Raw genomic sequence first — 54831 nt, forward strand, 5'->3', positions numbered from 1 at the left:
TCTACCGCATGAAGCAGAATGCGGTGGGGCTGGCCAACATCTGTATCCTGTCCACCATGGTGCTGGTGATGGTGTCTTCCACCACCTCCCTGATGGTGGGGATGGAGGGCGCCATCGGGCAGCGCTATCCGGCGGATGTCATGGTGTATTTCTCGCCCGGCGGCCCGGAGGGGAACCCAGAGGGCGTGGAGGCCGTCCGGACCCTGCGCCGGGAGCTGGGAGCGCAGGGGGAGCGGGAGACGGTGTATCGCTATCTGGCGTTTCCCACCCTGCGGGATGATGATGAATTTGTAGTCTCAAAGGCGTATGCCCTAGATGTCCTGGACGATATCAACAACCTGTTCCTGATCACCCTTGAGGATTACAATGCGTCCATGGGAGAGCAGAGGACGCTGGAGGATGGGGAGATTTTCCTGTACTCCAACCGGGGGGACTTCGATTCTCCCACCCTTCGGCTGATGGACAGGGAATACCGGGTGAAGGGGAGGCTGGACTCTTTTGTGGGGAACGGTATCGTGGCGGCGAATATAGCCAGCACATACTTCATCGTGGTTCCGGATGTGGACGCGCTCCAGGAGATTTATGAGGAGCAGAAGGCGATTCTGGAACAGTATGCAGGGGAGATCAGGCAGGTCTATGGCTTCGATATGGAGGCCGAAAGGGAGGAGCAGAATGCTTTCTGCAATGCCCTGCGGGAGCGGCTTTCCCAGAGCCAGATATCGGCTTCGGTGGAGGGGAAGGCGGAAGCCAGGACGTCTTTTTTAGGGGTGTACGGAGGGTTTTTCTTCATCGGTATCTTTCTGGGGACGCTCTTTGTCATTGCCACGGTGCTGATTATCTATTACAAACAGATTTCCGAAGGGTATGACGACAAGAATCGATTCGAAGTCATGCAGAAGGTGGGGATGAGCAGGGATGAGGTGAAGGCTTCCATCCATTCCCAGGTGCTGACGGTATTTTTCCTGCCCCTCATGGTGGCGGGGATTCATGTGGCGGCGGCTTTTCCCATGATTTCCAGGCTGCTGGAGCTGTTCAATATGCTGGACACGAGGCTGTATGTGGCCTGCACGGCAATCTGTTTCCTGGTGTTCGCGGGGATGTATGTGATGATTTACGGCCTGACGGCGAAGACTTACTACCGTATCGTCAGCAGATAGGCAAACGGCGCGGAGACAGGGGAAGGAGCGCAGGGCAGTTATGATGAGGCGAAAGATGCAAAGGGATATTGCTTTTGATTGGCGGCATCCGAAAGGGGAGAGGGTATCGGCGGCTGCCTGACTTCTGGCGGCTGTCTTAGGCCTGCCGGTTTATGAAAAGCAAGATGGAACCTGGATTCGGGAGAATTGGGAAACGATGGAAATTAAACTTTATTTCGATATTATAAATATGAAATCAAGAAGATTAAGGAGGAAACAAATGATGAGTGAGAGAGAAAAAGTAAAGGAAATGAGGAAAAGGAAGCTGAAACGCGCCATTATCCTGGGGCTGTTTGCGGTGCTCCTCGTCAGACGGCACATCCGCCGCAGGAGGAAAAGAGATGGGGAAGCGGAATAGGGCGGCCGTCCTGCCGGGTGTTGTGCTGTCGCTTGTGCTGGTGATTTTGCCGCTGCTCACGGCTTGCGGCATCCGGAACATGGAGGCGGAAACATGCCTCGAATTTCTGGAGGGTCTGGCTTCAAATCTGGGAGCTTCCCAGATTACCGGGGACGGGGATCTGATGGGAGAGCGGGTCTGCGGGGACGATGCCTACACGGGAAGCTATCTGGCGGAATGCAATGGCGACACCGGGCGGGACGTGATATTCGGAGGCGGCTCCACAGAGTCCCGCAGGCTCCGGGTGTATGGGCGGATTCTGGCGGACAGGGGGCAGGCCGAGGTGAGAATCCGGATGAACGAAGCGGTGGTGGTGCTGGAGACGGACGAGGAGGGACGTTTTGAGACAGAGCTGCGCCTGAAAAGCGGTGGAAATTATATCATGGTGGACTATAAGGACTTTTCCGGCACCGTGGAGCTCAACAGCGTGTGCCTGCCGCCGGACTGGGACGGTAAAGACGCCCTGACGTTCAACCGGTAGTGGAATGAAGTAGAATCCCTTTCGATTGCGCATCCCGGATATCTGATATATACTGAATCCATCAGCTGATAGAAAAAAGAAAATCAATCGACAGTTGAATGGAGGAGATACACATGGATATCGGGAAAAAGATTAAGAACCTGCGCCTGGAAAAGGAAGTGAAGCAGGAGGAGCTGGCGGAGTACCTGGGGGTGTCCGCCCAGGCCGTGAGCAAATGGGAGACGCAGGCCAGCGTGCCGGACATCGGGCTGCTGCCGGGCATCGCCGTCTTCTTCGGGGTCACCATCGACGAGCTGTTCCAGCTCTCCGACGAGGCGGAATTCGAACGCATCGAAAATATGTTCTGGCACGAGCGCCGGATTCCCCCGGAGACCTTCGACCACTGCGTCAGGTTCCTGGAGGGCGTGCTGAAAAACCAGCCGAAAAATGTCCGGGCCTACAGCTGCCTGGCCTATCTGTACAACCACCGAGCCGCCAGCGACCATGACACGGCCAGCGAGTACGCCAAGAAAGTGCTGGAGCTGGATCCCCGGGAAAAAAGCGGCTGGGTGGCGTTCCTGGAGGCGGAGGGCGGAGTCTGCGGGGACGAATGGTACGACAACCATTTCCAGGTCATAGAATATTTCAAGGACTTCCTGAAAAAGAACCCCGGCAACTACTGGGGGCTCTATGGAATCATCGAAAATATGCTGGACGATGACCGGTTTGACGAAGCGGTTCCCTACATCGAGCAGATCCGCACCGCGGCCAAGACACAGCAGTATGATGTCTATATGGGCGATGTGATGTTCGGCAGGGGGAATCCGGAGAAAGCGCTGGAGTACTGGAACGCGGCGGTGGAGCATTTCCCGGAGAGATGGCAGTCCTACTGCGACAGGGCGGACGGATTCCGGAAACTGGGCAGATACCAGGAAGCCCTGGCGGATTATGAGAGGAGCTTTTCTATGCAGGAGCCGCCCAGGATCGCGGACGGCCTGTACTCCATGGCCCAGGTGCATGAACTGCTGGGGGATTTCGACGCCGCCATTGCCGACAGAAAGCGCATCATCAAGTGCCTGAAAGAGGAGTACAATACCTTTTCCGGGGAAAGCATCGATGCGCAGAAGCGGGAGATCGAGCGGCTGAAGCGGCGCAGGGACACAGAGGAAAACGACTGATTCATGTCAGGCTGCATGAATGGGTACAGGATGGTGGAGAGGAAGAAAACCCATGCGTTGAAAATTTCCAAGATTGCGTGGAGGAAGAGACAGAAAATGAATGACGAAATAGCGATAAAAGTTTTAACACATTCCCAGATACATTCCGATATGCTGAAAGATTTCAGGCATGAGCAGAAGATAAGGGAGAAATATGTAAAAGACGGAAACGGATACAAATTAAGAAAGACGGACGAGCTCCGCCAGTGGAGCGAGGAGAAGAGAATCCGGTTATCCCGGTATCTGTGCCGGCAGTCAGGCAGAGGTGGCGCTGTCCTGGGAGCTTTCTCACCGGGCGGCAGGCTGGTGGGCTTCGCCGCCCTGGACGGTATGCTGCAAGGCATGGGAGATAAGGAATATGCGAACCTGACCATGCTCTTCGTGGACGATGAGTGGCAGAGGCAGGGCATCGGGAAGAAATTGTTTGAACAGATATGCCTGTGCGCCAAAGACAGGAAAGCGGATAAGCTTTTCATTTCAGCGGTTCCCTCCCGCGACACCATTGCCTTTTATGCCCGCATGGGATGTTCGGATGCGGAAGGAATCGTGGACAGTTTCATCGACACGGAAGAGGACCGCTATCTGGAGTACGTTCTGAGAGAGGACGCTGCAGGGGATTAGAACAAAGACTGATCCGCCAGGAAAGGAACCAGTTCGCTTACCGGAAGGACGCGCTGCTCCATGGTGTCCCTGTCCCTTATGGTTACGGTTCCCTGCTCCAGGGTGGCGTCATCTGCGGTAATGGCATAGGGAATCCCGATGGCGTCTCCTCTGCGGTATCTCTTTCCGATGCTGCCGGACTCTTCGTACTGTGCCATGCAATGTGGGGCCAGCATCGCGTACAGCTCTTTCGTTTTCCCGGCGTGCCTCTTTTTGCTCAGCGGCAGTATATTGAGCTTGATTGGCGCAAGGGCCGGCCTGATGTTAAGAACGACACGACTGTCAGAATCTCCAATCTCTTCCTTATGCAGGCCTTCAAACAGCAGCGCCAGTACGATGCGGTCTAGCTCGTAAGTGGATTCAATGATGTATGGGATATACTTTTCCTTTGTGGCTTCGTCAAAGGATAGACTCTTGACAGCCCTTGATTTCTGTGGTATAACGTAAAAAACGAACACAAAAGCTATGATAAGAAGTAGTAAGCATCCTGGATTTTCAGAGAGAAGGCGGCCGGTGCGAGCCTTTATGGAAAGGATGCCCAACCCATCTTTGAGCTGTGGGCCGAAATAGCAGTAAGCTTCACCGGGTTCTCCCGTTACAGAGATATGGCATCGGAGTCTCTTCCTGTGCCGGAGAGCGCGGATCATATCCGAATTTAGGTGGTACCACGGACTTATGTTTAGTTCGCCCTAAGCTGATAAAATGTCGGCTTAGGGCTTTTTGTGTTCAAGACAAAAAATGGAGGTATCCTTTATGAAACTTGAAAAGCTTGTAGGAGATCGTTTTCGGGAAAGGCCGTCAGACTGTGTCATTGACAGCCATGCCCTCATGGTGCGCGGCGGCTATATGAAGTACGTGGCAAACGGTATTTTTTCGTCCTATATGCCGTTAAAAAGGGTGACCAGAAAAATCGAGCAGATCATCCGCGAGGAGATGGACGCCATCGAAGGGCAGGAGGTGCAGTTCCCTGTTGTCATGCCCGCATCCCTTTGGCAGGAGTCCGGCAGATACGAAAGCATCGGCCAGGAGATGGCCCGTTTCCGCGACCGCAGCGGGAGCCCTCTTGTGCTTGGCATGACACATGAGGAGGCCGCTGTCCATCTTGTGCGTGATTATGGGCAGAGTTACACGAAATATCCGTTCATGGTGTACCAGATCCAGACGAAGTTCCGGGATGAAGCAAGGCCGAGAGCCGGCCTTATCCGTGTCCGTGAATTTACCATGAAAGATGCCTATTCCTTTCATACCAGTCAGGCGGATTTAGAGGACTATTACAGGAAATACCACAGGGCTTATGAGCGCATCTACGCAAGAGTGGGCTTGCCGGAGGTCATTTCGGTGGCTTCCGACTCCGGTATGATGGGCGGGAACATTTCCCACGAATTTATGCTGCTCACCCCTATCGGTGAAGATTCCATTGCCATCTGTACGGAATGCGATTACCGGGCCAATATGGAGGCGGCAGAGTGCATCGTCCATAACAGGAGAAATGAGGCTGCCCGGAATCTTACATTGGTGCACACGCCGGGCATCCACAGGATTGAGGACGTGTGCGAATTCCTGCACTGTGAGGAAAAGGATTCCTGTAAGGCGGTGGTCTATCAGCGCAATTCCGACGATCATTATATTGTATTGTTCATCCGCGGCGATTTAGAGGTCAATGAAACCAAGCTCACGAATTATCTGGGCTATGACCTGCATCCGGCGGTCATTACCGAAGAAAGCGGATTGAACGCGGGATATATCGGGCCGGTCAACCTGGCCGGCGATTTCACCATTCTGTATGACCGCTCTCTGGAAGGGATGAGCCATCTTTCCTGCGGCGCGAATGTCAGTGGATATCACTACACCGGACTGGACATGAGCCGTGATATCGAGGGCGCAGAGTATCACGATTTTGCCAAAATACAGGAAGGCGGCGTCTGTCCCCGCTGCGGCAGGCCCGCTATCAGGGTATGCCGCGGCATTGAGGTGGGCAATATTTTCCAGCTGGGCACCAAGTACACCCGGTCTATGAATATGACTTATATCGACAGCAATGGAGACGCCCGGTATCCGGTCATGGGATGCTATGGTATCGGCATCGGCAGACTTGCGGCTTCCATCTGCCAGGCCCATCATGATGAACACGGCCCCATATGGCCTTTGGCGGTGGCGCCGTGGCAGGTGCATCTCTGCGCCGTCCGCGCCGATGATGATGAGGTCAGGGCTTACGCCGACAGGTTGTACGAAGAACTGCGAAGCAAGGGGGTGGAGGTCATATATGATGACCGCCGGGTCAGCGCCGGAGTCATGTTCTCGGATGCTGACCTGATTGGGGCGCCGTTTCGGGTAATTGTCAGCCCCCGGAACAGGAAACAAAATGTGGTTGAAATCCTTTCCAGGGATAAGAGCTTGTCTGCCAGCGTTTCTATGGATTCGGCAGCGGAAGAAATCCTGAAAATTCTGTCGGCGGCAATGTGAAGCTTCCTGTGCCGCGTTGCAGGATTCCCTGAGCTTTGGGCGTTTCCGGCAGCTTCAGGAACCTGCGGTGGGCTTTCGGATATTGTACGGTATTCCGTTGATCTCCTGCATGTGATATCCCCGGAAATACCAGGACGGTACCGGATTGCGCATATTTTGATACCAGTCCAGCACATCTCTGGCCTGATTCAGCATGGTCCCTACTTCCTTTTCCCCGAAAGGAACCGCCCAGGGGACGGAGGAGAGCATGTTGCTGCTGATATAGAGGGCCAGCAGCCGCCAGAATGCCTCCGGCACCTGATTGTCGAAATAGCCGTTCACAATGCCTGAGGCAAAAAGAGGAGAGCACTGGGCGCACCATACGATTCTGTTGAATTCTTCCCAGGGGTCACCGAAATCGAAGCGGTCGAAATCTATGATTACAAGCTTGTCGTCTTCCAGCATCATGTTGCCGATATGGTAGTCGCCGTGCTGGAAAGACTGAGGCCTGCCCGCCAGGAGATGGCGGTTCGCCTCTATATAGGCTATCAGGTCTTCAGCGCCATCGAATTTTTGCGGGCATTCTCTGTACATCCTGATTTTACGGTTTATCTTATCGTTGAACCGGGTCTCCCAGTCTGGCTGGTCTGCCGGAGCCGGGATGGAGTGGATGGTCTTCAGGATTCTGCCTGCTTCCAGGCCATGGGCATACTGGGCAGAGTCCGCGAGATAGGGCATGGCCGCTTCCGCGTCTATACCGTCCACCCAGGTCTGGACGATATAGACGCCCTCTTCACACTGGCCGAATTCCACTGGCCTGCACATAGAGATTCCCAGAGCCGCAACCTTCTGCTGCATCCGGAACATATCCGCCCGGGAGGCGCTTTTCTCAAAAGGCGTGATGCGCAAAAGGTACTTTTTTCCATCTGCGGTGACGGCGCGATATTTTTTGTCGCAAGACCAGCCCTTGTCTATAGGCTCCTTGGAGACGAATTTCAGCTGCGGCATGTGGTTTCTCCTTCCATGTCTGTTCCTTTCTCCAGGGCATTAGGGAGCTTTTCGCGGAGAAAATTACAAATCGTATCTCTCAAAGAGCGTATCACGGAAAACCTTATCCCGCACGGCCCGTTCCAGGTCGCTGCCTCTTTTTTCTTCAACCAGTTTTAGATAGAGCTGGTTCAGGCGCTTTTCCCCTTCTTCTCGCCCTTCTTCCCGCATGGTCTCCGCGAACGCTTCTTCATCAAATTCCGTAAGCAACATAAGCTTCACCTCCGCTTTCTTTTTCAGGAGATACTCCTTCAGCATCCCTTCCTTGGTGCATCTGTCGATGGCCTTGTCCATGGCTTCGGGCAGGCTGTCCCCCGATTTCTGGTATTCCCGGACATATTGTATGAGCGCCACATATCCTTTCAGAGCGGGGCAGCGCTGCAGCAGGTTCTGGTTGCCGTTTCGGTTGATGTTCAGCATATGGGCAGTCCACTCATAGCCCTCTTTCGGAACCAGGAACGCGTCCGAGAGCTTCAGCTCCTGTCTGTCCGGCGCGTCTTCCCGTCCGTTATAGAACACATAATAATCCGGGGCGGGAATCTTCACAAGTTTCTTTCCATACAGCTTCATGCCCCTGGCCTCCAATATCCCGTCGATGTTATGGGCATAGTAGATCAGTCCTCGTAAGGGCATATTGTAGTTCAAGGTGCTCTGGTGCTCCCAAAGTGTCAGCTGGTTCTGGAACAATACGGATACGTCGTTCTTCCCGTGTATGTAGATTGCGTCAGAAAGCGTAACAACCTCCAGGCTGTCGGCATCCTGATAATCCGTATCGTTCAGGGCGTTGAACAGGGACAGCGCGTTGCGCTTATCCGAGAACAGATCATTGAAGACCGTGTCTTTGTGGCTGCGTCGTATCGTATTTCCTTTTGCCATACAACATTCTCCCTTACTTGTCATATCGTTCTTTTGTACGGGATTCTTCTATTCGGCCATGGAGTCCTGCATACAGGCCGGACAAAACGGCAGTCCCGCCGTCCGGGCCCGCCGGAGGTAAGGAATTGTCTACAAATAACTGATGCGAGTTTATAGCCGTTTTCTTTGTATTTCCGGGCTTTCGTCTAAACAAGTTGCATCAGTTATTTTCTGACAGTTCCTAATATTTGCTGGAAGGAAAGGCCGTTCTGATAGTATCAACTGGATATCTGTATTTTATCATATATGGAAGCTGCTGTAAATGCAGGAATTCTACCACTGCAGGCTTCTGCCGCAGAGAGGAAGATGTTTATTGATGACCATGCCTTATTTTTCACGTTGCGTTTCCATTTTTATCCTCTTGCTTGCCTGCCGGGGCGGGCAGGCAAGCGGTTGTCTGAGAGTGCGCTTGTTCCGGATGCTGCGTTCAACATCCTTTTTCCGCCATGTCCCGAATCGCCGCATCCTGGCTCAGATTACGTCATGAATGGAAAGTATCAGCAATACACAGCTGACGATCAGGAACAGCGCCGTCAGGACGACTCCGGTGTTGAGCCGCAGCTTCTCCGGGCTGTGTGCCGGTTCCAGGAGGTTGGCGCGGCGCAGGGCAGTGACGAAAGGCTTATAGAGGAGCATGGTGATTGCCGCGTTCAATCCGCCTTTGATCAGATTGAAGGGCAGGAACGCCGGCAGCAGCAGCTCGGCCATGGCTTCCCTGGGGATGCCCATGTAAATCGGCGCAATCAGATAATTCCAGAGCATCATGGCCGCCGCCTGGCACCCGCAGCCGCAGAAGAGGCCCGCCATGGCGCCGGACAGCGTGCGTCTCTTTTTGTAGAGGAATGCCGCGGGGCAGGAAAAGCAGCAGCTGGAAATGATGTTCATGACGCAGCCCAGGATGCCTGTCCCGCTGACGGTGAGCATCTGCGCCACGGAGACGATGACGGAAATGGCCAGCGAGTTGAGGGGGCCGAAGAGGAACCCGCCAATCGCGATGACCACGTCTTTGGGGTCATACTTCAGGAAGAGCACCAGGGGCACACGGCTCGCCACTGCGGCGGCGAAGGCAAATGCGCAGAGCATGCCTGTGGCTGTGAGTTTCTTTGTGTTGCTGGGATTCATGGGAATACCTCCTTAAAAAATTTGACACTTGAAAGCATGGGAATGCCTTTCAGGTGCCATTTTTTAAGGTGTATCGAAATGTCAACAGAGCAATTTGGAAAAAAGTGTGCAAAAATCAGTCAGAATCCTTCTGACAATCTCAATACACCTTCTTTAATCCGGACTATACCGTCGGTTCCGGAATTTCACCGAACCCCGTGCTTGCGCACCCGCGGACTGTCACCGCCGATCGGGAATTCCCGCGCACGGAGTGGTCGCGCTCCGTGGGGGTCACCCTGCCCTGAAGACATTGCTGCTATTCAATTGTTGAAAGGATTATAACACCGGAAAGGGAAAGTGTCAATACCGAACTGGGGTATTACATTTCAGGGCAAAAAAATAGAGCCAGGAACCTGTTTTTTAGATTCCTGGCTCATTAGTGCCCTTTACATATTCTGGTCTGTTTTCAGTTTTCTCACTTCATCAACTGAAAGGCCAACAAATTCCGCAATCTTTTCAAGCGTTATTGTCCCATCTTCCAGCATTTTCTTTGCAACATTTATCATTCCTTCTTTCAATGTCTGATTCCTCATATCTTCCATAGCACGGCACATAATCTCGATTCCCTCCTTGCTCTCTTTGAAAAATCTCACCCTGTCCGCCAGTGTCCCATAATACATATCCGCTGCGTCTGTGCAGGAGAAGTCATGCATTAACTTCCCGATTGGCGTATCGCTGCGGTAAGCGCCGTTTACATACAGTATGTGCGAACCGTCCTCAAATCTTTCCCCGGTTCCTAAAAAGCACCGCTCAATCGGATAGAGCGGCAGCCCTTTTCCCATTACGTCATTCTCTGTGATAAAGATTACCCACGTTTCCGGCAGCTTGTCGAAGTCCTCGCCTTTCTTCAAAAGGTTTGCGTCCATCATGCTGCTGTTGTACCTTGCCCTTTTTCTCCCGGCTCCTTTGTCGGAGCGCTGTACTTCTACATTCAGTTTTGCCCCTGTGCTGTCCGTAGCCAGGATATCCAACCTCACTGAACGGTTCAGCAGGTTCTCCACAAATACCTGGGTGCGGACGTCCAGCACCTTTAAATCCGGCTTTTCCAGCACAATCCGCAATACCAGTTCTATGCTTGCCGTATCCCCCTCAAAACACTTTGTGAAGAAATCATCATCAAGCAGGCGAAAGCCTCTTAGCCTCTGTAAATCTTCCTGATGTTTCTGGTCGATCTGTTCCGTCACTGTCAATCTTCCCACCTGCTTTCCCTTCTGTTTTCGTATCTCCATACTACCATAAACCTCCTGATTTTACAAGCCGGGAGCAGACGCATAGCGTCGCGCATTTCTGATTCCCGGCCTGTTTCCGTTATCGCTTTTTTACATCTGCTGTATCTCATTTTTCAGCATACGCTTGATTTTGTCGCTCATGGTTTCCCTGCTGGTCTTGCTGAAATGAACCCGCACAATGTAAGTAGTCTGGCCAATCTCCTTCGCCGCCGCTTTGGTCGCCCTGGCTCCTTCCTCCCGGAAATTCTTTCCGGAAAAAAGAATCGGCGCACACCGTTCCAGTATGCGGTCGTAAATCCTTGCGTGAGCAAGGTCTGGCGGGTTCTTGATTTCTTCCAGTTTCAGGTTTGTTGTGACAATCAACGGCTTCTTACTCCGATATCGGCTGTCAATGACGGTGAACATCTGCTCCATGGCATACTCGGTACTGCGCTCCACTCCTAAATCATCAATGACAAGCAGGCTGTAATCGTCCAGGCTGGCGATAAAGGCCGCCCTGTCCTCGGCAAACGCGCCGGGCAGGCGGTTCCTCTTTCTTTTTGTCGGCGTTCGCCCAGCGCCGGATTGTGGCGGCATGGTTTTTATATCCTTTTCCGCTGGATTCCATGTACTCGGACAGCCGCTCAATGTACTGTTCCCAAAGAGAGGGAAGTTCCGTCTGGAGTTCTGCCAGTTCCGCGGAAGATAGAAACACATTCCGGTATCTCCCATAGGCGTGTGCCATATCCCCCTCTCTATTCTCTATACTCTTATCTCTAATCTCTTTATCTCTATACTCTAATATAGGCGGACATTTGTCCACCCGGCCATTGGACGGACAAATGTCCGTTTCCCCGGACGGGAGCAGGTTCTGGCGTTTCAGCCTCATGCGCTCCTTTTTCTTCCGCTCCCCCTCGCTGGAGGACTGGCCGATCAGCAGCTGGATGTCGCTCATGTAATAGGCTCCGTCCGTCAGTATCTCCACAAGGCCGAACTCCTGGAATATCTTCAAAGCCCGCTCCACCGTTCCTACCTGATGCCGGGTAAAGGTGGCTATGGTCTGCACGGTATGGGGCAGGCAGTCATTCAGCAGGAGTACGCTAAAGCGTGACATGGCCGCCGTTGTTTCCGTTTGCGCTCTGCGGCGTGTTTCCGCTTCATACGAACGGCACATTCCCTACAGTATTTCGCCCGATTAGAGCCGGGCAGAAAAAGAGCGCCGCACTCGCTGCACCGCCTGCTTTCCGGCCGGTGGTAAAGGGCCGTTTCCAGCTGGTGGTCTAAAGGCAGCACCGCCGCACGGAACCAGCGGCAGAGCAGGGAGTGGGAAATGCTCTGGACACAGACGCACCCGTCCCCCTCGTCAAGCACGATACACTGGCCGTTGTCGTAGTTGCAGCACTCACGCACCAGCCGCCTCGCCCTGCGGTACTGCCGGTAGTCCATGGACGGGATTCGCTCATGCCGCCTGTTTCCCATATCTCACCTTACAGCGGCACAAAGGCGGCTGCCCCTCCCTGAAAAGGAAAACCGGCTCCGGCGCTTTCGCCCCCGTAGGCGCTGGCGGCGTGGGCGGCACGGGTATCTTTACGGTGATAGTGATTGTCATGATGATAAACTGCTGTGTCATAATTCCTGTTCCTCCTTCTTTCTGGCCGGTTCATTTTCCGTCCTGGCCAACTGCTCCGCTGTCTTTTTCAGGTTCTCCACCGCTTTGATGTCCTCCCGCATGGATTTCATTTTCTGGTACTGCACCGATTTCTCCGCTTTCAGGCGGTCGGCCTCGGCCTGCCATTTCTTCGGGGTGATTTCTTCGCCGTTGGCTTTCAGCTTTTCCAGATACCGGACAGCGGCCTCATATAATGCCAGTTCCGCACTGTGCTTCTGCTCAAACTGCTCCTTTTTCTTTCCCGGCTTCATCTTGTCGAACTGGCGGCGGGTTCCTTTGTTCCTCTCATATTTCTCCCACATGGAGAGATGTTAGTCCAGCACTTTGATACGCCGCTCGGCGGTGACAATCTTCCCACGCAGGGAATAGTAATCTTTGTTCATGGCGGCCACTTTTTCATAAAGCTGCTCCATGGAAGTGATGTGGTTGCCGTTCAGGAAATTGAACAAAGCGGCGCTTTCTTTCAGGTTCCTTATCTTCCCATACCGGGAGCCGGGTTTCCCCGCTGACAGCTGCACCTCATAAAGCTGCGCCATGATACTGTCTTTTCCTTCCGGTTTCTCTGCCTGCTCTTTCGTCCATTTATAGAGCCGGGTAATCCGTGCCTTGATTTCTTTCAGCAGCTTATTGTCGGCGGCAATCTGGCGGTTGATGTTTCCCTTCTCTGTGGCAATGCCTTTCCGCTCCATCTGGCTGGCGGCAACGCCCAGATGGATGGAAGGTATCTTGTCAATGCCCTGACGCTCGTAGGAGCGGTGGTCAATCCGTTCCGGCCTGCCAGCAGCCTCCAACGCTCTGTTGGCGTAGGCAGCCCAGGCAGCCCTCCACTTCTCTACATTTCCCTTGTCGTTCCAGTCGGTGGTGTCCTCCCGGTGGCTCTTCCAGCCGCCTTTGCCGTTGGGGATTCTCTGGCCGTTTTCGTCCAGTTCGTAGACCTTCCGGCATTTCGCTCCCCACTGTCCGTCCTCCTTTAGCGGCCGGATGGTGAGCATGACATGGAAATGGGGATTGCCATCCTTCTTGTCATGGATAGAGAAATCCGCACACATACCGGCAGCGACAAAGGTATCTCTGATGAAAGAGCAGGCAAGCCGTAATTGTTCTTCACGGTTCAACTCTACCGGCAGGGAAATCTCTATCTCACGGGCAAGCTGTGCGTCACTGGTCTTTTCAACCATCTCCACGCTGTTCCAGAAGGTGTTTCGGTCTTGGTACTCCGGCGGGGCATGGGGTGGCAGGATAATCTCAGAATGGACAACGCCCCGCTTTCTGGTGTGATCATGGGTAAGCCCGTCCCATTCGTTGGTCATTTTCGTTCCGCTCCGGTAAGCGGCAGCGCCTACGGCAGACTTGGCCTTGCTGCGCTTGATAATCTGAACGGGCATATGGAAGATGGCTATGGTTGTTCGCCTCCTTTCGGGTAGGATAGATTGGCTTCGCTGGAAAGGGCAGACGCAGGGCGGGTGTCCTTTCCGGCGGAGCGCACAAGGGGTTTGGGGAGTGTAGCTCCCCATTGCGTCCAGAGGACGCCACGCCCCCGGCAGGGCGCACGCACCGGAACGGTGTATAAGTGCGCCGTTGGATTTCTAAGATTGCTGCATACCTTGGCTTTCAGGCTCGTTTTTCAGCAGTCGCATGACTTCCGGCAGGCGGGAAATGGCGGATAAAAATGCTTTGATTTCCTCGCCGGTCATGGCGGCAGTGGCAGGGAAGATACTTTCCAGAATCGCCCCATGCTCAATCAGGCGGCGTGTCCTGGCTTTCCGCTCTGCGTCCGTTTTCCGGTTCAGGAGAATCTTCTGGCGGTTCTCCAACTGGCGGATTTCCGTCTTTACTTTTTCCTGCTGGCTTTTAAGCTTGCCTATATCTGGCATTTGCAGTCACCTCCTTTCGGGCGGTAAAAAAGACAGCCGTTTCCGGTTGCCTCGTATAATAAAAAATTTATTGTTACTGTTTTTGCATGAAGTGATTCCGTTCCCCCTTTGCTGTCTGTATTCTCTGATAATCGCTTTTTATATTCCAATTTAGCATATAAAGGGGAGCATACACGCACCATATGATTAAGGCTTGCTGACAGTTAAAATACAAGGGAAGGGAGCTGACAGCATGATTAAATATGACCGGCTCTGGTCTACCCTCAAAGAGCGGGAGATAAGCCAGTACAGACTAATCAAGGATTTCGGCATAGATAAAGCACAGCTTCATCGGCTGCGGAAAAACATGGTTGTCAAAACCATGATTCTTAACAACTTGTGCCGGATTCTAAACTGCCGTATTGAGGACATCATGGAGTATGTACCAGACGAAGATACGGACTAAAGGGGCAATGCGGACTTGGATTTGCGGAGCCTCTTTTTTGTTGCCTTCACCGTTCCTGCGCCGGTGGCCTCTTGTCCGGATAGAGTTTCCCGGCCATAACAGCGGCATGGTTCCTGATTTTGATTTCTCCCCGCTTCTCACTGGCTCTGGCGTTTTTATAGCCTTCATCAGAGAGGAAAAAGCGGTATCGCTCTCCGGGGAATCCCACCGGGCTGTCACTGTTCAAAATATCCACCGTTACCATGTGCCTTGTTTCCGGCAGGAACCGCTCCATGCTTGCCAGGTCATGCCCCTGCAGAACCGGCTCCCCCTTCCCGGCTTTGGTGGCGGCAAGCCTCTGGCGGATAGAATTATCCCGCTTTTCGATAAAGGCGGCCCGGTTATCCGCAATAAAGCGGCTGCACTCCGGCTCTGCCAGTTTTTCCAGTTTCCGTATGGTATTCTCGACAATCACTTTTGAGAGTAAATCGTCCTTCCTTTCCAGAACTGGCACAATCTCTTTCAGCCCGGCAAGGGTTTCTTCCTTCGTTGGTGCGGCATACTGGTAGAGCATTTCCAGTTCGCTTTTGTTAAAATTCATTTGCCTCATTCCCTCCACTTCTTTTTCTCAAAATAGTTTCGCATTCGCTTTAAGCCGCTCTTAACGGTCTGCTGTACCACGGATACGCTTACGCCTTCTTCTGCGGCAATCTCAATCAGTTTTTTGCCAAGCATGTAGCGGGCATGGATACGCCTCGCCTGTATGTCCGTCAGACTATTCATAGCTTCGGACAGATGTTCCAGTGTGGCAAGGAAAAGCTGTTCTTCCTCCTGTTCCAGCAGAATCTCCTCTGGGGATTTGGCGGTAAAATCAAAGGCACAGTTTTCAATCCCGTCCTCACAGTCAAGGGAATAGTACGCCTTGTGATACCAGATTTTATGGGTGAGGTTGTTTTCCTCCCTCCGCATAAACAGCAGAGCCTCGGCCACCTCGTCCGATACCTCAATAAATGTGTCTGTAACAAAAAGCGGGTAATAATACTTTTTCAGGTTGATTGTTTTCATGGCTAATCTCTCCTAAAATGTGGAGAGGACAGGCAGCGGTTTCCTGCCTGTCCTCTCCGATAATGTGATAGGGAAAAAGTTCCCTTCACTGGTTAGCCCGAAATCGGCCAATCGTAGGGTCTGTATCAGAAAAATTTTTTAATTTTTTTTCCGTACCGCCTCAATGCTGTCCTGTATGGCAGCTTTGGAGCAGCGGCAAAGCCCGGCAATCTCGGCATAGCTCAAACCCTCCAATGCGTAGAGCAGGAACCGGCGGCGCTGCGCCTCGGTGCAGAGCGCAAGGGCGGCCTTAATCTCCAGCAGGGTTTCTTTCCTGCATACCCACTGTTCCGGTGTCTGGTAGTAGCAGGAGCGCCCTTCGGTGAGGACTATGTACTCGTCAAACTCCCGGCTGTCCCAGTGCCTCCGCTTCTCATGGGCAAGGTTTTCTTCCTTGTGGTCGGCTCTGTCCAGGTACTCATATACTTCGACTGTGACCTCCACGGACAGTGCTTGTCCGTCTATGTTGATGGTGACTTCCATCTTCCTTTCCGACCTTCAGATTTTTTGCAAAGATTTCTGAACGGAGTGAGGCGGAGAGTGGCAGTGGGGAGCGTGTGCACCTCCCAAGAAAACAAAAGCGCCCGGATGGTTAAATTCCATTCGGACGCATAAGATACGGTATTCAGTTAGAATATGACAAATTTCGCATTTGCTGTCAGGGTGTTCCCAACTGGCTAATATGCTTTTTTTGACAGTAATATATTTTGTGTCAGTTCACATTTATAGATAACTTGTATCATAACAGCTCCCATCTAAACCGCTGTTGTCTACAAGTCAAAAAATGTTATACCTTCAAGAGTTAAAAGAGCAACGGCTTATAAAAAAATGAACCGATAACAATGAGTGAATTTGCTCAATGTTACCGGCTCTGCGTCTGTGCGTCTGGCTCTTTGATAACTAATACATTATAATCTTTTACGTGGATTATCATTTCCTGCTTACATTTGGGGCAGAACAGCGGGAAATTCCGAAGCTCTGTGTCTGACCGCATTTTAATGCGTGTCTTGCTTCCGCAAACAGGGCATAATAACCATTTGAATTGCTCGTTCCCGTCATGATTCATGGTTCTTATGCTTGCTTTCTTTTCGCAGTACAACGCTGCTGATAACGCTGATGCCGCCCAACAACGCACAAGATTTTGACGGGAAAAGGATTCCTGCCGCCACCAGACCAGCACCGACAACTAAGTTACAAGCCGCAGCCGTTTTTAACGCTTTCTTTTTCGGGTTGGGAAGTTCTACGGAAATCCCCAATCTACCATTCAACTTTTCGCAAGCCCGATTTACTTCTTTAATCATTTTGTCCTCCTTTAAAACAATAACTGTATGCCGTGATTTACAATAAGCAACACGCCAACGCCTATGACAATCCATAGGGCTGTGGCTTTCTTTTCTTTCCCTTTTCTCTTGTTCAGAAACAGGAAAATCAATCCCACGCCCACAAGGCAGATACCAACAATCAATGATACGATTGAAATGGTCTGCATGATTTCCGCACTTGGAACGGGTACAAAATCGGGAATTGGAAAATTCATATTATCGCCCCCTTTCTTTTAATTGCTCAAATCTGATAAAATCATTTTTCTCATTGCGACTGCTGAAAAAATGATGCCTATGATACCGAAAATAACTGCCGCAACGGGGATTGACATCAATCCTGCGCTACTTCCCTGTGAGTTTGACGCTATGGCAACAATGACAATAGACGAAACAACGGTTGCAATCGCTGACTTCTTTATCATTCCAACATACAGCGGGAGAAGCCCCAACAGGATAACGGATATTGTTGTAACTGCCTGTGCCAGTATGTTTCCAAAGCTGAACGTGACAAAATCAAAACATTTTGCCGCAAGAAAGATTGTGGCATATTGGAAGATATTTGATAGTACATGGAACAGGAACATGATACCACATATCAAAATGAGTTTTGCCGTAATCAGTTTTGTGCGACTGATTGGGTAAGTGAAAAGCAAACAGATTGTTTTGTTTCTGTATTCTTCAATCACAAATACGGAAATCAGTACCGCTTCCCATACAATCAGAGTAGCCCTTACAAGCATTGCCGCTAACGTAACTGTATCTAACTGGACAGGGGCAAATCCCGGAAGCGTGGATATATTGCCGCTTGCGGTTAAAAGGCTGGACGTAAAGACGGAAAGCAGAAAGATAATAAAGTTAGCGATTAACAATCCGGCAATATGCGGCTTTAACGGTACTTTCTTAATTTCCATGCGGATAAGGTTCCACATTTTTTTCACCTCCTCCCAATAAGCCTAAATAATAGGTTTCAAGGTCTATCCCTTTGGCTGTGAGTTCTTTCATTGATACTTCCGCAAGCATAGCCCCGTGGTCAATAATTCCGATTGTATCGGCAATTTTAGATAGTTCGTCAAGGATATGGCTGGATATTAAAATGCTTGTGTGGTATTCATGGTTGATTCGCAGCAGCAGCTCCCGTACTTCTATAATTCCCTGTGGGTCTAAGCCGTTTATAGGTTCGTCTAAAATGAGCAAATCCGGCTTCGTGAGCATTGCCCTTGCAAGCGCAAGCCGCTGTTTCATTCCCAAAGAGAATTTCCCTACGGCTTTTTTGCCCGTTTCTGCAATCCCTAACAGTGACAGCGTTTCCATGATGTTTTCATAGCCTGCGCCCATGTATCGGCAATGGAGTTCCATGTTCTCGTATGCGCTTAAATGGCTGTAAAAAACAGGGCTTTCAATAATGCTGCCGATACGGGAGAAAACGGGATTGTTCCCCTTGTTGATAGTTTCGCCTAATAAACATACCGTACCTGTATCGGGGAAAATGACGTGGTACAGCGTTTTCATCAGCGAAGTTTTTCCTGCGCCGTTTGCGCCCAGAAATCCGTATACTTCCCCTTGCCTTACATTCATGCAAATATCATTCAGTATGGGGTTGCCCTCTATGGATTTTGATAAATGCCGGACTTCAACCGCATTTGTCATTCGCTCGCCCCCTTTTCGGAGCATAGCCGCCTTTTAAATATCAAAGTCGCTTTCTGTGCGATTCCGATAAGGGAATATTGGGAACTGCCTATACATGGATAAGAAAAACAAGTAACCAGTTCCCAACCGTCCTTACCGTAATGGTTCAGCTTATCAGACAGCGACTTTTCGGAATGTTCTGTTTCCTTGCTGTCAATTACTATCGTTTTGTACTCAAATTCTGTCATAACAATCTCCTTTACTCAAAAATATCTGCCACAAGGCTATCCACCATAAAATCAAAAACAGCGAAATAATCACAAGTGACGGAAAGCGTTTCTTTTGCATTGATTGTTGACAGCAGCGCACTCAAAATTCCATATGCCTGTGCTTCCTCCATTTTCAGATTGAGGTCTGCGGCATGGATAACCTGTCTGAAAAAATCGAAACTGTCAAACTTGATTTTCTTAATCGTTTCTTCCGGCAGCTTTGTTACAAAAGACTGAAAATCCGGCGTATTGACATTGTAGAGGAACGGCTTGCTGTCGTATTCCCGGAAAAGCCTTTTCATGGACTGTGCAAAGCCCTCTTTCGTCCGGCTGTTCCTGTTTATGTCGATAATTTTTTCTGTCAACCTCCTTTGTATGTCTGTGATTGTTTCAAGGAATAAATCTTCCTTTGTCGGGTAGAGCGTATAAAAAGTACCGATAGATATAACTGCCTTGTCGCATAGATTCTTAATGCTTGTCTTTTTGTACCCTTGCGCTATCCAACATTCCTCGCATAGTTCTTCCAGCTTTTTGCGGATTGCTTTTTTATCAGTGTCCGAAAGGACTGGCTTTGACGGCATAATTCTATTTCTCCCTTCTGGTGAATTTTACTTGCGAATATTCGTTATAAATATTCGCAAGTAAATAATAACATTTGTAACACATATTGTCAAGGTGAAAAAGTTTTGTTTATTGTGCAATAGTTGAAATCATATTTTTTCCCACTCGTGGTTCTTTCGTTGGCAGGCTGTTGGCCGGGATAAACACGCCTCTTTTCATATCCTCGGCACGAATAGCGGCTTTCTTCGCCTCGATTTCAGCCTTTTTCTTTGCCTTGATTTTATCCTCGTACCGTTTCTGTGTCCCGTTGGCCTTGCGCCGGAGATATGCCTGGTGCAGCTTATCCTTGCGTTCCTCTTTCTTCCGCAGGGCTTCCAGTTCCTCCGGCGTGAGGTCCACTTCCCCGAAATGGGGCGGTATGTACCTCCCGACAAAATTGAAGTAAATCTCAACCTCCTGCGTGGTTTCAATGCTGCCTTTCCGATCACGCTCATGGACAAGGATTTTCTCCACAAACTCATTCAGCATGGTGGTAGTCAGGTTGTCAAAATTCTCGTACTTGTCAACAAGGGCGATAAATTTCTCCGCTGATTTCCGGCTCTGCTCATATCCGGCGATTACCTTTTCCAGTTCGGCAATCTCGCCGGAAAGGGATTCCTGCTCCTTTGCGTACTGTGCGTCCAGGGCGGCATATCTTGCGTCCGGCAGCTTGCCCAGCACATTGTCCTCATAAATCTTGCATATCAGTTTTTCCAGTTCCCCAGCCCGTTTCTGTACCGCCGCCAGCCGTTTCCGCTTTCTGGTGATGTCGCTGGCCTGCTGCTCGGCCTGGGTTTCCTGAACCGCTTTGATAAACTCTGCCCGGTCATTTCTGGAATACTCCGCTATCGCCCGGAGCATATCGGAAACCAGTGTCAGGACGGCGCTTTCATTGATTCGGTGTTGCGTGGAGCAGAGGACGCCAACCGGAACCTTGCTATATTGGGAGCAGGTATACTGTGAGATACGCTTGCCGTTGTTGGTGCGGTGGACGTACATCTTGCCGCCGCAGTCGGCGCAGTAGAGCAGACCGGTGAGCGGGGCGGCTTCTCCCCAGCCGTCCGGGTAACGCTTCACGTTGGAACGGATTCTCTGCACATTCCCAAAGGTTTCAGGGTCGATAATGGCGGTGTGGGTGTCCTCGAAGATTACCCATTCATTTTCGTCAACGTAGTGGCTTTTCTTGTCCTTGAAATGTTTGCGGGTCTTGAAGTTGATGGTGTGGCCTAAATACTCACGCTTTTTCAGGATATTGACGATAGTAGAAGAACTCCAGCCATAAGGGTCTTTAAACGTCTTGGATTGGTTCACACCCTCCCCGTAATGAGAGAGGTGCAGGGAAGGTATCTCAATCTTTTCCTGTGACAGCCGGCTTGCAATCTGGTAGGGGCCGTATCCGTCCAAAGTCATAGCAAATATCCGGCGCACCACGTCAGCGGCTTCTTCGTCCACAATCCAGTGTTCCCGCTTTTCGTCCCATAAGTAGCCGTAAATGACCGTGCCAGTCAGGTGCTTGCCGCTCATGCCTTTTGCCTTGAATACGGATTTAATCTTGCGGCTGGTATCTCTGGCGTAAAATTCATACATGATGTTCAGGAACGGGGTAAAATCATTCTCTCCGTTGGCGCTGTCCACTCCGTCATTGATGGCGATCAGCCGGACGCCTCTCTGCCGCAGGATTTCCATAACCTGACCGACTTTGAGATAGTCACGTCCCAGGCGGCTCATGTCTTTGATGATGATTGCCTCGACGTTCCCGGCCTCCACTTCCTCCATCATGGCAGTGAATCCGGGGCGGTCGAACCGGGTTCCGGAGATTCCATCGTCCGTGAAATGGGTCGGGTTGGGAAAACCGTTGCGGTGGGCGTAATCTTCCAGCATGGATTTCTGGTTGCTGATAGAATTAGATTCCCCGTTCAATTCATCGTCACGGCTTAACCTCTCGTATAATGGAGTGATTTTGGTTTTCGTCATAGTGTCTGCCTCCTTACATGAAATATGCTCTAAATGTGTCCTTCACTAACCATGAGAAAATCTCGTGATTAAGAAGTCATTTAGAGCATATATCACCCAAAACCAACAAATCGTTTTTAATGCAGGCAAAGATATTCAATTAGCTGTAAACAAGCTGAAACAAGGTGTTTCGATAAAAGACGGTTTAGGGTTCTTTTATCATATAGCCGGATTCTTAGGGCAGCATTTTCGGTTTATTAGCAAAACATATCTTTCAGCAGTATAGTATCTGTGTTCAAGCCGATTGCCACGATTCAGGCCATTATCGATCAGTCAATTTCCGACTCCGGTCTCCACAAAATGCACTTTCGACTCCTTCCAGTATTTCTCATATACCCAGTCCGGATTGGCGTGGAAATTCAGCTGGTACATCCGGAATGTGACCAGAATGTCTTTGGGCTGCCACTGTTCCTCGTAGGAGTAGCGGTACTGCATGCCCAGCTGCCGCATCACTGCGCCGCTGTGGGGATTGTTGACGTCATGGGTGGCGGTGATGTACGGGATACCGTCGGCTTTGAGACGTTCAGCAACTGCTTTTCCGGCCTCGGTGACGATGCCCCTGTGCCAGAATTCTTTCCGCAGCCCATAACCGAAGTCGTGGCCGTCGTCCATGCTGACGTTGACATAGCCGATGGGGACATTATCCTCTTTCAGGCAGATGGCATATTGATAGGAGCGTTCCCGGGCATAGGCGTTCCGGTACCGCTCATTCCAGAAAGCTTTCGCTTCCTCCATGGTCTTTAAGGGGAACCAGGGCAGAAACTTATTTACCTCTTTATCGCTGTGCATGGCGAACAGGGCGGCCATATCCTGCTCCGTGAACTTCCTCAGCAGCAGGCGGCCGGTTTCTAATGGGGGAGTGTTTGCCGAACGTTTCTCCATGACATAATTGGTCAGAGTTATTCCCCTGCGTTCAACCTGCTGTTCCCGCAAGACCTGATATCCTCTTTTTTCAAAAAAAGCCCTTGCAGTGACGGAGGAATGGACAGTGATGTCCCCGGGTGCGGCCTTCTCCAGTTCGTCGCAGATGGCGGTGGCGATTCCCTGTCCCTGGTAATCTTTGTGGACGTATAACCGGTCAAGATATCCTGTTTTATCGATATCCCCGAAGCCGGTTATCGCATCGCCTTCGACTGCCACCACGCTGTAGTGTTCCTGGAGAGAACAGTTCCACTGCTCCAGAGCCGCTTCCCCGGAGGCCCAGGCGTCCAGCTGTTCCTTTGTGTAGTCTTTTGCGTTGACCTGATGTACGGTATTGTAGAAAAGCTCTGTCAGTTCTCTGCAATCTGACGGAGCATATTGGCGGATCAACATACTGTTTCCTCCCTGATTTCAAGAACCTCCGTTGCTTCCCGCTGGTCATATGGTCAGGCTGTGGGCGTGACCGCATCCCAATGAAATCTGGCCTGCATATGGGCAGGAGCGTCCTTCCATTTCGCGAAGCCGGCGATTCTTCTCTATCATATCACTTCTTTCCTATTTTGAATACATTAAAAAATGTTCCGGATAAATAAGAATAAGCGATATTCGGGAAGTGGACTTTTCAGCCGTATTATGTTATACTGACCACTAAAGCCGCGATTCCAGAAAGGTACCGTAATGCCCCCATGCGTCCCGATGAGCCAACGAAAAGAAAAGTCCGGGGGTTTCGTGGCTGTTCACATATTTTTATAGAAGAAAGAGCTGCATTTATTTACCTTTCAAAGGAAACGGAGGGGACTTTATGGGGAATTTATGGGGGTTTTTTGAAAATATCAACGAGATTGTCTACGTTGCGGATATAGAGACCCATGAACTGGTCTACATGAACAAAAAGGCCATGGATGTCTTCGGCATCGGCTCTCTGGCGGAGGCCAAAGGGCAGCCTTGCTACCGGATTCTGCGCAATGGCGCCGTCCCCTGCGCGTTCTGCGGCAGCTGCGCGGCCCATCAGAGCTATTATGAACAGCAGTACTACCATCAGCATCTGAACAGGCATTTCCTGCTCAGGAGCGCGATTCTGACGGAGAACGGGAAACAGTACCGCCTGGAGATGGCATTGGACATAAGCATCCAGGAGCAGCATAAGAGCATGGTGCAGGATGTCCAGAATTTGGAAGCGGTCATCAATGAGGGGCTTCGGGTGGCCCTTCTGGAGGACACGCCGGATCAGTCCCTGGATGTGCTGCTGGGATATCTGGGAAAGGCCCTGGGGGGAGAGCGGACTTATATCTTTGAGCGGAATTCCGCCGAATGCGACGACAATACCTATGAGTGGGTGGCTGACGGGGTGCGGCCGGAGAAGGAGAATCTTCAGAATGTCCCGCCGGAAGTCTGCGCCAGCTGGTACCGGAAGTTCAGCGTGGGCAAGCATATCGCCATCAACAATCTGGAAGAAATCAGGCACAGCGATTCTCTCCAATACGAAAAGCTGAAGCAGCAGGACATCCATTCCCTTGTGGTGGTTCCGCTGTACGACGATGACAGAATCATCGGGTTTTACGGTGTGGACAATCCGCCGGCAAAGTCCCTGGAATATACCTCCAATATGCTCCAGACAGCGGCCTACTTCATCGTCTCTTCTCTGCGGCGGCGCAATCTGGTCCGGGAGCTGGAGAAGCGCAGCCATGATGTGCTCTATGCCCTCAATGTGGATTATCTGGGGATTTACCAGGTGGATTTCCTCACGGACACATGCCGGATTTACCGGGAAAACGAATTCCATGGGGAGAACCAGCCCATGGATTTTGCGGATGGCTACCAGTTCGCCATGGAGCGGTACATTTCCCTGTATGTGACGCCCGGGGATCAGGAACGACTCCGCATGGTGACGAAAAAAGAGTACATACTGACCCAGCTGAAGACGAAAAAGAAATTCTACGTCCGCTACCAGGTGAAAGACAACCCGAAAGGGCTCAAGAACCTGGAAATCCACTTCTCTGTCACGGGGAAAGCGGAAGAGGAGCAGAGCGCGATTTTTGCGTTCCGCGATATCAATGCGGTGGTGGACCAGGAAGAAAGGTACCGGCTGGAAGCCAGACAGAGCCTGGAGGACATCCTGGAGGGAGGGAAGACGGGAATCTGGACCATCGAGCTGGAGGAGGGCTGCGAACCCAGGATGTATGCGGACAGAACCATGCGGATGCTGCTGGGCGCGCCGGAGGATATGGAGCCGGAAGCGTGCTACCGCCACTGGTTCGGGAATATCCAGCCGGACTATGTGGAGATGGTGCAGCAGGCGGTGCAGGAAATTCTGGAAACCGGGCGCTCCGAGGTGGTGTATCCGTGGAACCACCCGGTTCAGGGAAAAATTTATGTCCGCTGCGGCGGCGTGCCGGATAAGAAATTCAAAAAGCCCGGTGTCTGTCTCAACGGCTATCACCAGGACATCACGGAGACCATGGTGACCAGGAAGAAGCAGGAGCAGGCCATCATGGAACTGCTGGAGAAAGTGCGGCGTGCCAATTTGGCCAAGAGCGAATTCCTCTCTCACATGTCCCATGACCTGCGCACGCCCATCAACGGCATTCTGGGCATGCTTACCATCATGGAGCAGACCGAAGAGGAGCCCGGCAGGCAGAAAGAGTGCCGGGAGAAAATCCGTGTCTCCACGGAGCATCTGCTGTCCCTGGTGAACGATGTCCTGCTGGTCAGCAGGCTGGAGAGCGGCAGGCCTGCCGACGTGGAGAAATCTTTTGATCTTTTTGAGACACTGGAACACTGCATTATGATTATGTCCCCCCATGCGAAAGCAGCGGGGGTGGGCCTGGTGCTGGAGGAGATGCATCTGCGTCATAACAGGCTGCTCGGCAACCCGCTGCATCTGAGACAGATTCTGACGAAACTCATTGACAACGCGGTGAAATATAACCGGCCAGGGGGATTCGTATTCCTCCGGGCGGAAGAAATCTCCCGGGGAGATGATTGCGCTGACTATGAGTTTGTGGTCAGAGATACCGGAATCGGTATAGGAGAAGAGTTCAAAGAGCATATGTTTGAACCTTTCACCCAGGAAAATCCGGGCGCAAGAACCAGCTACAATGGAGCCGGGCTGGGCCTGTCCATTGTAAAAAAGCTGGTAGAGCAGATGGATGGCAAAGTGGAGGTGGAGAGCCGAATCGGGAAAGGGAGTCAGTTCCGGGTCACTTTGTCGTTTCCGCCGGACAGGAATCGGGTGCCGGAGCCGGAAGCGGGGAAATCAGGGCCAGGGGAATCCGGCGCGCCTGCCGACATTTCGGGAATGCGCGTCCTCTTGGTGGAGGACAATGAAGTCAACTGCGAAATCGTGGAATTCATCCTGGAACAGGCGGGCGCTTCGGTGGTCACCGCAAAAGACGGAAAAGCCGCAGTGGAGACTTTCCGGGCATCAGGCCACGGAGCCTTTGACTGCATCCTGATGGATCTGATGATGCCGGTGATGAGCGGATTTGAAGCCACCCGCATGATTCGGGGCCTGGACAGGCCGGACGCGGGAACCGTGCCTATCATAGCCCTGTCGGCCAACGCTTTCGAGGAGGACATCGCGATGGCAAAGGATGCCGGGATGAACGAGCACCTGGCCAAACCGGTGGACATGGACAGGATGTTCCGGGTGATAGGGCGGCTGCGGCGTCCGTCGGGCTGCGGTGGTTCCGGAACGTGATATTTCAGGGCGGCCAGCCGCTCTTTCAATCCAATATTTTCACAGGGCCGGAGATGATTTGCCTGGCCACGTACAGGACGCTGTCGGCCCGGGCATCCATAGTCCATTTCACCAGGGTCATCTCCCCGCGATGGATTTCGATACAGGTGATGCAGCGGGGATGGACGCAGCTGCCCGTATTATAATAGAAAGAAGGCTCTTCGGGCAGCACGGGCCGGTGGGTATGCCCTGTAATCAGAATGTGGTGTTCTGCTTCGGCCCAGCTGCGCAGGCTCTCCTCGCATTTCTCTTTCACCTCATAATTCTTAGCGGCGCTGGTGGGATCCAGGAAGCCCAGATTTTCCAGGGGATTCCAGAAATACCGCACCAGGAACCTGGCCAGGGGCCACAGGGTGGAGTTCAAAAAACTGGCCTGATGGCCGTGGGTCAGGTACAGGGATTTCTCCGGCGCGGCTTCGGCGTATAGTATGACGGCTTCCAGAAAGGCCGGGTTCTTCCTGCGGACAATGTTGTGGTTGCCGTAGAGCAGATGCAGCCGCCCCTTTTCCTCGAACCGGGCGAACATGCAGTACACATCCTCATGAATCTCCGTGATATTGCGCAGTTTCCGGTTCTCCCACAGCTCCTCGCCGTCCCCCAGTTCGATATACGTAAAGCCGTTTCTATAGTAATGTTCCATCGCCGCATAGTACAGATGCTGGTTCTTCAGGAAATTGTCTGCGGAGGTGCCCACGCCCCTGTGGCAGTCGCTGACCAGCACATATCTGGAGCAATGGTGGAAAGGCAGAACCAGCGCCTGGGCAAAGGCGCGGTTCAGGCGTCCGGCGGTGCTCATTGCTTTTTCCCGCTCTGGGGGCGCAAGCTGCGGCAGCATTTCGGACGCCGGCAGCCATATTTCCGGTGGCACCGTCTGTGGAAGCGGCGCAGCCGCATCAGCTTCCGGAAGCAGAACGGGATGTAGTAGTACAGGAACAGGATGCGGTCTTCCGTGCACTTAAAAGGCCTGGTGACCCAGAGGAAGAGACGGCAGTACATCCGGTTCAGGCACTGGGACAGCCAGCGGCGCAGGCGGGTCGGGAAGCCGTAATGTGTTTTGCCCGGCTGATGGAAAGTAAAGGACAGGCACAGGTTCTGTACCGTAATCCTCTCCGCTGGATACCCCGTCCTGCAAAGGCCCCGGTAAAAGGCTTCCAGCATTTCGCTGTTGCAGAAGCAGACCGTTGCTTTCAGGCACAAATCACAGGGCCGGGAGAAGACGCCCGGCAGAAAGGCCGTCAGCCACCAGTGTCTGTCGGAAATATTCACACAGGCGCCGTTTTCCAGGCACAGCTGCAGCGAACATGGCAGCATTTCCGTCTCCCCTGCCGCCTGGAAATGCGCCGTCCGGTATTCCGATTCGGACAGCAGCCTGTCGGCGTGATAGATGCCGATTTCCGCGCCGGCGTTGATGCCGTACTGGCCTTTCCAGAATTCAATCAGCCATGTCCGGCCACGGTAATTGAAATACACCGGAAGGGAGTCGAACACCATCCGGAACCGAGGCGCCAGGTAGTCGAAAACCCAGGTATAGCCGCCGGCTTTTTGCCAGGCATCTGCGGCGGAAGAGAAGAAACCGCAGCCGCAATGGTACACATAGCCGAAAGGCTGCGCCAGTTCTCCCAGCAGATTACATTTTCTGCATTTGTCCATGTCCCGGATTCTGCAGATGATTTTCCGTCTGCGGAAGTGACCAGGCAGCATGCCCAGAAGGGCTATTAAGAGTAAAATAAAAAGAGCAGCATACATGACTATAACCTATAATTCTATGTTGTTTTGCTCTATTATATGCTGCCTGTCGAAAAGATGTACCCGGAAAATTTATGACGGTCTCCTGAAAGCGGATGAAGCCGCCAGGCGGGGAGGTGCTGTTCGTGGATTCCATGGCGGTGGAGGAGGGTTACCGAGGCCGGGGCATCGGCCGTGAATTGTTCGACGCATTGCTGCAGCTGTGCCGTGAGCGGGGATATGACGGCCTGGAGCTTCAGGTCAATGCCAGGAATCAAGCGGCCAGGGCCATGTATGAGAAATACGGTTTTACGGAGAAATCGGTCAATATGGAGTTTTTGGGGATTTGAATGGGAGCGTTTTACTGTTCGCAATCAGACAGAATTTCGCTCTCATGAGCGGCATCGAAAGCCTGTAAGGCGGCATGGTTCGTCAGCGCTTTCATGATTCTCCACCCGTCACGGCTGCTGACGGCATTCTGGGGGATAGGCCTGAAGCCCAGATCCAGATAGACCTTGCAGGCCAGCCAGGTGGTGGTCTGAGTGGGGATTTTGGCATGGATGTAGCCCGACTTGCGCATGATATCCAGCACATAGGTGATCAATGGCTTCGACAGACCTTTCTTCTGATATTCCCTGCGGACGGCTACCCAGTGGAGCCAGCCGGAGCCGGACTTGTCCCGGCCGGTTATGTCGTGATATGCCGTGGCGGTGGCTACTTTCTCTCCGTCAGCATTTTCCACGAAGACCATCCGGTGAAAAAGCGAATCCTCCTTGCCGCCATAATACCTGTTCCAGGACTCCAGTCCCTGCTCATAGGTGTCGAATTCCTTTGCGGACTTCTCTATGTCGATCCAGGCGTCCCTGTCCCCATGATGATAGAAGACAAAATGATAATCGCCAGGAAGAGGGAGACAGGGTATGCCCTCCAAATCCTGTTCCAGCAGCAGTTCATAGTATTTTATCCGGCGGTCATGATTATCGAATCGTATAGGTGTTCTATTCATTGTGCATTCTCCCCAAATTCCCGTGCTTTCACGATGCATGCACAGCGCAGATGCTGTGTGGATTTCTATAAGTTATCACAATGTGGCTTTTGTGTCAAGCCGCAGCGGGGGTCCGGACTTTGGGCTCCTGAAGAGTTTATTCAAAAAAGACATGTACCCTGAGAAGATACATGTCTTTCTGCGATGCAGATGGCGATACGGGAGGGCTACTCACTGCAGGCCAGTGATTCACGGATGTAAGCATATGCCCGCTCATCATGGGCTTTCATCCGGTCGATCAGCCCGGCGAACAGCCGCCGGTTCTTAGATTGTGCCAGCCGGCGCGTCTGGGCCTCGCCCCGCTCCCAGCCGCCCAGGACGGGAATCATCTCTTTCCACAGGATTTCACAGATGCCCTCCAGTTCTCCTGCGGCGGCGTTCAGCTTAGGCGCCGTTTCGGGAGATTGCTCCGCCAGCCTGCGCAGATACTTCGCTGCGTGGAGGCGCCCGTCAGAGAGGCAGTCCATGGCGTCGCCGTGGCACATCATGCGCTCCACCAGCAAGGGAAGGACGGCATCAGCCGAAAAATCCCGGTCGCGCAGCAGGGCGTCTTTCCAGGCGTCATAGGCAGATGTCCCCTTGGCATAGGTTCCGCACATGCGCCCCTCCAGGGCTTGTGCCGCGTTCCGAAGCGCTTCTTTGGGGGTAAGGGGAGGAAGGACTTTCGTGCCGGTGGCAATCAGGGCGGTGGTCTCCGGGTTCTCCCACCAGTCTTCGGTGATGAAATATCCGTTCTTTATAAGTTCGCATAGACCAGATCAGGATATAATGGTTCATATGGTTTGCCGCTCACCTCCTGTTAAGTTTGTCTCTGACCCGTCGGTACCCAGGCATGGACTGATGCCGGACGGTGCAGACGCTGTCTTTGCTTCGAAGCAACTTAAGTATAACATAGCCTGGTGGCCAGGGCACAACGATTTTGAGGATTTTGCGCGGAGTATAAATTACAGGCCCGTTTTAGGTTTGCAATAAAAGGGATTTTGCATTATGATTAGGCTGTGAGGAAAAGGTAGTTTCCGAAAAGCCATAGGATAAACGGCTTGGAGATTCCAAGAGGATATTATATAATCAAGGAGGACATATGGAGAATTTACAGGACAGATTCTGCTGGTATGAGGCGGAGGAAAACGGCGGGGCCGGGAGCCCGGAGGAAAGGTATCAGCGCATCGTGGACTGGGCGGGGCAGGCAAGGGGGACGAACCCGGACGCTTTCGACGCGGTGACGGTATGGCTTCTGGAGGGTGGCAGATGGGGCGGGGAAGAGCTGGCCCGCAACAGGACGATTTTCATGGAGGGAATCATCGGACGGTTTTCGCGGCAGTGCAGACAGCTGCGGGAGGAACTGACAGCCCTGATGCCATCGGGGCTGGTGAACATGGCCGTATTCGACACATTGGACAGGTTTGAGGAAGAGCTGGCGGGGGCGCCCCGGGCGGAGGAGCTGAAAGAAGTGGTGAGGGAAGTGTTCTCTGATTTTTCGTCCATAAAGAAACGTGAAACAAGAGAACTCTTCGCAGGGGGCATCACCGGCCACGAGGGGACGGATACGGTGGAGGTTTTCGGATACATCAATTACCTGAAAGACTGTGACGCCGGCGTGCAGTGGACCCTGTTCATGCCGGATGTGGTAAAACGGCAGCAGGATGGCTTCCGGATAGTGCGCTTCGAGTACAGGAAGCTTCCAGCCATGCGCTTTGTGGGGGTGGAGAAAGACTTTTCCCAGGATGCCACGGGCCTGGAGGAACTGCAGCGTGTCCTGGATGCCATTGAGAGGGAGGGGCATGGCAGCGAGCTCCTCTATGATGTGATACTGGTGCACCACTATGGCAGAGGCGTGGACGTGGAGCGCTGCCATGCGCTGTGGGGACGGTTCCTGGCGGCGGGCGCGCCTGTTCCCCAGGGGTACGCCTATGTGGATTTCGTCCCGGACAACGATGGGAAATTCGGCATGCCTTATCTGTCCCAGTTCGCTTTCGCGGAGTTCACCGGGGATATGGATGCCATGCATGGACAGGAGGGCTTCGACTGCGATGCCATGTACGATGTGACCAGGAATACGATTCTGGCCCAAAATGTGATGATTCCCTATCCGTCGAAATACTGGACGGCGGAGGTCTGTCTGGATGGATTCCAGAAAGGGAGCACGGCTTATCTGTTCAGTGTTGAGAGATAGAGAACCGGATTTTGTTTCATGACAAGGGCAATCAGGAGGAAAGAAGACAAAAATGATACAGGAAATGACATTCAGAAAAGAGAACGGAATGAAGATAAAGGGACGGCTGTACCTGCCGGACGAGAGGAGAGGGAAACTGCCCCTGGTCATCTTCAGCCATGGCTTCGGGGGCAATTTCCGGGAGCTGGAGCACCATGGGGCCGGTTTTGCGGAGGCCGGTATCTGCTGCCTGTTCTTTGATTTCTGCGGAGGCGGCATGCAGAGCCAGAGCGACGGCACCATGGAGGAGATGACCGTGGAATCCGAGTGCGCGGATCTGGAGACTGTCCTTGCGGGTGCAGGGAAGCTGGACCGGGCAGACCCGGAGCGAATCTTCCTCCAGGGCGAGAGCATGGGAGGGCTGGTTTCGGCGCTGGTGGCTGCCCGCCGTCCCCGGGACGTCAGAGCCCTGATTCTCTGGTATCCGGCTTTTTCCATTCTGGAGGATGCCGGGAGACGGTATATGGCCGGAGAGACCTGTGTGTTCGGCATTACCCTGGGGAAAGCTTTCGATGAACAGGCCAGGAAGATTGATGTGTATGGAAAGATAGCGGAGTATCGCGGGCCCGTATTGCTGATTCACGGCACGGAGGATTCAGTTGTGCCCATCAGCTGTTCCGAAAAGGCGCTGTCCGCCTACAGGGAAGCCAGGCTGATCAGGATGCCCGGCGCGGGACACGGCTATGAGGGAGCCGACAGCGCTGCCGCCAGAGAGCATTCCGTTGCCTTTATTCAGGAAACTATCTGAAAAATGTTATTTCGCTCTTGACAGTTCCCTAACGTCATCCCCTACGCACCATAAGATTTTATGATGCCAAAGGCCTGCTGAAACCCGTTTCCTATTCGGAGGCGGGATACCGATATTACAACCAGGAATCCCTGGCCGTGCTCCAGCGCATCCTGACGCTGAAGTACCTGGGCTTTTCCCTCCGGAAGATTGAAGAAATCATGGCATCCCGGAGCATAGAACAGCAGCTCTCGGAGCAGAAAGAACTTCTGATACGAAAAAAACGGCATCTGGAAGAAATCATCTCCGCCATCGAGGTGATGGAAAACAGTCAGGAAAGCGACAAATACGGTTTCCTGATCCGGCTGCTGAACCTGCTCACAGAGGATGAGAAGATACAGGAGCAGTACAGGACCGCAGGCAATCTGGAGAAACGAATCCGCCTCCACGACTACAGTACCAGTTCCCAGGGATGGATGGAATGGGTGTACGAAAGACTCGCGCTCCGGGAGGGGGACAGGGTCCTGGAACTGGGATGCGGCACAGGACTGCTGTGGCAGGCGAACGCCCACAGGCTGCCGTCCGGACTGCGTCTGACGCTGACAGACCGCTCTTTTGGAATGCTGGAGAAAACCCGGGAAAACCTCTCGGCATGTCGGGAGATATTTGAGTCAAAAGGAATATGCACCGAATACCGAATCTGTGACGCGGACAGCCTGGCGCTGGAGAAAGGAAAATATGACTGCATCATCGCTAACCATATGCTGTATCATGTGAAGCGCAGAAAGGACTGCCTGAGGGAAATCGCCCGGGGCCTGAAGCCCGCCGGAAATTTTTTCTGCTCCACTATAGGCCACGGCCATATGCGGGAACTGCACGAGATCGTGGCAGCTTTCGATGCCCGGATTGAGATGCCTTTCCAGAGCATCACGAAGCCTTTCCGGCTGGAGAACGCCGTGCCACAGCTACAGGCTTTCTTTCCCCGGGTAGAGCGGATGGACCAGGACAATGACCTGATCGTAGACGACATAGAAGCAATCTATGACTATGTCGCCTCCTATCCCGGCAATGCCGCCTGTATCCTGGAGCAGAGAGGGGAAGAATTCCGCAGGCAGCTCAGGGAACGGATGGACAGAGAGGGAGCGATTTTTATCCACAAGTCCGCAGGGATGTTCCGATGCCACATATGAGACCTTAAGACTATCGCAGCAGGAAACAGACATAGGTTTCCTGCTGCAGTATAAATTCTATGACATTTGATACACAAATCCTCCAGCGGCAGGCCATCTTCGGGAAGCGTCAGCGTCCCTGACTTGACCGCGAGTCCTCCAATCAGGATTACCCTGTGGAACAGCAGCATCTCTGTGACCACCGGCTCGATAATTTTCCCCACGCTTTCCGAGGCATGAACCGGCCGGGTACTCCGCATCTTCTTTGTGGGACACCCGCGAGAGCGCATAGGCGAAGATGGCTTTCACTTATATAGTACCGGATTCAGGGCAATGGTTAACGGCGAATTGAAAGCTTTTCATTTTGCAGGGCCTGCACACTGTAATTATCCTTGACAGAGGGATTGTTCGGTAGCATACTTTTTATTAAGAGAAAAAATTTTTACCAGAGAAAGAAAAAGACGGAGGAGGGATCGCATGAAATTTCAGAACGGATGCTGGCTGCTGAGAGAGGGCTTCGCAAGTTTTTCGCCCCAGCAGGTATATGACAGCAAAGTCAAAGAAGATGAGGTGGTGCTGTGCGCGCCCACAGCCGTGGTGAACGGCCGCGGCAATACCATAGACGGCGTCAACCTGACCATTCGGGTGACCACGCCCATGCCGGAGGTGATTCGGGTACAGACCTGGCACCACAAGGGCAGAGCGAAGAGAGAGCCGGAATTTGAACTGGCAGTTGCCCGGGGAAAGCATCTGTCCGTGGAGGAGACGGAAGAGACCATTACCATAAAAAGCGGCAGTTTAGGCCTGATCATCGGCAGGAAGAGCTGGTTCATGCGCTACGAGCGGGACGGGGAGCTTCTGACCAGGAGCGCGCCCAGAGACCTGGCCTATATCAAGGAAGACTGGAAAGGGATGGCCTATGACAAAGGGGACGGCGCCTATATGCGCCAGCAGCTGGGCTTGTCCGTGGGCGAGAGGATATACGGCCTGGGCGAGCGCTTCGGGGCCTTTGTGAAGAACGGCCAGTCCGTGTCCGTCTGAAACGAGGACGGCGGCACCAGCACGGAGCAGTCCTACAAGAACATTCCGTTCTACCTGTCCAACAGAGGGTACGGCGTGTTCGTGAACCACCCTGAGCGGGTGGACTTTGAAGTGGGCACGGAACAGGTAAATAAAGTGGCCTTTTCCGTGGAGGGAGAGTGCCTGGACTATTATCTTTTCAGCGGTTCTGACATGAAGCAGGTGCTGGAGCGCTACACGGATCTGACGGGAAAGCCCGGACTGCCCGCGCCCTGGACGTTCGGACTGTGGCTGTCCACCTCCTTTACCACGGATTACGACGAAGCCACTGTCATGAGCTTTATCGACGGGATGCTATCGCGGGGGATACCGCTGTCGGTGTTCCACTTCGACTGCTGCTGGATGAAAGAATTCCACTGGACGGACTTCATCTGGGACGAAGCCGTATTCCCGGATCCGGAGGGGATGCTGCGCAGGATTAAGGAAAAAGGAATCCGGGTCTGCGTCTGGATCAATTCCTATATCGGTCAGGAGTCCGCCCTGTTCGATGAGGGAGTGGAGAAAGGATATTTCCTGAAACGGCGGGACGGAGATGTCTGGCAGTGGGACATGTGGCAGTCGGGCATGGCCATCGTTGATTTCACCAATCCGGAAGCCACAGCCTGGTATCAGCGGGGATTGGAGAAGCTGCTGGAGATGGGCGTGGACTGCTTCAAGACGGATTTCGGCGAGCGGATTCCCACGGACGTGGTATACCACAACGGCGCGGATCCGGTGAAGATGCACAATTTCTACACCTATCTCTATAATAAGGCGGTATATGAAGTGTTGGAGCGCAAGAGGGGCAAAGAGGAGGCAGTCCTGTTCGCCCGCTCCGCCACCGCGGGAGGACAGAAATTCCCGGTGCACTGGGGCGGGGACTGCTGGTCCGATTATGAGTCCATGGAACAGAGCCTCCGGGGCGGCCTGTCCCTGACCTCTTCGGGCTTCGGCTTCTGGAGCCATGACATCGGCGGCTTCGAGAGCAAGTCCACGCCGGATGTGTACAAGCGCTGGTGCGCCTTTGGGCTGCTCTCCACCCATTCCAGGCTCCACGGTTCCTCTTCTTACCGGGTGCCCTGGCTTTACGACGAGGAGAGCGTGGACGTGGTGCGTTTCTTCACCCGCCTGAAAGCTTCCCTGATGCCCTACCTGTATCGGAACGCCATTGAGACTTCCCGGACAGGGGTGCCCATGATGCGGAGCATGGCGCTGGAATTTCCGGAGGACAGGAACTGCGATTACCTGGCCACCCAGTACATGCTGGGGGATTCCCTGCTGGTAGCCCCCGTCTTCAATGAAGAGGGAATGGCGGAGTACTACCTGCCGGAAGGCACATGGACCAATTTCCTCACAGGAGAGACGCGCCGGGGCGGCAGATGGTACCGGGAGAAGCATGGATACTTGAGCATACCGCTTTATGCGAAGGAAAGCAGCGTGGTAGCCGTGGGAGCCTGCCATGACGGTCCGGAATATGACTACGCCAAAGACGTCAATTTCAGGGTATATGCCCCCGGGGACGGAGAAGAAGCCGGGACTGTAGTCTATAATGGGAAATGCGAGCAGGATACGCTGATTCAGGTGGAGCGCAGGGGAGATGCCTACAGGATAGACATGACCGGAGACAAGCCCTGCAAGGTGGAACTTGTGAATGCGGGAGCCGTTGCGGAGGTCAGCGGAGCGGCATGCGAAATCAGGGGAAACGATATCGTGCTTTCCTTTGAAAAAGGCGGATCGGCAGCGGTCGTACTGAAAAAATAAACATATTCCTTATAAAAAAGAGGAGGTAAGGATGGAAAACAAAATTTTTGACATAAAATCATACGCGAAGACGGCCAGAGCCGTGGTGGCGGAGGGAATCGTCATGCTGCGCAATGAGGGAGCGGTACTGCCTTTGAGAGAGGACGAGAAAATCGCTCTCTTCGGCAGAGGCCTGTATAACTATTATAAGAGCGGCACAGGCTCCGGGGGCATGGTCAATACAAGCTATGTGACGGGCATCAGAGAGGCGCTGGAAGAGAGCGGTTTTGTGCTGAATGGGAAACTGAAAGCAGTATACGAGGACTGGTTGAAAGACAATCCTTTCGATGCCGGGGCAGGCTGGGCCGGGGAGCCCTGGTTTCAGAAAGAGATGCCCCTGACGGAAGAGCTGGTTCGCAGCGCCAGGGAAGAATCTGACACAGCTGTCATCGTCATCGCCAGGACGGCCGGGGAGGATCAGGACAACAAGGCGGAGGCGGGCAGCTACTTGCTGACCGAGGATGAGGAAGAGATGCTCCGGCTGGTGTGCGGTGCCTTTGAGCGCACGGTGGTGCTGCTGAATGTGGGGAATATCATCGATATGAAGTGGGTGGAAACGTACCGGCCATCCGCTGTGCTGTACGTATGGCAGGGCGGCCAGGAAGGCGGGAACGGTGTGCTGGACGTGCTTTCCGGGAAAGCATCTCCCTCCGGCAAGCTGACGGATACCATCGCCAGGGACATTGCTGATTATCCCTCCACCCGCAACCATGGAGGCGAGAAGCGGAATCTCTATCAGGAAGATATCTATGTAGGATATCGGTACTTTGAGACTTTTGCAAAAGACAGGGTTCTTTATCCTTTCGGCTTCGGGCTTTCCTATACCACATTTGCCGTGGAGGCAGAGCTGGAAGATGCCGAAGAGGAGGCAAAAGGCGGAAAGGCGGCACAGGGGCTGACGATTCGGGCAAAGGTGACGAATACAGGAAACGTTTCCGGAAAAGAAGTGGTGCAGGTCTACTGCCAGGCTCCCCAGGGAGCGCTGGGAAAGCCTGCCCGCAGCCTGTGCGGTTTCGCCAAGACGAAAGAGCTTGCCCCGGGCGAGGCACAGGAGCTGGAGATTTCGGTTCCTGCGGGCGCAATCGCCTCCTATGATGACAGCGGCGCCGCAGGCCATAAGTCCTGTTGGGTACTGGAAGCAGGCGTATATGTCTTCTATGTGGGAACGGATGTGAGAAGTGCGTCTCCTGCAGGCAACATGGGGATAGAAGAAGCGATTGTAGCAGAAGAACTGGAGGAGGCCTGCGCACCGGTGACGGCTTTCGACAGGATGAAGCCCCGGGCTGGTGAGGATGACGGATTCCGGATAAGCTTCGAGCCCGTTCCCGTGCGCACGATAAATCCGGGAGAGCGGCGTCTGGAGAGACTGGCAGGTTTTACCTGTACAGGAGATTTGGGCTACAAATTGTCTGATGTGGAGTCCGGAAGAGTATCCATGGAAGATTTCCTTGCCCAGCTGACAGATGAAGATTTGTGCTGCATCGTCAGAGGAGAGGGCATGTGCTCCCCCAAGGTGACGCCCGGCACGGCGGGAGCTTTCGGCGGCGTCACGGAGAGATTACAGGAATTCGGCATCCCTATAGCCTGCTGCGCGGACGGTCCCAGCGGCATCCGGATGGACTGCGGCAGCATTGCGTTCGCCATGCCCAACGGCGCCTGCCTTGGCTCGACATTTAATGAAGAACTGTCGGAAGAACTGTTCGAGTGGGAGGGTCTGGAGCTGCGCAAGAACAAGATAGACACCCTGCTTGGCCCCGGCATCAACATCCACAGGAATCCCCTGAACGGCCGTAATTTCGAGTATTTCAGCGAGGATCCCCTGGTGACGGGAAAAATGGCCGCGGCACAGCTGCGGGCCATGGGGCGGTATGATGTCACAGGCACAATCAAGCACTTCGCCTGCAACAGCCAGGAATTCTGCCGCAACACCGTAGAGGCTGTGGTCTCTGAGCGGGCGCTGCGGGAACTGTACCTGAAAGGCTTTGAAATCGCGGTGAAAGAGGGCGGCGCGTACTCCGTCATGACCTCCTACAATCCCATCAACGGCTACTGGTCCGCCAGCAATTACGACATGCTCACCACTATCCTGCGGGAAGAGTGGAATTATGACGGTATTGTCATGACAGACTGGTGGGCAAGGGGCAATGACGAGAGCCAGCCCGGGAGCGTGAACAACATGGCGGCCATGGTCCGGGCCCAGAACGACCTGTTCATGGTGACCGCCAACGCAGGCGAGAATTCCCAGAACGACAATTCCATGGAAAGCCTGGAAAAGGGGACTGTCACAAGAGCCGAATACCTGCGCAGCGCGGCGAACATCTGCCGTTTCCTGCTGCGGACGCCCGCTTATCAGCGGATGCTTGGCAGAGAGAGCGAACTGGACAGGCAGCTGGCCGCTGTCGCAGCCCGGGAGATGGAATCCTTCGGGGAGCTGATAAGGGCTTCGGTGGAAGAAGAGACCTGCAATCTTCCCGCAGAGCGGATTCGGACAGGAAAGGGAAGCAGCGTGACCTTTGAACTGAATATCAGGGAGCGCGGCGTCTATCGGCTGGAGCTGGTATGCAGAGTGGCTGGCCAGGGCAGCCTGGCGCAGATTCCCCTGACATTGTCTCAGGACAAGCAGATTGTGAAGACCATTTCCCTTACAGGGGATGATAAGGAGTGGAGGACAGAGGAAGTACGGCTGAATCCCTCTTTCCATAACACTACTTTCCTGAAATTCTTCTTCGGTCAGGGCGGCATGGAGATCCAGGAGGCCAGGCTCGTACTGGCGGAGTCCATGGAAGCGCAGTTTAGGGCCGTGAAAGAGACACAGGAAGAGGCACAGGAGAATTAAGGATACTGTTCTGTAAAATACTATAGAAAGATACGGGGTATCGTCATGAACTTTTTGGAAAAAAGAATACTAAAAGACGGCGTTGTGAAAGAGGGGAATGTCCTGAAAGTGGACAGTTTCCTGAATCACCAGATGGACGTGGCATTGTTCCGGCAGATGGGGGAGGAGTGGAAAAGACGCTTTGCGGATGTGCCCGTCACCAAGATACTGACAATCGAGGCCTCCGGCATCGGCATCGCCTGCATCGCTTCGGAGTATTTCGATGTGCCCGTGGTGTTCGCCAAGAAGTCCAAAAGCATCAACATCGAGGGCGATATGTACACGGCGGAGGTGGAGTCTTTTACGCACAGATGCATCAATCAGGTCATGGTCTCCAAAAAGTTCCTGAGCAAGGAAGACCATATCCTGATTATCGATGATTTCCTGGCCAACGGCTGCGCGCTGCAGGGACTGATTTCCATCGTGTCCCAGGCCCATGCCACTTTAGAGGGAATCGGCATCGCCGTGGAAAAGGGTTTCCAGGTAGGAGGGCGGACTATACGGAACCTGGGCTATCGCCTGGAATCCCTGGCCATTGTGGAGGGCATGGACGCGGAGACGGGGCAGATTATATTCCGGGAGCAGGAGTAAACGTAACCCATGCCCGCCAAGCCGCACGGGAGGCAGGATGAAAAGGGGACTGCGGAACGTGTCCGGATAAATACCGGGCGGCGGAGGTCTGTCTGGAGGAATATGAGAAAGAGAGCACAGCTTATCTGTTTCAGGCTGTGCTCTTCTTGTCGACAGTATATATCATATCACAAAAACCGCAAAAATTCAAGTCTGCCATTTCTGTCCGCAGGATGCTATAATCATCTTTCATAACAGTTCAGAAAGCGATTATGGAAGAATGTGAAAGAAAGGGGTGCTGTAATGGAAAGAAACGATTTTCAGAAAGAAGCGGAGTACTTTCACAGAGTGGAGAGAATCATTCAGAACAAGCTGGAGAAACTGCGGGCGGCCAAGGCTCCGCTGCAGGACCGGCTCCTGAACGAGCGAAAGGAGATGTGGGAGGACAACCGGCATCTGATCCGGGATTTTGACGACGTTATCTTCCTGAACACGCAGGAGACCGCGGTGAAATCCGTGGAGAGGCAGCTGGAATGGAATGAAATCGAGATACAGCGGCACGAAAAAATGGAGAAATCCCCCTATTTCGGCCGGGTGGATTTCGAGGACAGCGAGACGGGCAGCCCGGACGCCATCTACATCGGCATCTACAGCCTGACGGAGGAGGAATCCCACGAGGTATATGTGGTGGACTGGAGGGCGCCCATCGCGTCCTTGTTCTATCAGTTCGATGTAGGGCCCGGCTGGTATGAGGTCAACGGCTATAAAACGGAAGTGGAAATTACGCGGAAAAGGCAATATAAAATCGAAGACGGCCGTCTCCTCTCCGTGTACGACATGGATTCCTCCATGTATGACGACATTCTGGGAGAGGTCCTCTCGAATGATTCCGACCATAGGCTGAAGGTCATCATCGGGAGCATCCAGAGGGAGCAGAATGCGGCCATCCGCAGCGACACCAGGCGCTCCTGCCTGATCTACGGGCTGGCGGGCAGCGGAAAGACCAGCATCGGACTTCACCGTCTGGCGTATCTTCTTTATCACAATAAAGATACCATAAAGTCGGAGAATATCCTGATCCTGTCGAACAACAACATATTCGGCTCCTATATTTCCACCATACTCCCTGACCTGGGGGAGAGGCCCGCGGAGACGAAGGTGTTCGCCGACATCCTGGAGGAGGCTATGGGGGAAGGCGTCAGGGTTGAGGATTATTATACCCAGCTGAAGCGGGTGGAGGACTTCGCGCAGGCGGCATGTTATGGAGAAGAGCGGATAAAGTGGCTCCGGGTCAAGTATTCGGCGGAGATGCTGCAATACTGCATTGATTATTTTGCGTCCTTTTCCTTCCAGATACCGGAAGTCCGCTACAAGGAGGAGGTGATCGTGTCGCCCCAGTCCATTCAGGGCAAGCTGAAGACCAGGCAGTCCCTGCCATTTCCCGCCACTCTGGAGAGACTGAACTATCTGATCAAAAAGTCCATCGAGGACTTCTTCCGGCTCCGCAGAGAGGAGATGAAAGAGGAGATATGCGATGACAGCATCGAGAATCAGGGGGAAAGCCTGTCCGAGAGAGAAATCAATACGCTTTATAAAAGTAAAATGTACGAATGTATGAATACGGCCCGGGAGGAAGTGGCCAGGCTGAACCGGCTGGATCCGAAAAAGCAGATGACAGAGATTTTCTCCGGCTATCTGCAGCGGATGGGGGAGGGGAGCGAGGAGGCGGAAAGGCTGTCCGACTGTCTGGAGCGGGGAAGGCTCTGGTACGAGGACGCGCTGTTCTATCTGTTCATTAAGGTGCTGATGGGAGAGGTGAAACCGTTTGAAAATATCTGCCATATCGTCATAGACGAAGTTCAGGATTACAACCTGATTCAGCTGTACATCATGAAATATTTATTCCCCAGGAGCAATTTCACTTTGCTGGGGGATATTTATCAGACCGTCAATTCTTTGACGACAATTCGGGATTATGAGGATTTCGAAAAGGTCTTCGGGGACGGTCTGATGCGGATCCGGCTCAGCAAATGCTATCGCTCCTCCAGCGACATCAACGCGCTGGCCTTTGCCCTGATCGGGGAGGAGGAGCGGCCCATAGAGGAGGAATACTCCTATTTTGAACGGGCGGTGAGGAAGCCGCAGTATGTGGTCTGCCGGGATATGCTCTCCTGCCTGGTCCCTCTGCTGGAACAGCTGGAGCAGTACCATTCCGTGGCGGTTATCGTGAACAGCGACGAAGAGGCCCTGAGGGTAAAATCCTGGCTGCAGGGAAAGAAGGAGGCACAGCTGATCATATCGCCGGAAGATGAGATGAAAGACAGAATTGTAATCATACCTCTGCTGCTCGCAAAGGGGCTGGAATTCGATGCCGTGCTATTGTTCGATTGTATCCATGGCAATGAGAAGGATGTCAATATGAGGCGCAAGGTGTACCTGGGATGCACCAGGGCCCTGCATGAATTGTACTTCGTGGAAAGGGACGTGCTGCCGGATTCGCTGCGGGGGTGCGAGGAGTATATGGAAGTGAGGACTTTTGAGGGATGAGCTTTTGTGAGGCGCATTCCGCGTTATGATTCGCCGGCGGCGTTCCTGTCAGGCAGGGGGGCCGCCGGTTTTTTGTAGGTGGCGGCGGGACTTTTGAGGAAGAGAGGGCTTGTGCAGAAGACCATCGCCATCAGCTTTTACGAGGCCATCGTAGCCAGCTCTAAGAAAGTCATTGGGCTGTATCCCAAGGAGAAGATTGGATTCGATTCCGTGGTGAGCATCTGCCCGGCTGAGAAGCTGGACATCATGATCACCGACTGGGACGCCGCCGAGACGGATCTGGCTTCCTTTGAGGAAAAAGGGATTGATGTCATCATGGTGGAGAAGGAGGAGAAAGTCCCGGAGACCTGAAAGCTGCCTGAAATTGTAAGCTGCGTCTGCGCCCCTGTGGAAACAGATGGACGAAGAGGCAGAAAGCGGTGCGACGTAGTGCAGAGTATGGCTACGGAATAGTAATACAGAACAGCAATCCAGGGCACTTCGGAAACGAGCCCTGGATACGCTGTCTGCAATAGGGGCTTTAAGGCTCCTGGGCAAGCAAAAACTGTTCCGCGGAAAGGACATTGCCAAAAAGCACAGAATCATATATTTCCTTGCTGTGATAATGCTTCTTCTTTTTGTCGAAGCCATAAAGCCGGAGCCTGGACAACTCCTCCTTGATCTCTAAGATTGCTTTTTTGCATTCCGGCCTTTCTTTCAGCTGCTGCACCAGTTTATCTTCGGATAAAAGGGCAGATTCGATTTCCTCACGATGCTTCCACCAAATATCGATATTCCAGCGCTCGCCATATATGGCAGTCTCAAATCCAAGGAATGCCGCCCCCTGCTCAACATTTAAGAAACCATCAAATCGAGTCGGTATCATCCTTTTAAGAATCTCTCCGGCCAGATCGTAATATTGGGAAGGACTGTATTTCGAATTATCGATGTAAAAATCCAAATCGTTCCATGTCATGATTTTCGTTCGATAACTCCCAACGACAAATGCGTCTCCATATTTGCTTAAAAGGCTCATGAAATCGCTTTTATGAAATAATTCGTCTGCTTTTTCGTAGATAGTCATACACGCGCCCCCTCATCACAAAATTTGCTCATCACCCAACATCAGGAAAATGCAATGTTCAGTATAGCATGGAATGATGAAATTGACAACTATACTACTGCCTTTCCAAACCGGACAGGAGATTTGCTGCAGGCATGGCTTATAGCATGCCTGCCTTCGGAAGCTGTCTCCTGACTGGTGCCACGGGCCAGCTCCACGAAAAGTCCCCAATAAGATTAGCAGGAAAAAAGCATTAAAGTGTGCCTGGGGTGACAGCCTTGATATTCCCCTGCTGTGATAGTATAATACAGACAGGGAAGAAAGGGAACAATACAGCATGGCTAAAAAGAAGCGGAAGCCGGATATCGTACTGAAGGACTACTGGAGGGATAAGGGGCAGTTCTGCGTGGAGAGCGGCTATGAGTTTGGCCTGCCATCACCTCAGCCGAAAAAATACAATATTTTTCACCTGTGCGGTTGCAGTCCAATGGCTTGTCTGCATGCAAGCTATTGTAATGCAGACAAGCCATTGGATTAGCAACCCACCGCACAGGTGGAATATTTTCGGGATATGGAGCCGCTTCCGTCGCTGCTTTTAGAGAGAACGGAAGCGGCCTTTGTGGTTAGATTTTAAAAAAATAGGTTACAACCAATGCCGCGAAATCCGTACCTATAGATAGAAAGCAGCTTTCAATCTACGGATACAAGGAGGGAAACACATGTGGAAGACAACAGAATCGTAGAACTATACTGGGAGCGAAAAGAAGAAGCCATCCGGGAGACCGCCCTGAAATACGGCAGACTATGCGCCTATATCGCGGGCAATATTCTCTCAAGCCACGAGGACTGTGAGGAATGCGTGAACGACACCTATCTGGCCCTGTGGAACGCCATTCCCAGCCAGCGCCCCAGCAGATTCCCGGCCTTTGTGGGCAGAATCGCAAGGAACCTGGCGCTGAAGAGGTATGAGTACCTCTCCGCGGCGAAGCGGAATCCCGCCGCGGTCACATCCCTGGAGGAGCTGGGGGACTGCGTGTCCGGGGCGGAGAGCGTGGAGTCCGAAGCGGAAAAGGGACAGATAGAGCGGGCCATCACGGACTTCCTCTGGCAGCAGAAAGAAGAGAAGAGGAATGTCTTCATCAGGCGGTACTGGTATTTCGATTCGGTGGAAAGCATCTGCAAAAGCACAGGCTTCACCCAGAGCAAAGTAAAGTCCATCTTGTACGAAATGCGGCAGAAGTTAAGAAAATATCTGGAAAGGGAAGGGTTTGGACTATGAATCAAAAGCAATTGGCGGAACACATCGGGAACATTGACGACAGGCTTGTCCAGCAGGCGGAGCAGATTCCGGATTACGCGGCGCTGCGCCGGGGAAGGAGAAGGCGGCAGCTTCTGGCCATGGCGGCGGCCCTGGTGCTGATGGTCACCAGCTTCAGCGCAGGCGCGATCGCCTTTGCCCGGGAAATCGTGGTGAAGGTGCCCATGGAACAGGAAATCCTCATGCTGGAGGGAGTCAACCTGACGCTGATCTTCCCCGACAGCTGGGCCGGGCAGTACGCGGTGGAAAAAAACGGGCAGAACTATGTGGTCTACAACCCCAAAATGCGGGAAGCCGTAGGCGAGGGAACCTATCTGCTGGACGGCGGCGTCCTGTTCACCATCGTCTGCTACGAGGAAGCCATGACGGAGGGGCAGTTTATAGAAAACGGTCTGGATTTCACCGCCTATCGGTATCTTCTGGCCACAAGTGATAGAACATATGTTCTGCATTATGCCAGCGATGTGCAGTACGACCCGGAGGACGAAGAGCAGAGGAGCACTTATCAGAAAATGATGTCGGAGATCAAGGACATTCAATTCGTGGTGGACAATCTGTGGGAAGAGTAAAATACCGGATAAACGACTTTTGCAGTAGATAGTGACAAAACGGGCCTGTCTTCGATTATGTGGAGCAGCTGCGGGAGCGCAGGGAATTCCAGAACCTGAAAGGCCTGATCTACTTCACGGACGGCTACGGCATCTGCCCCGGCCGCCCGCCGGCGTATCAGGTCATCTTCGCGTTCCTGGAAGAGGACGAAAACCGCGCCCCGGTGCCTTGCAACGGAGCCTCCAATGCTTTTGTGCTGCTGACCTCAGATTTTTTCCCTTTTTCTAAAACGCAATGTGCCGTGTTTAAGGGGACTGAGAGAAGTGTATTTCTTGATAAACGCGAGTTTACAGGGCCGATTTATGAGCAGATTGAAGAAGCGACGACCTTTGTGCTTCGTAATATACGACTGGGTGCAATGATTGATGGGCTGGTAAGAAAGGAATCCTATGAATTACCAATAGAAGCAATCCGCGAAATGATCATCAATGCGCATTGCCATCGCAATCTGGCGGATGATTCTTGTGTGCAGGTGGCGCTTTATGATGACAGGTTGGAGGTGACTTCTCCTGGCGGCCTTTATAATGGGATGACTTATGAAGAACTTATGAATGGACATTCCAAGCTCCGTAACAGGACGATTGCAAATGTTTTGGGGCAAATGGGGTTTGTGGAGTCATGGGGAACGGGAATCAGCAGAATTATAAAGGCGGCAGAAGATTATGGTCTTCCGGTACCGGAGTTTCAGGTTTTTGATGATATGCTTCGAGTAAACCTGTTCCGCAATTCTATGCCCATAAAAAAGGATAGAAACGGTGGAGAAGCATCGGAGAAGCATCGGAGAAGCATCGGAGAAGCATTGGAGAAGAATTGACTGACACGCAACAGAAAATCCTTATCCTTTTATCAAAAGACCCACAACTTTCTGCTTCAAAAATGGCAGACCAGATAGGTGTTGCCAGGAGAAATATTGAAGCCAATATCAAAAAGCTAAAGGAGCGTAGAATCCTGATTCGCCACGGCTCTCCGAAAAAGGGGTATTGGGAAATAGAATATGAAGATACGGAACTTGATTGAAAACACACAAGGCGCTGAGGGATGTCTCTGCGAGCACGGTCTCAGCTTTTACATCGAGACGGAAAAGCACAGGCTCCTTGTGGACACAGGGGCCACGGACGCTTTCCGGCTGCGCCCACAACGGAATCCTGAACATCCTGGACAGATACCGGGAGCTTTACGGCTCTGACCCCGATGCCGTCATCAGCGGGTTCCATATGAGCAGAAAGCCCCATTACAGCCAGGCGGATCTGGAGCTGGTGCGACAGACAGGAGAGGAGCTGCGCAGACTCCCCGTCCGGTTCTGCACAGGACATTGCACCGGCGAGATTCCCTATCGGATTCTGAAAGAAGGAATGGGCGGGCAGCTTTCCTATGTACATAGCGGGGAGGAGATTCGACTGTAAACATATCGACTACAATTTCAGCCGACATCATTGCCCAACCAAACGGACGGTCAAGGGCCCTGTACGAGACGGAGGTATAGAAAATGGCATTAAAGGACACCTCGCAGCCGGAAATCATAAATTGGCTGTAGGAAATAAAAGATAAGACGGAGGAATGTATGATGCAGTTTGGATTTTCTTATGTCGGTTTGGGCTTCCTGCTGATGCTGTTTATCCCCAACATGATTTGGACGAAACACAAGCCCAGGGATTATGAGAAATACGTCGGAAACGAAAATAGAATCCTGTCGCTGCTGGAAAGAGTGGGCGAAGCGCTGGTCTGCTGCGCCGCCCTGACCTGTTCCGGTTTCAATCTGTGGAAGCCGGACTTGTGGTCAATATGGCTGGTCCTTGCCGTCCTGGCGATGCTCCTCTACGAAGGCTACTGGATTCGGTACTTCCGCAGCAGACAGGAAATGACGGATTTCTATTCCTCTTTTCTCGGAATACCGGTAGCCGGAGCCAGCTTGCCGGTGGCGGCATTTTTCTTGCTGGGAATCTACGGCAGGAACCCGCTGATGCTCCTTGCCGTTACTGTCCTGGGCATCGGGCATATCGGGATACATCTGGCGCACAGGAGAGAAGTGTCCGAGAGGAAGCGATAGCGGCGCGTTATCGCCAGTCCTGATACCCTTCGCTTGCGAGTCGGGTTACAATGAAGAAGGGCATTCGTGTGCAAAATTTTGTGAATGCAAGTATAAATATTGTGAAGGAGAGCGGCTATGAAGGATGTTGAAAGATATGCAATACTTAGGAATTGTCGGAAAATAACTGCTGCAATTGCTTCAGGCAAAAGCCCGGAAATACAATAAAAATTGCCATAAACTTGCAGCAGTTATTTGTAGACACTTCCTTATTATAATCGGGTATCTTGTCTTATGGTATGCGGGTGCGATGTTCAGCTTTTTGCCCTTTTTGGGCGATAGCGCCGTCGTGGGCTTTACCGGGCTTTTGATTGTGATTGTCATAGTGATATGCACCTGTTGGATTATTGACACAATCCAGAAAAAAGATAAGTAAAGGAGCAATGGGAACATTTTCCGAAAAAGGAAAGACAAAACGGCGCATATGAGGGAAACATGACATCAAACAGGCCAAAGAATATATCAAAAATACGGTAAAACTTTATCTGAAAAAAGATGGTTTCGGAGAATACCGAGTGCCGGTAGTGCGCCAGCGCCCTGTCTCCTGCCGGGCGCCCCGGGCATCTTCAGCGACTGCCAAACCGGGGCATACTATTATCTGCGCCCTATGTGGACAGAAGCGTTGAAATATAAGGAAAGTTTTGGTATAGTGATAATAGGATATCTGCAATTCGCAGAAACCGGGAAGCCGCCAGCGAGTGGGCGGGCTCCTGGCCATAATAAGGAATTGTCGAAAAATTTATCAGTTATTTTCCGGCAGTTCCCAATGAAAGTAGAAAGGAAAACGAAACATGAGCATGACATTGACACAGGCCAAAGAAAAATTGGAGAAATACGGTCAGGAGCATGTCCTGAAATATTACGGAGAGCTGTCGGAGGAAGGGCAGCAGGCGCTGCTCCGCCAGATAGAAGACTCCGACATGGACATCCTGGACTCCTGCAGGCACCAGGAAGAACTGCAGGAGCGGGGCGTCATCACTCCCCTTGCGGCCATGGAGCTTCCCGAAATCGAGGCCAACCGGGAAGCCTTTACCGCCGCCGGCATCGAAGCCATCCGGGCGGGCAGGGTGGGCGCGGTGCTGCTGGCAGGCGGCATGGGCACGCGCTTAGGCTCTGATGCGCCCAAGGGCGTGTATAATATCGGCATCACCAGGGAACTCTATATATTCCAATGCCTGGTAAACAACCTGATGGAAGTGGTGCGCCAGGCGGATGCCTGGATTCATCTCTTCGTGATGACCAGCGACAAGAACCATGAGGAGACAGTCCGTTTCCTGACAGAGCACGATTTCTTCGGCTACCGGGCGGAATACGTGCATTTCTTCCAGCAGAAGATGGCCCTGGCGGTGGACTATGAGGGAAAAGTCTACCTGGAAGAAAAGGGCAAGATGGCCAGCTCCCCCAACGGCAACGGCGGCTGGTTCATCTCCCTGAAGGACGCGGGGCTGCTGGATTTGATCCACAGAGAGGGCATAGAGTGGCTCAACGCCTTCGCGGTGGACAATGTGCTCCAAAGAATCGCGGATCCCTGCTTCGTGGGCGCTACCATCCAGAAAGAATGCGTGGCAGGCGCAAAAGTAGTGGGCAAGGTCACCCCGGACGAGAAGGTGGGGGCTATCTGTTTAGAGGACGGCAGGCCCTCCATCGTAGAGTACTATGACATGACCCGGGAGCTGATGGATGCCAAGGACGCCCAGGGGAAGCCCGCCTATCATTTCGGCGTCATCCTGAACTATCTATTTGGCGTTGAGGAGCTGGAGCGCATCGTGGCTCAGAGCCTGCCCCTGCATGTGGTGGAGAAGAAGATTCCCTACCTGAACGAAGCGGGAGAGCTGGTAAAGCCCCAGGAGCCCAACGGCTATAAATTCGAGAATCTCATCCTGGACATGATTCACCAGATGGGGAGCTGCCTGCCTTTCGAGGTAGTCCGGGAGAAAGAGTTCGCCCCCATCAAGAACAAGACAGGCATCGACTCCGTGGAGAGCGCCAGGGAGCTGCTGCGCCGGAACGGGGTGGCACTGTAAGACATTGGTACAGATTGCCATATAACATTTCGACAGATTCTTTAAACATATAAGTATTGATGAAAACAGGTTTTTTCAGTAACCTATATTTAACGGCACTTACGAAATGCACATAAAGCACGGCAGGCTGCTACAAGGGCCATGCCCGGAAAGTGCGGAAAGGAAATGCCGTTTCTGTAAGGGCGCAAAGAAACTATATCACAAAAGCACGGCTGCCGGAGCGAATTCCCTGACATGCCACGATATCCGCTCCTCCGCAAACAGAAGGCTGGCAGGAAAGAGCGGCGTGGGAGAGGGAAGACAGATGCCGGGGAAAGCCTGGAAGCGCGTGCGGAAAAGAGGATGCTATGAAGATTTTGGTGACAGGCGGTGCCGGGTTCATCGGCAGCCACACGGTGGTGGAATTGCAGCAGGCAGGCTATGAGGTGGTGGTGCTGGACAATCTGTGCAATTCCAGTGAGAAATCCCTTGGCAGGGTAGAGGCGATTACCGGAAAGAAAGTTCCCTTTTACAAGGCGGATATTCTGGACAGGGAGGCCCTGGAAGAAATCTTTTCCAAGGAGGAAATTGATGCGGTCATCCACTTCGCGGGCCTGAAAGCGGTGGGCGAGTCCGTGCAGAAGCCCTGGGAGTACTATGAGAACAATATCGCGGGCACATTGACTCTGGTGGATGTGATGAGGAAGCACGGCGTGAAGAACATCATCTTCTCCTCCAGCGCCACCGTATACGGCAATCCCGCCATCATCCCCATCACGGAGGAATGCCCCAAGGGACAGTGCACCAACCCCTATGGCTGGACCAAGTCCATGCTGGAGCAGATTCTCTCCGATATGCAGAAAGCAGATCAGGAATGGAATGTGATACTGCTGCGCTACTTCAATCCCATCGGCGCTCACAAGAGCGGCACCATGGGCGAGAACCCCAACGGAATCCCCAACAACCTGATGCCCTACATCACCCAGGTGGCAGTGGGCAAGCTGCCTCAGCTGGGCGTGTTCGGCGATGACTATGACACCCCGGACGGCACCGGCGTGCGCGACTATATCCATGTAGTAGATTTGGCTGTCGGCCATGTGAAAGCCCTGAAGAAGATTGAAGAGAAAGCAGGCCTGAAAATCTACAACCTGGGCACCGGCGTGGGCTACAGCGTGCTGGACATTGTGAAGAACTTCGAGGAAGCCACCGGTGTGAAAATCCCTTACGCGATCAAGCCCAGGCGTGCCGGGGACATCGCCACATGCTATGCGGATGCAAGCCTTGCCAGGAATGAACTTGGCTGGGAGGCCCAGTATGGCATCAGGGAGATGTGTGAGGATTCCTGGAGATGGCAGAAGAACAATCCTAACGGATATGAGGACTGAATGAGCAGTATGCCCGGGCAGGGAACGGTTCCTGCCCGGGCAGTTGTGCAGTCAGGTTACTCGGAAATTTAAACTGTTAAGCAGTATATGTCAATGCTCAGGATACCTCCTTGTTATCCCCCTGGGCGGGGGATAAAAGGGAGGGTCCTTTTTTTCTGTTTTGACGCAGGAATATCTGTCCCTGCTCCAGATAGAAATCCTGCTGGTCGCCTGTGAGGGAGCGGAAGATGCAGAGCAGAAGTTCCTCCCTGTGAGCGGCATTTTTATTGGAAATGTCCATATTGACGGGATGATTCAGCAGATAATCCGTGGTCACATGAAAATAATCGGCAATCCGGATCAGGGTCCCATAATCAGGTTCACGGGTACCCTGTATATAATTCCCCAGGGCGGATGGAGACAAAGCCAGCGCTTCCGCCAGCTGTTTTTGGGTCATACCGTGCAAATTCAACAATTCTTTTAAAATATCACCAAGTTTCATAGAAGTCCCCCTTTTCATAGTAGAAGCATTTGCGCTGCCGGTCCGCTGCTGCAGAGCGGAAAGACGAAAAGCTGCGGCTGTCTTCAGGCCAGTGTCTATAAAGAGAACCTGAAGCTGACGGAGGGGACGTCCGTCACGCTTCTGCAGGCAATCAAAAGAGGGCGTCTGGTCAAGACCAATACAAGCGGATATAACGGCGTATACTACGACAAAAGGCAGAAACGCTGGGTGGCCCAGATTACCTTTCAGGGAAAGACTAAATATCTCGGCTCCTTTGAACTGCTGGCAGACGCAGTGGAAGCCAGGATGCAGGGGGAGAAGATATACGATGAATTTCTGGAGTGCCTTGACCAAAAGCAGAATCAAAATGAGGATTCCCTTCCTCACGCCACATAACAATACATAAAGATGAAATGGCACACACTCCCTGCCATGACAAACAGATGGAAGACCTCATGGGAGCCGAAACTCTTATGCCTGGAGTTGAACAAAGGAAGCTTCAGCGCATAGATGACTCCGCCCGCAGTATAGATGACGCCCCCGGCCAGCAGCCACAGAAAAGCGCCTGTAGACAGCGTGTCAAGCAGCCTGCCGAACACCAGTACGCAGACCCACCCCATGGCAATATAAATAATGGAGGAGAACCACTTGGGGCAGGTGATCCAGCAGGCCTTGACAAGCATTCCCGCTAATGCAATTCCCCACACCAGTGCCAGCATGGTATACCCCACCTTTCCGCCCAGCACAATCAGGCATACAGGTGTGTACGATCCGGCTATCAGCACGAAAATCATCATATGGTCCAGCTTCCGGAATACCCGCAGATACTTGCCCGCCAGGTTCACGGAATGGTAAGTGGCGCTGGCGCCGTACAGCAGAATCATGCTGGTGATGAAAATCGTCATTGCCGCGAAATGCTCGCCCCCTGACGAAATCCCCGCTTTCACCAATAGCGGCACCGCCGCGAATACGGCCATCACCATGCCGATGAAATGAGTGATTGCGCTTCCAGGCTCTCTGATTGTTATCTGCATATGGATACCTCCTAAACCATGTCATTCTAATTATATGGATATTATCTGCAATAGTGTCAAAAACTATGAACACATTTTTAGAAACACGGCATATAGTTTTGAAAACCATATGCTGTTAACTCCATATTATACACGGCTCAGGGGAAAAGTCAATATCAATCTTCTTCAATCACCTGGATCTCCAGATAATCGAAATCGATGCTTTCCACGAAATTGTCCCGGGTGAACCGCGCCTTGTTGTGGCGCCTGAACTCGGCTATGGTCTTGTCCAGCCAGATAGGCCGCGGCAGGTCGAACTGATAGCACACCTCGTCCAGCGCGCGGAATATTTTGTGGGTGCGGGTGTCCTGGCTGTCATCGCTGATGCAGGCATCCCGCAGCATATGATTGTCCTGAAAAGTTCTTGCCCATAAACGAAACATCTCGACTCATCCTTTCAAATATCATTTTTCTTATGTGAGGCTTATCTACATGGTAAGGGATTTCGGCAGCAAAAGCAAGCAGGATATTTTTGCACCGGGCCACATATAATGAAAGGTACGGCTTTTCCGCGATGAATAATCCGGGCGAATCTCTCCCCGGATTGCGGAACGGCAGTAAATCATTCAAAAAGGATTATTTTTTTGTGAATCATATACAATTACGCTGGTATTTATGGTATAATGTCCTTACTCGGGACAGGAAACGGCCGGGCGGCCATCGTGCTTTGGGCGATTTGTGCTCTGTGGGCAGCACAGGCTTGCGGTTCCCTGCCCTTACGCAAGATAGAAAGCAGCCAGATGACAAGCACGGATACGGACATCAGCCCCGGCATATGGAATGTGCCACGGAGAACAAGAGACTGATTAAAGGAGCAAATATGGAACTGAGGGAAGACAATGACGATGGAATCGACAGCTGGAAAGAAGTGACGCTGATATACAATGCCGCGCTGAAAATGATGGAGACCAAGATGGAGATACTCAATGACGAGTTCCAGCATGTCCATCGCTATAATCCTATCGAACATATCAAAGCCCGCATCAAGACACCGGAAAGCATTGTGAAGAAGCTGAAGCGGGACGGGCATGAATCCACCATCGACAATATGGTGAAATATGTGAACGACATTGCGGGCATCCGCATCATATGTTCCTTTACCTCCGATATCTACCGTATCGTGGACATGATCAGCGAGCAGCGGGACATCAGGGTGATGGCGGTGAAGGATTACATCACCTTTCCAAAGGCCAGCGGATACAAAAGCTACCATATGATCGTGACGGTGCCGGTATATCTGTCGGACCGGACGGTGGATACAAAAGTGGAGATTCAGATCAGGACAGTGGCCATGGATTTCTGGGCCAGTTTAGAGCACAAGATTCATTATAAGTTCGAGGGGGATGTGCCGGAGTATATCAAAAGTGAACTGGTGGAATGCGCCAGGATGGTATCGGATCTGGACGTCCGGATGCTGAAGCTGAACGAGGAAATCCTGGCGATTACCCGGGAACGCGGGAGATAGAACTTTTTCTGTGTTGTATTTTGGGGGAGAAAATGGTAGAATAATCGGGATGAGAGCGAGAAGGCACAACTGTCTGCAGGGGCTGCGGGCAGGTCAGGAGGAAAACAGATGGATATGTTTATGGACAAGCTGGCGCAGAAACTGACAGCACAGGAAATCATCAAGGCGAATACCGCGGCAGATGTGGAAGAACTGAACAAATTGAAGAACCAGATAGCAGAGTACAATGAATGTCTGGCAAAGCTGCAGAAACTGATCGACGACGGCGCCGGAAAACTGGCCGGCATCCAGATAGAGGAAAGCGAGCTGGCCCATCTGGTGGGGGAAAGCTACGGCAGGATGAAGATGCTGCAGCAGGATGTGGAGAACCTGCAGGGAACCATAGAGCAGCAGCAGGAGCGGATCGACGGGATGGAAAAGTCCGCGGCGGTGAGGATGGAGGCCATGTCCGCGTCTGTGCTGAACCAGCTGGAAGCCCTGGCGAGCCAGACGGAAGTCCTCTCTGCCACTGTGGGGGCGAAGATAGACCAGCTGTGCGGACAGCTGGAGGCCCAGGCGACCGGAGGCCTGTCGGAGCGGCTTGACCAGGTGGAAGAGAATGTGCACAAGGAGTGTGTGAAGGTGTACCGCAATGTGCAGGCCGTGATGGTGGAGGAGAGCGGCAAGCAGAACGAGGCGATGGATGGGGCAAAGGCGGATGTGGAAGCCGTCAAAGGAAAGCTGGGAGCGGTGCTGGGCGTTTCCGTGGCAGCGGCCGTACTGTCTTTGGCAGGCGTGCTGTATCAGGTGCTCAGCGGGCTTCATGTACTTCCGTTTTAATCTCACGGGTGTGAAAATATGGCAAAGGAAATCTGGAAACCGGGGAACATGCTCTATCCGCTGCCTGCGGTCATGGTGAGCATGGCGGACCGGGACGGAAAATACAATATCATCACCATCGGCTGGGCGGGCACGGTCTGCACGAACCCGCCCATGGTCAGCATATCTGTCCGGCCGGAGCGGCATTCTTTCCGGATTTTGCAGGAGACAGGGGAATTCGTCATCAATCTGACCACCAGGGAGCTGGCTTTCGCCACAGACTACTGCGGCGTGAAGAGCGGCAGGGATGTGGACAAGTTCAAAGCCCTGGGGCTGACGGCTTTTCCGGCAAAGGAGGTAAAAGCGCCGCTGATCGGGGAGAGCCCTGTCAATATTGAGTGCAGAGTGCGCACGGTCACGCCGCTGGGATCGCATCATATGTTTCTGGCTGATGTGGCGGCAGTCCACGCCGACGAGGAATATATGGACGAAAAGCATAAGTTTCATCTGGAACAGGCAGACCCCATTGTCTATTCGCATGGGGTCTATTATGTGTGCGGAGAAGCAGTCGGTACATT

The 54831-nt window shown here is 52.7% G+C and carries 62 protein-coding genes, 3 pseudogenes, 1 riboswitch and 1 other annotated feature (2 of these 67 running past the window's edge); of the genes and pseudogenes, 31 read left to right on the forward strand and 34 right to left on the reverse strand.

The annotated features are described in order from the left end of the window. The 5 genes from NFS35_RS05845 to NFS35_RS05865 form a co-directional block, all read left to right on the forward strand. Positions 1-1157 carry the 3' portion of an ABC transporter permease gene (locus NFS35_RS05845; protein ID WP_251206212.1) on the forward strand. The gene continues 829 nt to the left of window position 1, outside the view, so the window shows 1157 of its 1986 coding nt (coding positions 830-1986); its start codon lies off the left edge, out of view; it ends in the stop codon at positions 1155-1157. A 259-nt stretch (positions 1158-1416) separates the two neighbouring features. Then, on the forward strand, positions 1417-1554 hold the full coding sequence (locus NFS35_RS05850) for a hypothetical protein (protein WP_251206213.1): 138 nt from the start codon (positions 1417-1419) through the stop codon (positions 1552-1554). Beyond that, on the forward strand, positions 1538-2074 hold the full coding sequence (locus NFS35_RS05855; RefSeq protein WP_251206214.1) for a hypothetical protein: 537 nt from the start codon (positions 1538-1540) through the stop codon (positions 2072-2074). The genes NFS35_RS05850 and NFS35_RS05855 overlap by 17 nt, the downstream gene beginning before the upstream one ends. Positions 2075-2187: 113 nt before the next feature. Continuing rightward, positions 2188-3231, forward strand: coding sequence for a helix-turn-helix domain-containing protein (locus tag NFS35_RS05860; protein ID WP_251206215.1), 1044 nt, complete (start codon positions 2188-2190; stop codon positions 3229-3231). A gap of 96 nt (positions 3232-3327) precedes the next feature. After that, positions 3328-3891 (forward strand): GNAT family N-acetyltransferase, encoded by a 564-nt coding sequence (locus tag NFS35_RS05865; protein ID WP_251206216.1) that lies wholly within the window; start codon positions 3328-3330, stop codon positions 3889-3891. Here NFS35_RS05865 and NFS35_RS05870 read toward each other — a convergent pair. Next, positions 3888-4388: a His/Gly/Thr/Pro-type tRNA ligase C-terminal domain-containing protein gene (locus tag NFS35_RS05870; protein ID WP_251206217.1), complete on the reverse strand. Its 501-nt coding sequence runs from the start codon at positions 4386-4388 to the stop codon at positions 3888-3890. The two genes, NFS35_RS05865 and NFS35_RS05870, sit on opposite strands and share 4 nt — an antisense overlap. Further along, positions 4387-4625 (forward strand) — a binding site (T-box leader). (Overlaps the previous gene by 2 nt.) Positions 4626-4683: 58 nt before the next feature. On the opposite strand from NFS35_RS05870, the gene NFS35_RS05875 reads away from it, so the two are divergent. Beyond that, the gene (locus tag NFS35_RS05875; protein ID WP_251206218.1) at positions 4684-6393 is read left to right on the forward strand and encodes a proline--tRNA ligase; all 1710 of its coding nucleotides are present in this window, start codon (positions 4684-4686) and stop codon (positions 6391-6393) included. A 54-nt stretch (positions 6394-6447) separates the two neighbouring features. Here NFS35_RS05875 and NFS35_RS05880 read toward each other — a convergent pair whose 3' ends face one another. The 12 genes and pseudogenes from NFS35_RS05880 to NFS35_RS05925 all read right to left on the reverse strand — a co-directional run bounded on the left by NFS35_RS05880 (position 6448) and on the right by NFS35_RS05925 (position 14246). Continuing rightward, positions 6448-7380 carry an aminoglycoside phosphotransferase family protein gene (locus NFS35_RS05880; protein ID WP_251206219.1) on the reverse strand — a complete coding sequence of 311 codons (933 nt, stop codon included), beginning with the start codon at positions 7378-7380 and terminating at the stop codon, positions 6448-6450. A gap of 63 nt (positions 7381-7443) precedes the next feature. After that, positions 7444-8295 (reverse strand): Rpn family recombination-promoting nuclease/putative transposase, encoded by an 852-nt coding sequence (locus tag NFS35_RS05885; protein WP_251206220.1) that lies wholly within the window; start codon positions 8293-8295, stop codon positions 7444-7446. A 510-nt stretch (positions 8296-8805) separates the two neighbouring features. Continuing rightward, positions 8806-9456 carry an ECF transporter S component gene (locus NFS35_RS05890; protein WP_251206221.1) on the reverse strand — a complete coding sequence of 217 codons (651 nt, stop codon included), beginning with the start codon at positions 9454-9456 and terminating at the stop codon, positions 8806-8808. Positions 9457-9598: 142 nt separating this feature from the next. Continuing rightward, positions 9599-9748: riboswitch (FMN riboswitch) on the reverse strand. Positions 9749-9881: 133 nt separating this feature from the next. Continuing rightward, the gene (locus NFS35_RS05895) at positions 9882-10724 is read right to left on the reverse strand and encodes a PD-(D/E)XK nuclease family transposase (RefSeq protein ID WP_251206222.1); all 843 of its coding nucleotides are present in this window, start codon (positions 10722-10724) and stop codon (positions 9882-9884) included. A 90-nt stretch (positions 10725-10814) separates the two neighbouring features. After that, positions 10815-10922, reverse strand: a complete 108-nt coding sequence (locus NFS35_RS28950; protein ID WP_275564662.1) for a transposon-encoded TnpW family protein — start codon at positions 10920-10922, stop codon at positions 10815-10817. Next, a pseudogene (locus NFS35_RS05900) lies at positions 10920-11252 on the reverse strand (ATP-binding protein); the annotation flags it as partial. The pseudogene NFS35_RS05900 and the gene NFS35_RS28950, both read right to left, overlap by 3 nt. Beyond that, positions 11173-11817, reverse strand: coding sequence for a phage replisome organizer N-terminal domain-containing protein (locus NFS35_RS05905; protein WP_251206223.1), 645 nt, complete (start codon positions 11815-11817; stop codon positions 11173-11175). The pseudogene NFS35_RS05900 and the gene NFS35_RS05905, both read right to left, overlap by 80 nt. Continuing rightward, entirely contained in the window at positions 11790-12182 is a 393-nt protein-coding gene (locus NFS35_RS05910) for a cysteine-rich VLP domain-containing protein (protein WP_251206224.1), read from the reverse strand. Before NFS35_RS05910 ends, NFS35_RS05905 begins: the two co-directional genes overlap by 28 nt. Further along, complete coding sequence (locus tag NFS35_RS05915) at positions 12163-12333, reverse strand: hypothetical protein (RefSeq protein WP_251206225.1); 171 nt, start codon at positions 12331-12333, stop codon at positions 12163-12165. The genes NFS35_RS05910 and NFS35_RS05915 overlap by 20 nt, the downstream gene beginning before the upstream one ends. Beyond that, complete coding sequence (locus tag NFS35_RS29225; RefSeq protein WP_330640040.1) at positions 12330-12674, reverse strand: hypothetical protein; 345 nt, start codon at positions 12672-12674, stop codon at positions 12330-12332. Before NFS35_RS29225 ends, NFS35_RS05915 begins: the two co-directional genes overlap by 4 nt. A gap of 9 nt (positions 12675-12683) precedes the next feature. Beyond that, a complete protein-coding gene (gene mobQ, locus NFS35_RS05920) occupies positions 12684-13886 on the reverse strand; it encodes a MobQ family relaxase (RefSeq protein WP_330640041.1) in 1203 nt (400 codons plus the stop codon). A gap of 72 nt (positions 13887-13958) precedes the next feature. Continuing rightward, positions 13959-14246 (reverse strand): DUF3847 domain-containing protein, encoded by a 288-nt coding sequence (locus tag NFS35_RS05925; RefSeq protein ID WP_121708530.1) that lies wholly within the window; start codon positions 14244-14246, stop codon positions 13959-13961. 232 nt (positions 14247-14478) lie between these two features. On the opposite strand from NFS35_RS05925, the gene NFS35_RS05930 reads away from it, so the two are divergent. Continuing rightward, complete coding sequence (locus NFS35_RS05930; RefSeq protein WP_016220459.1) at positions 14479-14691, forward strand: helix-turn-helix domain-containing protein; 213 nt, start codon at positions 14479-14481, stop codon at positions 14689-14691. Between the two features lie 46 nt (positions 14692-14737). Here NFS35_RS05930 and NFS35_RS05935 read toward each other — a convergent pair whose 3' ends face one another. From NFS35_RS05935 to NFS35_RS05985, 11 genes are all read right to left on the reverse strand, one after another. Further along, complete coding sequence (locus NFS35_RS05935) at positions 14738-15271, reverse strand: DUF5720 family protein (RefSeq protein WP_251206226.1); 534 nt, start codon at positions 15269-15271, stop codon at positions 14738-14740. 5 nt (positions 15272-15276) lie between these two features. Next, a complete protein-coding gene (locus NFS35_RS05940) occupies positions 15277-15735 on the reverse strand; it encodes a sigma-70 family RNA polymerase sigma factor (protein ID WP_251206227.1) in 459 nt (152 codons plus the stop codon). A 138-nt stretch (positions 15736-15873) separates the two neighbouring features. Next, entirely contained in the window at positions 15874-16257 is a 384-nt protein-coding gene (locus NFS35_RS05945) for an RNA polymerase sigma factor (RefSeq protein ID WP_251206228.1), read from the reverse strand. Positions 16258-16636: 379 nt separating this feature from the next. Continuing rightward, positions 16637-16840, reverse strand: coding sequence for a cysteine-rich KTR domain-containing protein (locus NFS35_RS05950; protein WP_022744993.1), 204 nt, complete (start codon positions 16838-16840; stop codon positions 16637-16639). Then, the gene (locus NFS35_RS05955) at positions 16830-17075 is read right to left on the reverse strand and encodes a hypothetical protein (RefSeq protein ID WP_016303720.1); all 246 of its coding nucleotides are present in this window, start codon (positions 17073-17075) and stop codon (positions 16830-16832) included. The genes NFS35_RS05950 and NFS35_RS05955 overlap by 11 nt, the downstream gene beginning before the upstream one ends. 11 nt (positions 17076-17086) lie before the next feature. Next, positions 17087-17311 carry a hypothetical protein gene (locus NFS35_RS05960; RefSeq protein ID WP_016280388.1) on the reverse strand — a complete coding sequence of 75 codons (225 nt, stop codon included), beginning with the start codon at positions 17309-17311 and terminating at the stop codon, positions 17087-17089. Positions 17312-17329: 18 nt separating this feature from the next. Beyond that, positions 17330-18025, reverse strand: a complete 696-nt coding sequence (locus tag NFS35_RS05965) for an ABC transporter permease (protein ID WP_251206229.1) — start codon at positions 18023-18025, stop codon at positions 17330-17332. Beyond that, positions 17997-18743 carry an ATP-binding cassette domain-containing protein gene (locus tag NFS35_RS05970; protein WP_251206230.1) on the reverse strand — a complete coding sequence of 249 codons (747 nt, stop codon included), beginning with the start codon at positions 18741-18743 and terminating at the stop codon, positions 17997-17999. Before NFS35_RS05970 ends, NFS35_RS05965 begins: the two co-directional genes overlap by 29 nt. Next, complete coding sequence (locus tag NFS35_RS05975) at positions 18740-18970, reverse strand: DUF4177 domain-containing protein (RefSeq protein WP_016303716.1); 231 nt, start codon at positions 18968-18970, stop codon at positions 18740-18742. The genes NFS35_RS05970 and NFS35_RS05975 overlap by 4 nt, the downstream gene beginning before the upstream one ends. Positions 18971-18981: 11 nt before the next feature. Further along, a complete protein-coding gene (locus NFS35_RS05980) occupies positions 18982-19572 on the reverse strand; it encodes a TetR/AcrR family transcriptional regulator (protein ID WP_172518939.1) in 591 nt (196 codons plus the stop codon). Positions 19573-19681: 109 nt separating this feature from the next. Continuing rightward, positions 19682-21565 carry a recombinase family protein gene (locus tag NFS35_RS05985; protein WP_251206231.1) on the reverse strand — a complete coding sequence of 628 codons (1884 nt, stop codon included), beginning with the start codon at positions 21563-21565 and terminating at the stop codon, positions 19682-19684. A 64-nt stretch (positions 21566-21629) separates the two neighbouring features. Between NFS35_RS05985 and NFS35_RS05990 the strand changes: the two genes are divergently transcribed. Then, the gene (locus NFS35_RS05990; protein ID WP_251206232.1) at positions 21630-21830 is read left to right on the forward strand and encodes a hypothetical protein; all 201 of its coding nucleotides are present in this window, start codon (positions 21630-21632) and stop codon (positions 21828-21830) included. A 47-nt stretch (positions 21831-21877) separates the two neighbouring features. On the opposite strand, the gene NFS35_RS29620 is transcribed toward NFS35_RS05990, so the two are convergent. Then, positions 21878-22486: a GNAT family N-acetyltransferase gene (locus tag NFS35_RS29620; protein WP_251206360.1), complete on the reverse strand. Its 609-nt coding sequence runs from the start codon at positions 22484-22486 to the stop codon at positions 21878-21880. Then, positions 22478-22918 (reverse strand): annotated as a pseudogene (locus NFS35_RS29625) (GNAT family N-acetyltransferase); the annotation flags it as partial. The pseudogene NFS35_RS29625 and the gene NFS35_RS29620, both read right to left, overlap by 9 nt. A 409-nt stretch (positions 22919-23327) precedes the next feature. Here NFS35_RS29625 and NFS35_RS06005 point away from each other — a divergent pair. After that, complete coding sequence (locus NFS35_RS06005) at positions 23328-26225, forward strand: GAF domain-containing hybrid sensor histidine kinase/response regulator (protein ID WP_251206233.1); 2898 nt, start codon at positions 23328-23330, stop codon at positions 26223-26225. A gap of 25 nt (positions 26226-26250) precedes the next feature. Here the strand turns inward: NFS35_RS06005 and NFS35_RS06010 are convergent, their stop codons facing one another. Beyond that, positions 26251-27060, reverse strand: a complete 810-nt coding sequence (locus NFS35_RS06010; protein WP_251206234.1) for a metallophosphoesterase family protein — start codon at positions 27058-27060, stop codon at positions 26251-26253. Beyond that, the gene (locus NFS35_RS06015; protein ID WP_251206235.1) at positions 27057-27914 is read right to left on the reverse strand and encodes a DUF4474 domain-containing protein; all 858 of its coding nucleotides are present in this window, start codon (positions 27912-27914) and stop codon (positions 27057-27059) included. Before NFS35_RS06015 ends, NFS35_RS06010 begins: the two co-directional genes overlap by 4 nt. A gap of 191 nt (positions 27915-28105) precedes the next feature. On the opposite strand from NFS35_RS06015, the gene NFS35_RS06020 reads away from it, so the two are divergent. Continuing rightward, positions 28106-28339, forward strand: a complete 234-nt coding sequence (locus NFS35_RS06020; protein WP_251206236.1) for a GNAT family N-acetyltransferase — start codon at positions 28106-28108, stop codon at positions 28337-28339. 11 nt (positions 28340-28350) lie between these two features. Here the strand turns inward: NFS35_RS06020 and NFS35_RS06025 are convergent, their stop codons facing one another. Both NFS35_RS06025 and NFS35_RS06030 read right to left on the reverse strand, forming a co-directional pair. Further along, a complete protein-coding gene (locus NFS35_RS06025; RefSeq protein ID WP_251206237.1) occupies positions 28351-28995 on the reverse strand; it encodes a GNAT family N-acetyltransferase in 645 nt (214 codons plus the stop codon). 206 nt (positions 28996-29201) lie between these two features. Continuing rightward, positions 29202-29633 carry a hypothetical protein gene (locus NFS35_RS06030; protein ID WP_251206238.1) on the reverse strand — a complete coding sequence of 144 codons (432 nt, stop codon included), beginning with the start codon at positions 29631-29633 and terminating at the stop codon, positions 29202-29204. A gap of 482 nt (positions 29634-30115) precedes the next feature. Between NFS35_RS06030 and NFS35_RS06035 the strand changes: the two genes are divergently transcribed. The 8 genes and pseudogenes from NFS35_RS06035 to NFS35_RS06070 all read left to right on the forward strand — a co-directional run bounded on the left by NFS35_RS06035 (position 30116) and on the right by NFS35_RS06070 (position 42344). Further along, a complete protein-coding gene (locus tag NFS35_RS06035; protein ID WP_251206239.1) occupies positions 30116-31207 on the forward strand; it encodes a hypothetical protein in 1092 nt (363 codons plus the stop codon). A gap of 52 nt (positions 31208-31259) precedes the next feature. Continuing rightward, entirely contained in the window at positions 31260-31994 is a 735-nt protein-coding gene (locus NFS35_RS06040) for an alpha/beta hydrolase family protein (protein WP_251206240.1), read from the forward strand. 50 nt (positions 31995-32044) lie between these two features. Then, the gene (locus NFS35_RS06045) at positions 32045-33163 is read left to right on the forward strand and encodes a MerR family transcriptional regulator (RefSeq protein WP_275564663.1); all 1119 of its coding nucleotides are present in this window, start codon (positions 32045-32047) and stop codon (positions 33161-33163) included. A gap of 456 nt (positions 33164-33619) precedes the next feature. Then, positions 33620-35962: pseudogene (gene yicI, locus NFS35_RS06050) on the forward strand (alpha-xylosidase). 31 nt (positions 35963-35993) lie between these two features. Continuing rightward, entirely contained in the window at positions 35994-38837 is a 2844-nt protein-coding gene (locus tag NFS35_RS06055; RefSeq protein WP_251206241.1) for a glycoside hydrolase family 3 protein, read from the forward strand. Between the two features lie 45 nt (positions 38838-38882). Continuing rightward, complete coding sequence (locus NFS35_RS06060; protein ID WP_251206242.1) at positions 38883-39467, forward strand: xanthine phosphoribosyltransferase; 585 nt, start codon at positions 38883-38885, stop codon at positions 39465-39467. 282 nt (positions 39468-39749) lie between these two features. Further along, on the forward strand, positions 39750-41993 hold the full coding sequence (gene helD, locus NFS35_RS06065) for an RNA polymerase recycling motor HelD (protein WP_251206243.1): 2244 nt from the start codon (positions 39750-39752) through the stop codon (positions 41991-41993). Between the two features lie 93 nt (positions 41994-42086). Beyond that, positions 42087-42344, forward strand: a complete 258-nt coding sequence (locus tag NFS35_RS06070; protein WP_251206244.1) for a DeoR/GlpR family DNA-binding transcription regulator — start codon at positions 42087-42089, stop codon at positions 42342-42344. Positions 42345-42513: 169 nt separating this feature from the next. Here the strand turns inward: NFS35_RS06070 and NFS35_RS06075 are convergent, their stop codons facing one another. Continuing rightward, entirely contained in the window at positions 42514-43056 is a 543-nt protein-coding gene (locus tag NFS35_RS06075) for a hypothetical protein (protein WP_251206245.1), read from the reverse strand. A 316-nt stretch (positions 43057-43372) separates the two neighbouring features. Here NFS35_RS06075 and NFS35_RS06080 point away from each other — a divergent pair, with 316 nt between their 5' ends. The 9 genes from NFS35_RS06080 (at position 43373) to galE (ending at position 50436) form a co-directional block, all read left to right on the forward strand. Then, entirely contained in the window at positions 43373-43573 is a 201-nt protein-coding gene (locus NFS35_RS06080; protein WP_251206246.1) for a hypothetical protein, read from the forward strand. Between the two features lie 183 nt (positions 43574-43756). Next, positions 43757-44314: an RNA polymerase sigma factor gene (locus NFS35_RS06085; RefSeq protein ID WP_251206247.1), complete on the forward strand. Its 558-nt coding sequence runs from the start codon at positions 43757-43759 to the stop codon at positions 44312-44314. Beyond that, entirely contained in the window at positions 44311-44922 is a 612-nt protein-coding gene (locus NFS35_RS06090; protein WP_251206248.1) for a hypothetical protein, read from the forward strand. The genes NFS35_RS06085 and NFS35_RS06090 overlap by 4 nt, the downstream gene beginning before the upstream one ends. Positions 44923-45155: 233 nt before the next feature. Then, positions 45156-45776 carry an ATP-binding protein gene (locus tag NFS35_RS06095; RefSeq protein ID WP_251206249.1) on the forward strand — a complete coding sequence of 207 codons (621 nt, stop codon included), beginning with the start codon at positions 45156-45158 and terminating at the stop codon, positions 45774-45776. Next, the gene (locus NFS35_RS06100) at positions 45773-45979 is read left to right on the forward strand and encodes a winged helix-turn-helix transcriptional regulator (protein WP_251206250.1); all 207 of its coding nucleotides are present in this window, start codon (positions 45773-45775) and stop codon (positions 45977-45979) included. Before NFS35_RS06095 ends, NFS35_RS06100 begins: the two co-directional genes overlap by 4 nt. Before the next feature lie 77 nt (positions 45980-46056). Continuing rightward, on the forward strand, positions 46057-46365 hold the full coding sequence (locus NFS35_RS06105) for an MBL fold metallo-hydrolase (protein ID WP_251206251.1): 309 nt from the start codon (positions 46057-46059) through the stop codon (positions 46363-46365). Between the two features lie 158 nt (positions 46366-46523). Beyond that, the gene (locus NFS35_RS06110) at positions 46524-47009 is read left to right on the forward strand and encodes a hypothetical protein (RefSeq protein WP_251206252.1); all 486 of its coding nucleotides are present in this window, start codon (positions 46524-46526) and stop codon (positions 47007-47009) included. An 836-nt stretch (positions 47010-47845) separates the two neighbouring features. Next, on the forward strand, positions 47846-49072 hold the full coding sequence (locus NFS35_RS06115) for a UTP--glucose-1-phosphate uridylyltransferase (RefSeq protein WP_251206362.1): 1227 nt from the start codon (positions 47846-47848) through the stop codon (positions 49070-49072). 347 nt (positions 49073-49419) lie between these two features. Then, a complete protein-coding gene (galE, locus tag NFS35_RS06120; protein ID WP_251206253.1) occupies positions 49420-50436 on the forward strand; it encodes a UDP-glucose 4-epimerase GalE in 1017 nt (338 codons plus the stop codon). A gap of 97 nt (positions 50437-50533) precedes the next feature. On the opposite strand, the gene NFS35_RS06125 is transcribed toward galE, so the two are convergent. Beyond that, positions 50534-50917: a helix-turn-helix domain-containing protein gene (locus tag NFS35_RS06125; protein WP_251206254.1), complete on the reverse strand. Its 384-nt coding sequence runs from the start codon at positions 50915-50917 to the stop codon at positions 50534-50536. Between the two features lie 228 nt (positions 50918-51145). On the opposite strand from NFS35_RS06125, the gene NFS35_RS06130 reads away from it, so the two are divergent. Continuing rightward, positions 51146-51313, forward strand: coding sequence for a hypothetical protein (locus NFS35_RS06130; RefSeq protein ID WP_408629628.1), 168 nt, complete (start codon positions 51146-51148; stop codon positions 51311-51313). Here the strand turns inward: NFS35_RS06130 and trhA are convergent. Continuing rightward, entirely contained in the window at positions 51301-51951 is a 651-nt protein-coding gene (gene trhA / locus NFS35_RS06135) for a PAQR family membrane homeostasis protein TrhA (RefSeq protein ID WP_251206255.1), read from the reverse strand. The genes NFS35_RS06130 and trhA overlap by 13 nt on opposite strands. A 155-nt stretch (positions 51952-52106) precedes the next feature. Continuing rightward, on the reverse strand, positions 52107-52373 hold the full coding sequence (locus NFS35_RS06140; protein ID WP_251206256.1) for a hypothetical protein: 267 nt from the start codon (positions 52371-52373) through the stop codon (positions 52107-52109). A 437-nt stretch (positions 52374-52810) separates the two neighbouring features. Here NFS35_RS06140 and NFS35_RS06145 point away from each other — a divergent pair, with 437 nt between their 5' ends. The 3 genes from NFS35_RS06145 to NFS35_RS06155 form a co-directional block, all read left to right on the forward strand. Beyond that, positions 52811-53455 carry a GTP pyrophosphokinase gene (locus NFS35_RS06145; protein ID WP_251206257.1) on the forward strand — a complete coding sequence of 215 codons (645 nt, stop codon included), beginning with the start codon at positions 52811-52813 and terminating at the stop codon, positions 53453-53455. Positions 53456-53563: 108 nt separating this feature from the next. Beyond that, positions 53564-54274, forward strand: a complete 711-nt coding sequence (locus NFS35_RS06150; protein WP_251206258.1) for a coiled-coil domain-containing protein — start codon at positions 53564-53566, stop codon at positions 54272-54274. Between the two features lie 18 nt (positions 54275-54292). Continuing rightward, positions 54293-54831, forward strand: partial view of a flavin reductase family protein gene (locus NFS35_RS06155; protein WP_251206259.1) — the 5' portion only. Its footprint extends 34 nt past the window's final position; the window shows 539 of its 573 coding nt (coding positions 1-539); its start codon is at positions 54293-54295; its stop codon lies beyond the right edge, outside the window.

Source organism: Acetatifactor aquisgranensis, assembly GCF_943193215.1.
Lineage (GTDB): Bacteria > Bacillota > Clostridia > Lachnospirales > Lachnospiraceae > Acetatifactor > Acetatifactor aquisgranensis.

What these genes read in the sequence shown, in the direction of transcription:
- NFS35_RS05850 (WP_251206213.1), top strand. Translation starts at nt 1,417, where the DNA reads ATGATGAGTGAGAGAGAAAAAGTAAAGGAAATGAGGAAAAGGAAGCTG.
- NFS35_RS05855 (WP_251206214.1), top strand. Translation starts at nt 1,538, where the DNA reads ATGGGGAAGCGGAATAGGGCGGCCGTCCTGCCGGGTGTTGTGCTGTCG.
- NFS35_RS05860 (WP_251206215.1), top strand. Translation starts at nt 2,188, where the DNA reads ATGGATATCGGGAAAAAGATTAAGAACCTGCGCCTGGAAAAGGAAGTG.
- NFS35_RS05865 (WP_251206216.1), top strand. Translation starts at nt 3,328, where the DNA reads ATGAATGACGAAATAGCGATAAAAGTTTTAACACATTCCCAGATACAT.
- NFS35_RS05875 (WP_251206218.1), top strand. Translation starts at nt 4,684, where the DNA reads ATGAAACTTGAAAAGCTTGTAGGAGATCGTTTTCGGGAAAGGCCGTCA.
- NFS35_RS05880 (WP_251206219.1), bottom strand. Translation starts at nt 7,380, where the DNA reads ATGCCGCAGCTGAAATTCGTCTCCAAGGAGCCTATAGACAAGGGCTGG.
- NFS35_RS05885 (WP_251206220.1), bottom strand. Translation starts at nt 8,295, where the DNA reads ATGGCAAAAGGAAATACGATACGACGCAGCCACAAAGACACGGTCTTC.
- NFS35_RS05890 (WP_251206221.1), bottom strand. Translation starts at nt 9,456, where the DNA reads ATGAATCCCAGCAACACAAAGAAACTCACAGCCACAGGCATGCTCTGC.
- NFS35_RS05895 (WP_251206222.1), bottom strand. Translation starts at nt 10,724, where the DNA reads ATGGAGATACGAAAACAGAAGGGAAAGCAGGTGGGAAGATTGACAGTG.
- NFS35_RS05905 (WP_251206223.1), bottom strand. Translation starts at nt 11,817, where the DNA reads ATGTCACGCTTTAGCGTACTCCTGCTGAATGACTGCCTGCCCCATACC.
- NFS35_RS05910 (WP_251206224.1), bottom strand. Translation starts at nt 12,182, where the DNA reads ATGGGAAACAGGCGGCATGAGCGAATCCCGTCCATGGACTACCGGCAG.
- NFS35_RS05915 (WP_251206225.1), bottom strand. Translation starts at nt 12,333, where the DNA reads ATGACACAGCAGTTTATCATCATGACAATCACTATCACCGTAAAGATA.
- NFS35_RS29225 (WP_330640040.1), bottom strand. Translation starts at nt 12,674, where the DNA reads ATGTGGGAGAAATATGAGAGGAACAAAGGAACCCGCCGCCAGTTCGAC.
- mobQ (WP_330640041.1), bottom strand. Translation starts at nt 13,886, where the DNA reads ATGGGGAGCTACACTCCCCAAACCCCTTGTGCGCTCCGCCGGAAAGGA.
- NFS35_RS05925 (WP_121708530.1), bottom strand. Translation starts at nt 14,246, where the DNA reads ATGCCAGATATAGGCAAGCTTAAAAGCCAGCAGGAAAAAGTAAAGACG.
- NFS35_RS05930 (WP_016220459.1), top strand. Translation starts at nt 14,479, where the DNA reads ATGATTAAATATGACCGGCTCTGGTCTACCCTCAAAGAGCGGGAGATA.
- NFS35_RS05935 (WP_251206226.1), bottom strand. Translation starts at nt 15,271, where the DNA reads ATGAATTTTAACAAAAGCGAACTGGAAATGCTCTACCAGTATGCCGCA.
- NFS35_RS05940 (WP_251206227.1), bottom strand. Translation starts at nt 15,735, where the DNA reads ATGAAAACAATCAACCTGAAAAAGTATTATTACCCGCTTTTTGTTACA.
- NFS35_RS05945 (WP_251206228.1), bottom strand. Translation starts at nt 16,257, where the DNA reads ATGGAAGTCACCATCAACATAGACGGACAAGCACTGTCCGTGGAGGTC.
- NFS35_RS05950 (WP_022744993.1), bottom strand. Translation starts at nt 16,840, where the DNA reads ATGAATCATGACGGGAACGAGCAATTCAAATGGTTATTATGCCCTGTT.
- NFS35_RS05955 (WP_016303720.1), bottom strand. Translation starts at nt 17,075, where the DNA reads ATGATTAAAGAAGTAAATCGGGCTTGCGAAAAGTTGAATGGTAGATTG.
- NFS35_RS05960 (WP_016280388.1), bottom strand. Translation starts at nt 17,311, where the DNA reads ATGAATTTTCCAATTCCCGATTTTGTACCCGTTCCAAGTGCGGAAATC.
- NFS35_RS05965 (WP_251206229.1), bottom strand. Translation starts at nt 18,025, where the DNA reads ATGTGGAACCTTATCCGCATGGAAATTAAGAAAGTACCGTTAAAGCCG.
- NFS35_RS05970 (WP_251206230.1), bottom strand. Translation starts at nt 18,743, where the DNA reads ATGACAAATGCGGTTGAAGTCCGGCATTTATCAAAATCCATAGAGGGC.
- NFS35_RS05975 (WP_016303716.1), bottom strand. Translation starts at nt 18,970, where the DNA reads ATGACAGAATTTGAGTACAAAACGATAGTAATTGACAGCAAGGAAACA.
- NFS35_RS05980 (WP_172518939.1), bottom strand. Translation starts at nt 19,572, where the DNA reads ATGCCGTCAAAGCCAGTCCTTTCGGACACTGATAAAAAAGCAATCCGC.
- NFS35_RS05985 (WP_251206231.1), bottom strand. Translation starts at nt 21,565, where the DNA reads ATGACGAAAACCAAAATCACTCCATTATACGAGAGGTTAAGCCGTGAC.
- NFS35_RS29620 (WP_251206360.1), bottom strand. Translation starts at nt 22,486, where the DNA reads ATGGAGAAACGTTCGGCAAACACTCCCCCATTAGAAACCGGCCGCCTG.
- NFS35_RS06005 (WP_251206233.1), top strand. Translation starts at nt 23,328, where the DNA reads ATGGGGAATTTATGGGGGTTTTTTGAAAATATCAACGAGATTGTCTAC.
- NFS35_RS06010 (WP_251206234.1), bottom strand. Translation starts at nt 27,060, where the DNA reads ATGAGCACCGCCGGACGCCTGAACCGCGCCTTTGCCCAGGCGCTGGTT.
- NFS35_RS06015 (WP_251206235.1), bottom strand. Translation starts at nt 27,914, where the DNA reads ATGGACAAATGCAGAAAATGTAATCTGCTGGGAGAACTGGCGCAGCCT.
- NFS35_RS06020 (WP_251206236.1), top strand. Translation starts at nt 28,106, where the DNA reads ATGAAGCCGCCAGGCGGGGAGGTGCTGTTCGTGGATTCCATGGCGGTG.
- NFS35_RS06025 (WP_251206237.1), bottom strand. Translation starts at nt 28,995, where the DNA reads ATGAATAGAACACCTATACGATTCGATAATCATGACCGCCGGATAAAA.
- NFS35_RS06030 (WP_251206238.1), bottom strand. Translation starts at nt 29,633, where the DNA reads ATGTGCGGAACCTATGCCAAGGGGACATCTGCCTATGACGCCTGGAAA.
- NFS35_RS06035 (WP_251206239.1), top strand. Translation starts at nt 30,116, where the DNA reads ATGGAGAATTTACAGGACAGATTCTGCTGGTATGAGGCGGAGGAAAAC.
- NFS35_RS06040 (WP_251206240.1), top strand. Translation starts at nt 31,260, where the DNA reads ATGATACAGGAAATGACATTCAGAAAAGAGAACGGAATGAAGATAAAG.
- NFS35_RS06055 (WP_251206241.1), top strand. Translation starts at nt 35,994, where the DNA reads ATGGAAAACAAAATTTTTGACATAAAATCATACGCGAAGACGGCCAGA.
- NFS35_RS06060 (WP_251206242.1), top strand. Translation starts at nt 38,883, where the DNA reads ATGAACTTTTTGGAAAAAAGAATACTAAAAGACGGCGTTGTGAAAGAG.
- helD (WP_251206243.1), top strand. Translation starts at nt 39,750, where the DNA reads ATGGAAAGAAACGATTTTCAGAAAGAAGCGGAGTACTTTCACAGAGTG.
- NFS35_RS06075 (WP_251206245.1), bottom strand. Translation starts at nt 43,056, where the DNA reads ATGACTATCTACGAAAAAGCAGACGAATTATTTCATAAAAGCGATTTC.
- NFS35_RS06080 (WP_251206246.1), top strand. Translation starts at nt 43,373, where the DNA reads ATGGCTAAAAAGAAGCGGAAGCCGGATATCGTACTGAAGGACTACTGG.
- NFS35_RS06090 (WP_251206248.1), top strand. Translation starts at nt 44,311, where the DNA reads ATGAATCAAAAGCAATTGGCGGAACACATCGGGAACATTGACGACAGG.
- NFS35_RS06110 (WP_251206252.1), top strand. Translation starts at nt 46,524, where the DNA reads ATGATGCAGTTTGGATTTTCTTATGTCGGTTTGGGCTTCCTGCTGATG.
- NFS35_RS06115 (WP_251206362.1), top strand. Translation starts at nt 47,846, where the DNA reads ATGACATTGACACAGGCCAAAGAAAAATTGGAGAAATACGGTCAGGAG.
- galE (WP_251206253.1), top strand. Translation starts at nt 49,420, where the DNA reads ATGAAGATTTTGGTGACAGGCGGTGCCGGGTTCATCGGCAGCCACACG.
- NFS35_RS06125 (WP_251206254.1), bottom strand. Translation starts at nt 50,917, where the DNA reads ATGAAACTTGGTGATATTTTAAAAGAATTGTTGAATTTGCACGGTATG.
- trhA (WP_251206255.1), bottom strand. Translation starts at nt 51,951, where the DNA reads ATGCAGATAACAATCAGAGAGCCTGGAAGCGCAATCACTCATTTCATC.
- NFS35_RS06140 (WP_251206256.1), bottom strand. Translation starts at nt 52,373, where the DNA reads ATGTTTCGTTTATGGGCAAGAACTTTTCAGGACAATCATATGCTGCGG.
- NFS35_RS06145 (WP_251206257.1), top strand. Translation starts at nt 52,811, where the DNA reads ATGGAACTGAGGGAAGACAATGACGATGGAATCGACAGCTGGAAAGAA.
- NFS35_RS06150 (WP_251206258.1), top strand. Translation starts at nt 53,564, where the DNA reads ATGGATATGTTTATGGACAAGCTGGCGCAGAAACTGACAGCACAGGAA.